At 44.6% G+C, this 57,671-nt stretch carries 51 protein-coding genes (1 of these 51 running past the window's edge); 2 read left to right on the top strand and 49 right to left on the bottom strand.

Going from position 1 to position 57,671, the window contains the following annotated elements; genetic code table 11:
• The 19 genes from G590_RS0111245 to G590_RS0111155 form a co-directional block, all read right to left on the bottom strand.
• A protein-coding gene (locus tag G590_RS0111245) for a hypothetical protein (RefSeq protein ID WP_022765765.1) crosses the window boundary here: on the bottom strand, positions 1-93 show its 5' end (the start). The gene continues 1,716 nt to the left of window position 1, outside the view; only the first 93 of its 1,809 coding nucleotides appear in the window; the start codon lies at positions 91-93; the stop codon falls past the left edge of the window.
• Positions 94-108: 15 nt separating this feature from the next.
• Positions 109-1,245, bottom strand: coding sequence for a dTDP-4-amino-4,6-dideoxygalactose transaminase (rffA, locus tag G590_RS0111240; protein WP_022765764.1), 1,137 nt, complete (start codon positions 1,243-1,245; stop codon positions 109-111).
• A 3-nt stretch (positions 1,246-1,248) separates the two neighbouring features.
• Positions 1,249-1,731 carry a GtrA family protein gene (locus G590_RS0111235; RefSeq protein ID WP_022765763.1) on the bottom strand — a complete coding sequence of 161 codons (483 nt, stop codon included), beginning with the start codon at positions 1,729-1,731 and terminating at the stop codon, positions 1,249-1,251.
• 13 nt (positions 1,732-1,744) lie between these two features.
• On the bottom strand, positions 1,745-3,484 hold the full coding sequence (locus tag G590_RS0111230) for a hypothetical protein (protein WP_022765762.1): 1,740 nt from the start codon (positions 3,482-3,484) through the stop codon (positions 1,745-1,747).
• Positions 3,481-4,617, bottom strand: coding sequence for an acyltransferase (locus tag G590_RS0111225; protein WP_022765761.1), 1,137 nt, complete (start codon positions 4,615-4,617; stop codon positions 3,481-3,483). Before G590_RS0111225 ends, G590_RS0111230 begins: the two co-directional genes overlap by 4 nt.
• 18 nt (positions 4,618-4,635) lie before the next feature.
• Complete coding sequence (locus G590_RS0111220; protein WP_022765760.1) at positions 4,636-6,384, bottom strand: ABC transporter ATP-binding protein; 1,749 nt, start codon at positions 6,382-6,384, stop codon at positions 4,636-4,638.
• A gap of 7 nt (positions 6,385-6,391) precedes the next feature.
• Positions 6,392-7,465 carry a glycosyltransferase family 2 protein gene (locus G590_RS0111215; RefSeq protein ID WP_022765759.1) on the bottom strand — a complete coding sequence of 358 codons (1,074 nt, stop codon included), beginning with the start codon at positions 7,463-7,465 and terminating at the stop codon, positions 6,392-6,394.
• 96 nt (positions 7,466-7,561) lie between these two features.
• Complete coding sequence (pseB, locus tag G590_RS0111210) at positions 7,562-8,560, bottom strand: UDP-N-acetylglucosamine 4,6-dehydratase (inverting) (protein WP_026494090.1); 999 nt, start codon at positions 8,558-8,560, stop codon at positions 7,562-7,564.
• Positions 8,561-8,707: 147 nt separating this feature from the next.
• Complete coding sequence (locus G590_RS0111205; protein ID WP_022765757.1) at positions 8,708-10,279, bottom strand: hypothetical protein; 1,572 nt, start codon at positions 10,277-10,279, stop codon at positions 8,708-8,710.
• A 3-nt stretch (positions 10,280-10,282) separates the two neighbouring features.
• Positions 10,283-11,287 (bottom strand): glycosyltransferase family 2 protein, encoded by a 1,005-nt coding sequence (locus G590_RS0111200; protein WP_022765756.1) that lies wholly within the window; start codon positions 11,285-11,287, stop codon positions 10,283-10,285.
• Positions 11,280-12,497: a hypothetical protein gene (locus G590_RS0111195; RefSeq protein WP_022765755.1), complete on the bottom strand. Its 1,218-nt coding sequence runs from the start codon at positions 12,495-12,497 to the stop codon at positions 11,280-11,282. The genes G590_RS0111200 and G590_RS0111195 overlap by 8 nt, the downstream gene beginning before the upstream one ends.
• A 4-nt stretch (positions 12,498-12,501) precedes the next feature.
• Entirely contained in the window at positions 12,502-13,692 is a 1,191-nt protein-coding gene (locus tag G590_RS0111190) for a glycosyltransferase family 4 protein (protein WP_022765754.1), read from the bottom strand.
• Positions 13,693-13,704: 12 nt separating this feature from the next.
• Entirely contained in the window at positions 13,705-14,988 is a 1,284-nt protein-coding gene (locus tag G590_RS0111185; protein ID WP_026494089.1) for a glycosyltransferase family 4 protein, read from the bottom strand.
• An 11-nt stretch (positions 14,989-14,999) separates the two neighbouring features.
• The gene (locus G590_RS0111180; protein ID WP_022765752.1) at positions 15,000-15,881 is read right to left on the bottom strand and encodes a glycosyltransferase; all 882 of its coding nucleotides are present in this window, start codon (positions 15,879-15,881) and stop codon (positions 15,000-15,002) included.
• Entirely contained in the window at positions 15,878-16,699 is an 822-nt protein-coding gene (locus tag G590_RS0111175; protein ID WP_242829772.1) for a glycosyltransferase family 2 protein, read from the bottom strand. The genes G590_RS0111180 and G590_RS0111175 overlap by 4 nt, the downstream gene beginning before the upstream one ends.
• Positions 16,700-16,710: 11 nt before the next feature.
• On the bottom strand, positions 16,711-18,117 hold the full coding sequence (locus tag G590_RS0111170; protein ID WP_022765750.1) for an exopolysaccharide biosynthesis polyprenyl glycosylphosphotransferase: 1,407 nt from the start codon (positions 18,115-18,117) through the stop codon (positions 16,711-16,713).
• Between the two features lie 16 nt (positions 18,118-18,133).
• The gene (locus tag G590_RS0111165) at positions 18,134-18,880 is read right to left on the bottom strand and encodes a glycosyltransferase family 2 protein (protein WP_022765749.1); all 747 of its coding nucleotides are present in this window, start codon (positions 18,878-18,880) and stop codon (positions 18,134-18,136) included.
• On the bottom strand, positions 18,880-19,818 hold the full coding sequence (locus G590_RS0111160) for a glycosyltransferase family 2 protein (RefSeq protein WP_022765748.1): 939 nt from the start codon (positions 19,816-19,818) through the stop codon (positions 18,880-18,882). The genes G590_RS0111165 and G590_RS0111160 overlap by 1 nt, the downstream gene beginning before the upstream one ends.
• A gap of 95 nt (positions 19,819-19,913) precedes the next feature.
• Positions 19,914-20,774 (bottom strand): helix-turn-helix transcriptional regulator, encoded by an 861-nt coding sequence (locus tag G590_RS0111155; protein ID WP_022765747.1) that lies wholly within the window; start codon positions 20,772-20,774, stop codon positions 19,914-19,916.
• A gap of 162 nt (positions 20,775-20,936) precedes the next feature.
• Between G590_RS0111155 and gmd the strand changes: the two genes are divergently transcribed.
• Both gmd and G590_RS0111145 read left to right on the top strand, forming a co-directional pair.
• Positions 20,937-22,028: a GDP-mannose 4,6-dehydratase gene (gmd, locus tag G590_RS19300; protein ID WP_022765746.1), complete on the top strand. Its 1,092-nt coding sequence runs from the start codon at positions 20,937-20,939 to the stop codon at positions 22,026-22,028.
• A gap of 19 nt (positions 22,029-22,047) precedes the next feature.
• Entirely contained in the window at positions 22,048-22,989 is a 942-nt protein-coding gene (locus tag G590_RS0111145; protein ID WP_334291215.1) for a GDP-L-fucose synthase family protein, read from the top strand.
• A gap of 63 nt (positions 22,990-23,052) precedes the next feature.
• Here G590_RS0111145 and G590_RS0111140 read toward each other — a convergent pair whose 3' ends face one another.
• From G590_RS0111140 to uvrB, 30 genes are all read right to left on the bottom strand, one after another.
• Positions 23,053-23,490 carry a CAP domain-containing protein gene (locus tag G590_RS0111140; RefSeq protein WP_022765744.1) on the bottom strand — a complete coding sequence of 146 codons (438 nt, stop codon included), beginning with the start codon at positions 23,488-23,490 and terminating at the stop codon, positions 23,053-23,055.
• A gap of 142 nt (positions 23,491-23,632) precedes the next feature.
• Complete coding sequence (locus G590_RS0111135) at positions 23,633-25,450, bottom strand: LIC_10190 family membrane protein (RefSeq protein ID WP_022765743.1); 1,818 nt, start codon at positions 25,448-25,450, stop codon at positions 23,633-23,635.
• A gap of 30 nt (positions 25,451-25,480) precedes the next feature.
• A complete protein-coding gene (locus G590_RS0111130; protein WP_022765742.1) occupies positions 25,481-25,936 on the bottom strand; it encodes a divergent PAP2 family protein in 456 nt (151 codons plus the stop codon).
• Entirely contained in the window at positions 25,936-26,808 is an 873-nt protein-coding gene (gene rfbD / locus G590_RS0111125) for a dTDP-4-dehydrorhamnose reductase (RefSeq protein WP_026494087.1), read from the bottom strand. The genes G590_RS0111130 and rfbD overlap by 1 nt, the downstream gene beginning before the upstream one ends.
• An 87-nt stretch (positions 26,809-26,895) precedes the next feature.
• A complete protein-coding gene (locus G590_RS19295; RefSeq protein WP_022765740.1) occupies positions 26,896-28,092 on the bottom strand; it encodes a DUF3048 domain-containing protein in 1,197 nt (398 codons plus the stop codon).
• A gap of 53 nt (positions 28,093-28,145) precedes the next feature.
• Entirely contained in the window at positions 28,146-28,409 is a 264-nt protein-coding gene (locus G590_RS0111115; RefSeq protein ID WP_022765739.1) for an HPr family phosphocarrier protein, read from the bottom strand.
• A 16-nt stretch (positions 28,410-28,425) separates the two neighbouring features.
• Complete coding sequence (locus G590_RS0111110; RefSeq protein WP_022765738.1) at positions 28,426-29,700, bottom strand: CdaR family protein; 1,275 nt, start codon at positions 29,698-29,700, stop codon at positions 28,426-28,428.
• Entirely contained in the window at positions 29,697-30,563 is an 867-nt protein-coding gene (gene cdaA / locus G590_RS0111105; protein WP_022765737.1) for a diadenylate cyclase CdaA, read from the bottom strand. Before cdaA ends, G590_RS0111110 begins: the two co-directional genes overlap by 4 nt.
• A gap of 19 nt (positions 30,564-30,582) precedes the next feature.
• The gene (locus tag G590_RS0111100) at positions 30,583-31,521 is read right to left on the bottom strand and encodes a hypothetical protein (RefSeq protein WP_022765736.1); all 939 of its coding nucleotides are present in this window, start codon (positions 31,519-31,521) and stop codon (positions 30,583-30,585) included.
• 1 nt (position 31,522) lies between these two features.
• Positions 31,523-31,918, bottom strand: a complete 396-nt coding sequence (locus G590_RS0111095) for a hypothetical protein (protein ID WP_022765735.1) — start codon at positions 31,916-31,918, stop codon at positions 31,523-31,525.
• A 9-nt stretch (positions 31,919-31,927) separates the two neighbouring features.
• Positions 31,928-32,335, bottom strand: a complete 408-nt coding sequence (locus G590_RS0111090; protein WP_022765734.1) for a flagellar protein — start codon at positions 32,333-32,335, stop codon at positions 31,928-31,930.
• A gap of 18 nt (positions 32,336-32,353) precedes the next feature.
• The gene (locus tag G590_RS0111085; RefSeq protein WP_026494086.1) at positions 32,354-33,094 is read right to left on the bottom strand and encodes a ComF family protein; all 741 of its coding nucleotides are present in this window, start codon (positions 33,092-33,094) and stop codon (positions 32,354-32,356) included.
• Positions 33,078-35,336, bottom strand: coding sequence for an SF1B family DNA helicase RecD2 (gene recD2 / locus G590_RS0111080; protein ID WP_026494085.1), 2,259 nt, complete (start codon positions 35,334-35,336; stop codon positions 33,078-33,080). The genes G590_RS0111085 and recD2 overlap by 17 nt, the downstream gene beginning before the upstream one ends.
• Before the next feature lie 74 nt (positions 35,337-35,410).
• Positions 35,411-35,824, bottom strand: coding sequence for a hypothetical protein (locus tag G590_RS20680; RefSeq protein WP_022765733.1), 414 nt, complete (start codon positions 35,822-35,824; stop codon positions 35,411-35,413).
• A 21-nt stretch (positions 35,825-35,845) separates the two neighbouring features.
• Entirely contained in the window at positions 35,846-36,679 is an 834-nt protein-coding gene (locus G590_RS0111070) for a flagellar hook-basal body protein (RefSeq protein ID WP_022765732.1), read from the bottom strand.
• 140 nt (positions 36,680-36,819) lie between these two features.
• Positions 36,820-37,779 carry a flagellar hook-basal body protein gene (locus G590_RS0111065; RefSeq protein WP_022765731.1) on the bottom strand — a complete coding sequence of 320 codons (960 nt, stop codon included), beginning with the start codon at positions 37,777-37,779 and terminating at the stop codon, positions 36,820-36,822.
• 56 nt (positions 37,780-37,835) lie between these two features.
• Positions 37,836-38,828, bottom strand: coding sequence for a rod shape-determining protein (locus G590_RS0111060; protein WP_022765730.1), 993 nt, complete (start codon positions 38,826-38,828; stop codon positions 37,836-37,838).
• Positions 38,829-38,982: 154 nt separating this feature from the next.
• A complete protein-coding gene (pseF, locus tag G590_RS0111055) occupies positions 38,983-39,672 on the bottom strand; it encodes a pseudaminic acid cytidylyltransferase (RefSeq protein ID WP_022765729.1) in 690 nt (229 codons plus the stop codon).
• A 14-nt stretch (positions 39,673-39,686) separates the two neighbouring features.
• On the bottom strand, positions 39,687-40,760 hold the full coding sequence (pseG, locus tag G590_RS0111050) for a UDP-2,4-diacetamido-2,4,6-trideoxy-beta-L-altropyranose hydrolase (protein ID WP_022765728.1): 1,074 nt from the start codon (positions 40,758-40,760) through the stop codon (positions 39,687-39,689).
• Complete coding sequence (gene pseI / locus G590_RS0111045) at positions 40,760-41,815, bottom strand: pseudaminic acid synthase (protein ID WP_022765727.1); 1,056 nt, start codon at positions 41,813-41,815, stop codon at positions 40,760-40,762. The genes pseG and pseI overlap by 1 nt, the downstream gene beginning before the upstream one ends.
• Positions 41,816-41,829: 14 nt before the next feature.
• Positions 41,830-42,285 (bottom strand): GNAT family N-acetyltransferase, encoded by a 456-nt coding sequence (locus G590_RS20675; RefSeq protein WP_022765726.1) that lies wholly within the window; start codon positions 42,283-42,285, stop codon positions 41,830-41,832.
• A gap of 15 nt (positions 42,286-42,300) precedes the next feature.
• The gene (locus G590_RS0111035; RefSeq protein ID WP_035763124.1) at positions 42,301-43,389 is read right to left on the bottom strand and encodes a glycosyltransferase family 52; all 1,089 of its coding nucleotides are present in this window, start codon (positions 43,387-43,389) and stop codon (positions 42,301-42,303) included.
• A 672-nt stretch (positions 43,390-44,061) separates the two neighbouring features.
• Positions 44,062-45,714 (bottom strand): hypothetical protein, encoded by a 1,653-nt coding sequence (locus tag G590_RS0111030; RefSeq protein WP_022765724.1) that lies wholly within the window; start codon positions 45,712-45,714, stop codon positions 44,062-44,064.
• Positions 45,715-45,828: 114 nt separating this feature from the next.
• Entirely contained in the window at positions 45,829-47,571 is a 1,743-nt protein-coding gene (locus G590_RS0111025) for a DUF6044 family protein (RefSeq protein WP_022765723.1), read from the bottom strand.
• Positions 47,561-48,706 (bottom strand): N-acetyl sugar amidotransferase, encoded by a 1,146-nt coding sequence (locus tag G590_RS19275; RefSeq protein WP_022765722.1) that lies wholly within the window; start codon positions 48,704-48,706, stop codon positions 47,561-47,563. The genes G590_RS0111025 and G590_RS19275 overlap by 11 nt, the downstream gene beginning before the upstream one ends.
• Positions 48,707-48,756: 50 nt before the next feature.
• The gene (locus G590_RS20670; RefSeq protein ID WP_022765721.1) at positions 48,757-50,277 is read right to left on the bottom strand and encodes a GGDEF domain-containing protein; all 1,521 of its coding nucleotides are present in this window, start codon (positions 50,275-50,277) and stop codon (positions 48,757-48,759) included.
• Positions 50,278-50,311: 34 nt separating this feature from the next.
• A complete protein-coding gene (locus G590_RS0111010; protein WP_022765720.1) occupies positions 50,312-51,454 on the bottom strand; it encodes an EpsG family protein in 1,143 nt (380 codons plus the stop codon).
• Positions 51,455-52,354: a hypothetical protein gene (locus tag G590_RS0111005; protein ID WP_022765719.1), complete on the bottom strand. Its 900-nt coding sequence runs from the start codon at positions 52,352-52,354 to the stop codon at positions 51,455-51,457.
• Between the two features lie 74 nt (positions 52,355-52,428).
• Positions 52,429-55,302, bottom strand: a complete 2,874-nt coding sequence (gene uvrA, locus G590_RS0111000) for an excinuclease ABC subunit UvrA (RefSeq protein WP_051142146.1) — start codon at positions 55,300-55,302, stop codon at positions 52,429-52,431.
• 106 nt (positions 55,303-55,408) lie between these two features.
• Entirely contained in the window at positions 55,409-57,400 is a 1,992-nt protein-coding gene (gene uvrB / locus G590_RS0110995) for an excinuclease ABC subunit UvrB (protein WP_022765717.1), read from the bottom strand.
• Positions 57,401-57,671 lie beyond the last annotated feature (271 nt).

Raw genomic sequence — 57,671 nt, 5'->3', positions numbered from 1 at the left:
GTAAAAGTCCCCAAAACAAGAAACAATCACAATAACCATGAGCGTAATTAACGCAGGTACTATGAAGTTCAGACCCTGATGCGCTTTTTTCATACAAAGAGCTCCGTTTTAAGTAAATTTGTAGTACTCCTTGACTCTCATTACCACTTCGTCCAGATCCTCGTCTGTGAGCTTGTAGTACATAGGAAGTCTTAAGAGCCTCTCGCTCTCTTTGGTGGTGTACTTGTCTTCTCCCCTGAATTCACTGTAGAGCAGTCCTGCCTTGGCTGAGTGGAGCGGTACATAGTGCGAAGCAGGAAGAATATCATTGCTCATAAGGTACTGTATAAGGCCCTTCCTCTCCTCAAAGTCCTTACATTTAATGTAGAACATGTGGGCATTGTGAACGCACTCTTTTGGTACGTAAGGAAGTTCAATCAGGCCCTTTTCCTCAAGAGGCTTGAGTGCCTCGTAATATCTGTTGTAGTGGTTTAATCTGTCATTGTTAATCTCGTCCGCAAGCTGAAGCTGTGCATAAAGATATGCAGCGTTCATGTCACTTGGAAGATATGATGAACCGGGCATGATCCAGCTGTACTTATCAACTTTGCCGAGCTTGTAAAGGGTTCTGTTGGTTCCCTTTTCCCTGATGATTATGGCGTTGTCCACATAGGTCTCATCGCGAAGAAGAAGCGCTCCGCCCTCTCCCATGCTGTAGTTCTTGGTCTCATGGAAGCTGTAGTTACCGAAATCTCCGATTGCTCCGAGAGCCTTGCCCTTATAGGTTGCCATAACGCCCTGAGCTGCATCCTCGATTACAAAGAGGTTGTGTCTCTTGGCGATATCCATGATAGTATCCATCTCACAGCCTACGCCTGCATAGTGTACAGGAACAATGGCTCTGGTCTTGGATGTTATAGCCTGCTCAATCATGTTTTCATCGATGTTCATGGTGTCAGGTCTGATATCAACAAAGATGACCTTGGCTCCTCTTAATACAAAGGCGTTGGCGGTTGATACGAAGGTATAGGAAGGCATGATAACCTCATCTCCCTCCTTGATCTCTGCCAGGATTGCTGCCATCTCAGTGGCATGAGTACAGGATGTTGTCAAAAGAGCCTTTGCGACACCTGTCTTTTTCTCGATCCACTCGTTGTCTTTGGCTGTGTAGGGTCCGTCTCCGCAGATCTTCTGGTTTTCAACGCACTCTTTTATATAATCAAACTCTTTTCCCGTATATGGCGGTACATTAAAATTAATACGCATCGTTTAATCCTCTTTTTTCTTGAATACGATCAGTTTGCTGATGATGTAATTGAGTACTATTACAATAAAGGTTGCTCCAAGTTTTACTGGCATCTCCGGGAACTTCATCAGTGTAACAAAGATAAAGATCAGACCATCTTCAACTACAAGTGTAAACAGTCTTCCTGCCGTAAATGAACCGGCCTGCTTCAGAAAATCCTTTTTGTTGTCAACTTTTCCGTCAAATACCCATGTTCTGTTTGTAAAAAACTGAAACGCAACGCAAATAACCCAGTCGATAGTGTTATTTACAATTGGATTGAGGTGCATTACGCCCTCACCCATGAACCAGAAAAGGAAAATACTGAGGAAGAAAGTAAGACCGCCAAAGAACAGATAGAGCAGTCCCTCCTTGTATTTCTTGTAAAAAGGTTCGAATATGTTCAGAACCGGCAGCGACATTATCTTGTCGAAAATATCTTTCTTCTGTGTTTCGTTTGTTTCCATCTTTTCATAACTCCTAATTATTATTGCTGTATACTACAAATCTATTATTCTCAAAGACCTTATTATAATCATGATTTACAATATAGTCCATCAAAATGTCATATTTTTCTCCGATATTGGTATAATCAGCCAGTTCCTGCCCCACTATGACTGTGGGATTACTTCCCGAGGCACTAAGCTCCATAAGCTGATCATCAAACTTGGCCGTAGAATAGCTGTCCAGATCAGGCCAGACGGTATCGATTGCAGGCTCCATATCCAGTATATATGAAAGTCCCGGAACCCCGCCAAACAGAAGCACCTTATCCTGTAAAAGACCCTCATCCGAAAGTGCAGAATACAGCTCATCCAAAGTGGCTGCATTATCACGCGTTGTCCTCATTCCGCCTGTCTTGGGTATACTGCAGAAAGAATCCCGCTCGGAGCCATCTACTGCATCCATAAATGCAAAGCTGTAATGGAAGATGATACCCTGAACAATAAGCACCGTTACGACCATGGATATCATGGCCTGCCATGCGAAATTGTAATGTGCATCTCCTGCCCTCTGCATCATTCTTCTGATAAGCCACAGAGATACGGGAGCTACAATAAATAAGTTGTTGATGACCGGGAAGGTGTAGTTATTGCTTCCCAACGGAGTAATAAGCATTATCATTAGAACCGCAAAAGCCAGGGTCTGCTCCTGCCTGCTTCCGTTTAGCACTCCTACGCTGCCGATTACGCACAGTACCAGTGTTATTACCACAAACATCATAGCTGCCTGAAAAACGCAGTCATAGTAGTGATAGTTTCGCGTGAAGACACCTCTTGAAAAATAATACTTAACCAGTACCAGAAGCCCCGCGATGTACAAAAGCTTTTTGATGAGAATATATTTCTCCGGAAGCAGCATGAACATTATAACTCCCGCTGCTATACAGGGCAGCATTATGAGCATATCGGAGGCGGTGCTGAAGTACGCGCTGATAATGGAACTCAGCATTCCACCGGCGCTGTAGTCAGATGCCTTCTCAGTCATTCCAAAGAGGCTTCCTATCATTTCAAAGTAAGCTGACGGACCGTACAATCCAACGATTCCGATGTACGGAACAATAAGGCCCACAATATATCCTGCGATGCAGACAAAGGTCTTTTTCATTACCTCGGTAAACTTATCGTGAGTGATGATGCCGTAGAACCATAAAACCAGTATCATTGCGGCCTCAACCACATTGGGAAAGCGCGCCATTACACTCATTCCAAAGCACACTCCCGCCAGTGCCAGAAACAGGTTCTGTCTCTTCCACTCAAATATCCCCACCAGCAGGAAAAGAGTCCCGAGAGTAAAGAACAGGTATGTCAGATAATTGTACATAATGACTCTCGGGCACCAGCAAAGGCTCTCTGCGATAAACTCGCCAATGAATATCATCCATCCCGGCATCCACTTTTGCAGGAAATAATACGGCAAAAGAGCTGTCAGCGAGATTACGAAGCTGCAGTAAACCGACATTCCCAGCATTGTTCCGCCAAAGGGAAGATGCATGAACAATCTTCCGAGGACATTACTCAGAAACGTTGACAGCGCCCACATGGGATCGATGCTTCCAAGGAACTCATAATTAGAGAGGCCATAGGTGGTATCTGTTATATCCAGCCCAAGGCCTACGCCTATCAGCGGATAAAGCAGAAGTATCACCGGAAATACGAACTTCTCTAAAGGAGCCTGAAACTTTTTTAAATTGAGGAAAAAACTTCTAATTGTCTTCAATCCAATTCCTCATCCAACTGTCTTACTTTTTTGAACAGCCATGTGTCATGCATGACTCTTCCGACATAATCAAAGATCATCTTCCTGATCCAGTCCACGAATATACCTGCCAGGAACACAATGACGATAGATCTGATCGCGTGCCAGGCAAACAGCGGAACACTGTACATCGGAACCTCACCGATGAGATGCTCCATCCATTCTACCCATCTGTCTCTTATCTCCACATGCATGTGAAGTAGATACACGCCAAAGGTAAGAGGTCCTAAGAATCTGACTACATCCGCAGCCCTGTTCTCTCTCATCCTGAAGAACCTGAAGAATGAGAACAGCCCAAGCGATCCTGTAAGCGTAAAGAAGAAGTTCAGGTTAAAAGGAACCTCCTGAAAATGAGCGAATCCGCCCCAGTTAAAGTTTATATAGTACAGAGAAATACTCATGGTGGCTATGACAGCACATGAGATCAAAAAGACAAGGGCACTGTTTCGTGCGTTGTAAAAAAGAACAACGTTGTACTTACGGACATATGCTGCAATGAGATACAAGCAGATAAACCATCCGTAGTCATATCCGAAATGATCAGTCGGAAAAAGAACCGGAACTACACTCTTCACAAAGCAGAAACATGTAAGAAGCATAAAGATCACAGTCTTCATCTGCTTTCTTGTCAGCCTCTCAACGGCTGCATTCATGACCGGTGCCAGTACATACATGATGATGTAGGCTGTCACAAACCAGTAGTGCTCTGATGATATCGGGAATATGTACTCAACAGCCTTATACAGAGAGTCGTATTTAACTCCGGAAGATGCACCGACTGCGGCCATTACAATTGAAATGATCAGAGTATAAAAATATACCTGACATATAAGTGTTATTATGCGGCTCATTTTAACTTTCCCTTTTGAAAGGAAAAATCCACTGAGCAGCACATAAACATTGACTCCTGTTATGACAAAGGCTTCCATGATATTGGCAAAAATATTGACAGCAGAAGCCGGAACCCCAAGATGCAACAGCGCATCCGAATGCGTATTGTAATGCAGGGTTATTATCATGAGCATCGCAATGACTCTAAGAAGCTCAAAGTTAGGCTCTCTTTTTTTTACCGATGGCGACTGTGTACTTTCCATAGCTCCTCCAAAAGATCATTACTTAAGGGTCGCTTTTCCCTCTCCAATACTGTAGATCATGTCACACTTCTCAATGGTCTGAAGTCTGTGGGCAATGATGACAAGAGTCTTTCTGCCGTGAAGTCTGTTGATAGAATCCATAATGGCAGCCTCAGTATCATTATCCAGAGCAGAAGTTGCTTCATCAAGGACAAGAACTTCCGGATCCTCAAAAAGAGCTCTTGCAATTCCGATCCTCTGTCTCTGTCCGCCTGACAGACGAATACCTCTTTCACCTATCTGCGTGTCCAGCCCCTCCGGAAGCTCTTTTACAAATTCATCAAGAGCAGCTTCCTTAAGTGCCTGCCACACTTTGTTATCATCTATTTCATCATCCGGAACGCCGAAAGCCACGTTCTTTCTGATGGTTGAGTCTGTCATAAATATTGTCTGCGGGATGTATCCTATGTTCTTGAGCCATCCCTGATAATTGGTATTTACATCCACTCCGTCTGCAAGGATCCTGCCGCTTTCAGGTTCAAGAAGGCCTAACAGGACATCAACGATGGTAGTCTTACCGGCTCCGGATGTACCGACAATACCCACCGACTTACCAACAGGAATCTCCATGGTGGCTTTGTCAAGGATAAGCTTGTCTGTACCGGGATACTTGTAGGTAATATCCTCCACCCTGATAGTCTTTGTCACAGGGAGCTTAGTAACTGCAGTCTTAACGCGGTAATCATCGCTGTTATAAGAGATGGACTCATCGTGGATCTCCGACTGAAGATTGTCGCTTACATTATCAAGGAAAGGCTCAAAGTAAGCGATTGATGTCAGATAGTTGTTGATCCTGTTCGCACTGGGCAAAAGTCTTGCTGCAGCAGCCGCGAGGACTGTAAGCTGTGGAAGCAGTGTGGTAATGCTGGTTCCCGAGAGCATTACAACAAGCATATATCCAACCATTCCTGCAATGGCTATCGTCTCAATCAGAAGCCTCGGTGTTGAATTGTAGAGGTTATACTTCTGAACCGCGTTGACATAACCTGCACCGCAGTCTGCATATCCGTTTATGAAGTAATTCTCCTTGGCTGCAACCTTGATCTCCTTGATTCCGGTTACTGACTCATATATCCACTTATAAAGACCGCTGTAGTAATCCTGGTTGTCCTGACCGGCCTTGACCATGACAGGCTTGATAAAATACTTGATAACCAGGAGCACAATTACAAGAAGAGTCGCTATCGTTAATGTCATCTTGGCATCCTGACTTAGAAGTATTGCCACCAGGCATACAAATACAATGATCTCACTTATGAGCTGAAGACAGCTCAGGATCAGCGCATAAAGGTTATTGACGTCAGAAGTGATATTTCTCTGAATAACCGTGGTATCTGCGTTTAAGTAGTACTCGTATGGGCGCTGCATGAAATTGATCATCATGCGTCTTGATGTGGCAAACTGATTGGTGTACACAAACCTGAGCTGAACCACATTCATGAAATACAGGAAAATGTTCTTTATGACAAACACAAGTATCAGCGCCACCATGATTAGTGCCGCCAGCTGTGTTGTACTGCTCAGATTAAAGAGATTGTAGATGCCTGAGAGGATCTTGCTCTCCTCGACCTTCTGCGGATCGATGACAACCTGCATTACGGGAGCGATCATGGCGATACCGAGTGACTCCAGAACGCCGCCGATAAGCATGAGTATTACAATGCCCACCATCTGTCTCTTTTGCTTCTTATCAAGAAGCACTTTAAGTTTACTGATAATCTTACGCATTAAAAATTCATTTCCTTCCTGACAGGCTGCTTCTCAGATCTCTGTAGAACCACAGCAGTCTGTAGTATATATAAAAGAATAAATGGGACTTCATCTGAAATCCTATGAGCTTTCTCTCTTCAGGATGTATCTTTTCCAAATAATAACGGTTGTTTTGGAAATCTGGGAAGGTCTCCTTCATCTCTTTTCCAAGTGCTTTGCAGAAATTATAGCATCCTTTAACTTTATACTTTTTAGGCATGGCTGAGAACAATGTGTTAACATAAAATAACACAGTGTATTGGAATTCTATCTCCGGAAGATAGTCTTCATAGTATCCATTATCTTTGGCCTCAGACACGATCATCCTTCCGGCCGCCATTCTGTCCTCAAGGTTCTTTTTGGAGATGCTGTGTACCGTGGAGGAGTCATGCTGATAATAGAAATACAGCGGCTCCTGAATGTACTCAAAGTGCTTGGACCTTGTCATCCAGGTATTGCTGACAGCGTTGTCCTCATAAAAGATATCCTCAGGGAAAACATCCAGTTTGTCTCTTGTACCCGGCTGATAATCCCCCAGGATCAGTTCTCTTTTGTATACCTTCACCACAAGGCTTCCGGTTTCAATAAGGAGCTTCTTGTATCTCTCCTTGTCCATTACCCCGGTCTGTTCAAAGTTGTTGTTGTGAACGATCTCGCCAACCTTAAAGCTGTGCTCATGAGTGAGGTTGTAATCACAGCCCACCATGTCAGCTCCGGTCTGTTCTGCCTTACCGATCAGCCTTTCGTAGTAATCGGGAACAACCCAGTCATCTGCATCGATAAAGCCAAGCCACTCACCCTTTGCAATGGCAAGGCCGATATTCTTGGCTCCGCCCTGATGCCTGTTCCTGTCGGAAGCGATTGCGATAAATCTGTCCGGATATTTGTCCTGATATGTGCGCAGGATCTCCAAAGAGTTGTCAGTAGAACAGTCATCTACAGCAATGATCTCATAGGAGTCGGGCGCCATTGTCTGATTCACAAGACTGTCAAGACAGTACTCCAGCTTCCCGTCAGATGCCATATTATAAACCGGAACAACAATACTAAGCTTAATCATCTTTTCCCCGCAAAACCTTATTGCACATATACAACAAAGGAAGCATCGGCCACTTTAAGACCAGGTGCTTCCGATTAGTCTAAACTTCTTTATTTATCAGTGCTCTACCGCTTCACTGAGTCTGTTTCTGATATCCTCTACACTCATCCATTCAGTGTTATTGCCTGAGCTGTAGTAGAATCCGTCGGGAACTCTCTTTCCGCCCTCTGCAGGAACAATCTCATGAGCAAATGAAACCTGAGGATAAACAATGAAGTGCTTGTCATACTCATAAGTATTGGGAGCATCTTCCTTGGTAACCATGACCTCATCAAGCTTCTCACCGGGTCTTATTCCAACTTCCTTGGTGGCAATACCGGGGCACATAGCCTCAGCCAGATCCTTGATATTGAATGAAGGAATCTTGCTGATGAAGGTCTCTCCGCCCTTTGCCTCAGCAAGAGCCTTAAGAACCAGCTCAACTCCCTCGGGAAGGCTGATCCAGAATCTTGTCATACGATAATCGGTGATAGGAAGCTCTTTTTCCCCTTTCTCAATAAGGCTCTTGAAGAAAGGAATGATGGATCCTCGGCTTCCAGCAACATTGCCGTAACGAACTATTGAGAAGTTGATGTCCTTGGAACCTGCATAAGCATTGGCTGCAATAAAGAGCTTGTCAGAAACCATCTTGGTTGCACCATAGAGGTTAACAGGATCAACGGCCTTGTCTGTAGAAAGAGCCACAACTCTCTTAACACCTGTGTTGAGTGCTGCATTTATAACGTTCTGAGCGCCGTTGATATTGGTCTTGATAGCTTCATCAGGGTTGTACTCGCATGCAGGAACCTGCTTAAGAGCTGCAGCATGAACGATGTAATCAACATTCTCACATGCTCTCTCAAGTCTTGCGGCATCTCTAACATCGCCGATGAAGAAACGCATCTTGTCAGCGTGCTCTTTATATATTTTCTCATTAGACATTGTAAACTGCTTGAACTCATCCCTTGAATAGATAATGAGCTTCTTGGGATTGTAGTGTTCAAGAACGTACTCGGTAAAGCAGTGTCCAAAAGAACCTGTTCCTCCGGTAACCAGAATCGTCTTATTATCAAGCATTGATCTTTCCATTTGTAATCTCCATGTTTCGTTTATATATTTATGATTATATACGGATTGCTCCGCACTTCGTGCTATCGCATTTCCTATCGCGACCCTATATCATCATATACTAAAGCGGCCTAAAGGTCAAAAATCCCGTGGCGCTCACTTTACTTCGTAGACAGTCCACATATCCTCTGTGAAAACATCCTCCATGCTTCGAAGTCCCTTGCAGCTCTCGAAGAGATTTTCAAAAGCTTTCTCCTGAAAGTCATCATCGGCAGCATAGAGTATGATCTTGTCCGCTCCCGCAACCTCCGAGTCAGTTATCTTCTCAAGATTTTCCTCATCCATGTAAAAGACCTTTGGATATTCCAGGAGTTCATCCGTGAGCCTCCATACGTTTTGAGGAGTGCTCGGATTAAACATGACAACCGCCACTTCATTTGAATTTGCTGCAGCATATTCTATCTTCTTTGTATCCTCCGGGTAAAGAAACAGTACCCTTTTGTCGTTTATATGTCCCTTTAATATAAGTGCTGCCAGAACCGCCGCCAGAGCATAAAGTACGACTTTATTTTCCATGACTTCAAGAACATAATAAGCATCCATAAGGATAAGCAGTATCAGCAGCGGATAAACAGGCATCTCATATCTGTTCGAAGCACTACCAACCAAAAGAGCTGTCTTGGAGGTCAGAAGGAAATATCCGACAGAAGCTAAAGTCAGCATCACTATCTCAGGCCTTGGAAGCTTTCCTCCTTCTCTGATCTTCCTCTTTCTCGATGTGATCTTTAAGAGAAGTCCCATGAAGATCAAAAGAAGTATTATCAAAAGACCGCCGGCAAATACATAGTCATTCAAGAGTCCCGTGAAAAAGGATACCCTCATCCAGGTATTGGCAATATCAAAAAAGCTTCCTGATGCATCTCCGCCTCTGTATCCTCCGAACATATGCCTCGGTGCTGCCGGATACGTAACGACTGCAAGTCCAAGACTCACAGCGCAGCCCGCCACATATATCAGCCCGTTTCTGATGTCTTTTTTGAAAAAGACAATCCAGACAGTAGTTAGAAATCCAATAGATACGAAGAAGAAGATATAAAAATACTGAACCAAAAAGCCTATATATGATGTCACCATTATCGGCAAAAGACTCTTTAGCACAAAGTCCTTTAATTCCAGGCTATTGTTGTCAAAATCCTGTATAAGCTTTATATGGAACAGTGCACAGGCTATAAGTGCAGCTCCAAGCCATGCATACATCCTGATAAGCATGTTGCAGGATACAGTCTGTGGATTCAGTCCCCAGAACAGAAGAACCATGATCTCAACCACAAGCGGAACCTTCAGCCGTTCCATCAGGAGACAGAGCAGTAAAAACGCTACTGCAAAGGCCAGATAATTGGTTATAAGCCCCGGCCATTTGGTAAACTGCCCCGGAACAAAAGAACACAGCGTATGGAACAGGTAGTAATAAAACGGCGGATGTACATCCCAGGACTGAACAAGTTTAACCATCTTATAGTTAAACCCTTCTCCCGGTTTAACAGCAAACTCATCAAGTATGGCCTGCCTGTCCTGCCACTCCCTGTCAGGCTGAAAGAGTCCTATGCTTCTGTTACTGGAGTAGTAGGTATAGTATTCATCCTCATGAAATCCCGCTTTCTGAGTCCCGTAAAATATACTCAGGATCAGCGAGACCACAAAAATCGCGCTAAATAAATATTTTTTCATCGATCACAGTCCTCGAATCCCGGCATGAAGCTTTCTCACACCCTTTGGCGCAAGTGTAAGCAGTGTAAGATATGCCTTTTGCTTAGCGGAAAGGTATTTATTTCCAAGCATCTTAGCAAAGCTTCTGCGCAGATCCGACACAACCTTTTTATAAAATGTATTGTCCGATGTCATCTTAGAAATCGGAATATGAAGAAGATAATCCAGTCTCTGGACAAATCCGAATCTGAGCGCAACAGGAATAAGTTCCCTGTGATTCCTGCTTACCAGATCAAGAACAACATCCGAGTTTCTCACAATATCGGTAAACACAGGTGGAAAATAGTCTTTGTCCTGTGCTTTCTTTCTTGAGTTACTTCCGGTCCTGTAAAAGACATGGTAGCAGGCCTCAGGCAGAAGGATCAGCTTATTTACCTTCTCAAGCATGTGGATCATCAGATAAAAATCTTCGTTGAGCTCACCTTCAGGAAACCTCATATCCTCTGTAAACAGTTCTTTCTTTGTGAGCTTGGTGCAAAAAGAAGCATCCCCCGTATGCATGAGGAGCGTTCGAAGGTGCTCGGTGGGAGTAATCTCTTTTTCCTCATCAAAAGGTTCAAGAACATCCGGAAGCTTATCACCGCTCTCGGATATCTCATCTCTCGCTATCTGAACCATGTCTGCGTTGTTACGCAGCGCAGCTTCCATCATTGTGCTGTACATAACTCCGGAAATATAGTCGTCGCTGTCAACAAATCCCAGATAATCACCTGTAGCTGCCTCAATACCGACATTTCTTGCACTGCTGGAGCCGCCGTTTTCTTTATGAATAACCTGAACGTTTGAATACTTACGGGCCAGTTCATCGGCTATACCGGGAGTATTGTCCGTAGATCCGTCATCAACAACAATTATCTGAAGAAGCTCTTTGGGATAATCCTGAGACGCAACGGAAGTCACGCACTTCTCCAAAAGGTCTTCTATATTGTAGGCAGGTATTATAACCGATATGCTCTTATAATCAGGCATCTGCCACCTCCTGCGCCTTCATTTGGGTATAAAGATCAAAGCCTATAAACAATATGACTGCAAGATTTATCAGGGATATCAGCCACATATCATTTACAGCGGTTCCGAACAGGAACTTCGAGTAAGTCACAATTGATATAAACTGCATCATCACAAGCGAAGACAGCCTCTTAAAACCGGTTACTGCGTATACGACTGCCAAAACCTCAGGCAGATAGCCATATCTCTCATGCATCACAGGCAACGAATAAAGCGCCGTCACCGATGTAAATATAGCAAGTGTTATCATAAATATCGGAGTTACCTTGAAGTTTTTGTTCCTGACATAATAAGCGATAAAGCCAAGGACAGCAATTGCTGCCACTGTGGCCGAAGCTATTATCATTTTTCTGGTCTCTATGTTCAGGTCGGGATTTACCACAGCAAATATGCTGGGATAATTCATTGTAAGCATACTGTAGGTTGAAACCTGTTTGCCATATATGGACAAGAGCTCAAAAAAGCCTCTTCCCGCAATCATAGCAGGTATCATTGTAAGTATGATCACTATTGGTATCCAAAAAATATAACGTGCTTTAACTTTGCCTTTGAGCCACATTATTATCAGGAATGGAACAATAAATATCACCTGCTGTTTAAATGTGTATCCAAGTGCAAGGTATATAAATACGCGGTTGTTATTGCCTTTTAAGACATGAAGAACAGAAAGGAGCGCAAATGCGGTGTAAATCGAATCACACTGCGCCCAGGCAGCGCTGTTAAGAATAACTGTCGGAAGCAGAATAACTGCCGCAAAGGCCATAACCGATTTCTGTACATTCCCTTCTGTTACATGAAAGGTTATCCTGAAAACGGTAATGGCACAGATCACATCGAAAATCACAGACACAATCTTTATCAGGTGAAGGTCATTCCACGGAATATAATGCAGAAGCACGATCACGTACTGATACATGCATCCGTAATTGATGGTACTGGCCCCCTTTGGAGCCGGAGTTATTCCAAGATATCCAACACCCCCGGCAGCATGGCACTCTTCCATCCAGTGGGACAGAAAGTGATAGTAGTCTCCCGATACAAAATCAAAAAGCGGGAGCCTTACGGCAATTCCAAGCCCCAGCATAAAAGCCAGGAAAAACAGATCCACCATTCTTAACCCGGCTTTTCTAAACCTTATTTCACTGTCCAAAATATCATCCAAAAGCATCATCAGCTTACTCCAAGTGGTTCTTTTCCTGAAGAGTTCTCATAAATCCGGGTGGCGTTAGCACCGGCGCTGGGCTCATCGGACCCTCTGCTGCCATAACAGGCTCTTTCCCGGATTCAAGCTCACGGCAAAATCTGATAAGCACCTTTGCAGCGTTTTTAGCGTTCCACTTGTTATTTATTGTATCCCGGGCCTTTTGTCCAAACACGGGTATTCTGTCACGATTATCGAAGAGATATTTCACTTTGGCAGCAAACTTCTCGTAGCTTCCATTCTCATAAATAAGACCGTTTACACCGTCATCAATCAGATATGGGACTGCACCTGCCTCGCCCGATGCAACAACTGCGCATCCGCTCTGCATAGCCTCATTAACAACAGCTCCCCAGCCTTCCAGATAATTGCTGGTGAAAAGAAAAATATCCGCTCCTCTCATGTAGGAGAGCACTTCTTTCGGGTCTTTTCCCCCGGTCAGATTAACAACATCCGCAAGTTTTAGCTCTTTTACCATCTCAGAGAGCTTATCCTTAAGAGGGCCGTCCCCCACTATATCAAGGCAAAAATCATAGCCGAAATCCCTTAGCATAGCAGCAAGCTTAACAGCAAATTCAGGATGCTTTAAGTCAATAAGCCTTCCGGCCCAGCAAATACGTATCCTGTCACTTCCGCGCTTTGCTACTGCCTCATCACCCGCAGCATCCGGGAAGTACCCCCACTTTAACATCTTTCCGGGATAGCTTCTTATGAGCTTAAAGTCTGAAGATACATAAGCTCCGGTACACAGCAGATAAACCGGCATTTTACGAAACTGTATATGCTCACGGTACTTCTTTTTAAGGCCTCGGGGGCTGATAAACTTCCACTGGCCCTCCCTGTATATCCTCTCACTAACGCGGAAGGATATCCTGCCGGAAGAAAGTCTCTCCTGCTCCAGATCCCAGATCTTATCTTCAGTCCATCCGAAAAGAACGATATCAGAGTTAAGTATCAGGTCTTTGGCCTTTTCCTCATCCTCGTAGTAACGAACAACATATGTAAGGGCCTTGTCATCAACACCCCATCCCATCTGAAGGCGCTTCTCCTCCATGGGCATGGTCTGGACAAAGAAAAATTCCACGTCCTCACCATACTCACTCATGGCCTTGCAAAACGGAAGCTGGTGGTGATTTATGTAGTTGGAAACAAAAGTAATCCTCAATGTTTCTCACCCTTACCTGTTATCAATGTCTTTGTATATCTCGATAAGCCTCTTGAAATTGGTATCGGCGTTGTGGGTAATTCTTGCATGTGCAGCTGCATTATCTCCGTAGACTGCAGCAATAACAGGCTCATCCCAGATCTGGAGGATAGCCTTTACAATATCATCCACGTTACCTTTTTCAAACAATACACCATCTTTATTCTCAGAAACCATATCCGGTATTCCGCCGGTTCTAGAAGCTGCAACCGGCACTCCAAGCAGCATGGCTTCTCCAAGGGAGTTGGGAGAATTCTCTATGATAGATGGACAGACGAAAACGCTGCACTTAAGGTACTGTTCCTTCATCTCCTGGTCGTTTAGCATTCCCACCATCGTAACCTTCTTTTTAAGGTGTCCCCTGGCGATGAGGCTCTTTATATATTTGCCGTAGGCACTTGCTCTCATAAAATACGGATACCTGCTCTCACCCCTGCCGATAATGTTGTTACCGGCCACATAAAGGTGCGCATCCGGATATTTCTCCAGAATCTTCGGCATGGCATTTAACACAAAATGAAATCCCTTCAGAGGATAATCGCCCTGAGAAAGGAATATTCTGTGAGGTTCTGCTTTCTTTTCACTCCACTTGCCCATGTAAAAGCACGGTCTCATGGTCTCATTCATGTGATAATATCTTGCATCTGGATTGATCCGGGCAGTCTCGCGCTTATCAAAAGCTGTTCTTCCGGTGATATTACCGGCCAGCATGATAGCTTCTCTCTCATGCTCCCCACGGATCTTGTATTTCTCCTGCTGCTGCATCAGGGAATCATCCTTAATCCTGTCTCTGAAGGTCACATTCTTCTGAACCTCCTCAGGGATTTCAGCCATATATTCTTCGGCAATAGCACTGCATACTCCCTGTATTCCCAGAAGCACTCTGTCAGGATTGCCAAAGGCTCTGAGCATCGCCAGCGTGTGTGGAAATTCCGTTCCGAAAATATGCACCACATCCGGCTTGAAATCATCAAGGATCACATGAAACCTGTTCTCAACGGTCCCATCATAAATCTCGGGATGCCCTAGATCCTCCTTGAAGCCATAATAAGTAATGCCGTCTATCTCCTCGCTTGAAGTTGCAATTTCGCCTTCCGCAGGGAAACATACGGCCAGAGTGATCTTTTCATCGTCTTTCTTGCCTTCTTTTATTCTGTTAAGGCATCCTGTAAGCCATCCTTCTCTCATGGAATATGGAAGATCGTGCGCGATGGCATAGGCAGGAAGCATGATGTTGCATAACCAGAGAACTCTCAAACCACTACTCCTTATTTATCCTTTTTACCCCTCAGGGCATAAATGGCATTTTTGATCGCGTTATACGGAATCGATGTGATCTTGTTGGAAGCTATAAGTGTTCGTATTCCTGAAAGCGTAACAATTCTCAGAAGGTCATATTTTCTGATCTGAGCAGCCGGAAGGTACATCTTGATGATATCCCTGCGCTCCTCCTCGGAAATCTTGCGGTTCTTGGCAGAATATCCGCCACCTTCATAGCTGGCTACAACAACCGGCATATAAACAGTTTCAGCCTTCTCTCTGTAAAAGCATCTGAGGAACTGCTCATAATCCGCTCTGACCTTGTACTTAAGATCAAAAGGATTCCTGCTGACAAGTCTCTCATCGTAGAAGCAGGCCTGATGTGAAGGAACATTCCTGTAGCACGCATAATCATCAATCTTAGGGTTCGAAGCCATCTTACTTCCAGCTGAGCAGTCGAAGATGTCTCCGTAGTATATTGCAGGAAGAGTAGTGCCCTCCCTTAAATTTCTCTCAACGATTATCTTGTGGACATCCCTGAGAACATTTTCATTCCTGAAGTAGTCTCCGCAGTTAAGGAAAAAGACGTATGAGGGGCTCTCTCCGACCTTCAGCTTATCATCAAGGTAAGATGCTGCAATATTCATAGCATGATAGATACCGTTGTCGCAGCTCTCTGCCAGAGTGATCTTGCCCGGATTCTCATCATCGATCCTGCTGACATCATAAGCCTTACGAAGCTTCTCCAAAGAGCCGTCGGTTGACATTCCGTCCTTGATGAGAATCCTGTAATCGGTAAAGGTCTGTCTGTTTACGCTTTCAACAGTCTTTAAAAGCTTATCCCCCGCATTATAGGAGACAACTATGATTGTAAAAAATGGTTTCTTCATAAACTTCTCCCGTGTCTGACTCCGCTGCATAACTTCTTATAGCAGTGCATTAATCCCAATTCCCTGCACATTTCATTTCTGTTTTTAAAAAGATATCTGAATCCCAGGATGGTTGCCATCTTCCCATAAAGAAAATAGTATAAAACACCTCTGTCAAAGAAGAATTTATCAGTATATCCCTTAAACCACGTAGATTCTCCCTTGCGCTCTTTGCCTATGGCTACAGGAGTCCTGTATATTGCAAGTCCGGCCTTCAGACAGTCATGTAAAAAGAGGGAATCCTCCCCGTTCATATACGGCGCTCCGCCTCCAAACAAAAGCGAATATCTGACACCGCTGGCTGCAAGCTTCTGCCTTCTTGCACATATGGCATAAGCCGGATATCTTCCGTAGTTACGCCAATTAACCCTGGCAAAATCCGTGTTCCAGTAAGTTTCTCTGCCCTCCTGAGCCTTGACGTTAAATAATAAAATGTCAGCCTCCGGATGGGTATCGAACTCCGCGATAACCTTCTGAGCATAGCCATCGTCATAGACAATGTCGTCATCACCGAACTGGATCAGCTCATGATCGGCATTATCAAGGGCTGTATTTCTTGAAAGGCCCACGCCCTTTTCAACCCTGTGTATGATCCTGGCTTCATGATCCTTGAATTCCTGTATGTAATCACTTCTTTTGTCTGCCGTATCACTGTCCTGATAATCGCCGATCAGCTGATTGACTATGACAGCGTCACAATCAAGGTTCATGCTTCCGATCAGCTCTTCAGGATCCTTGTTAACGGCAGATACTAAAATTTGCAGTCTATCGTTAGCCATACCTGACTCCATCATGAGTTCTTCTGTGCTGTAGTCTGGTTTTCCTCTACGCCCTCAGTACTGTCCGGGGTGAAAAGAATCTTAACCGTCAGTAACATCAGTTTAATATCCAGCCAGATTGAATAATTTTCAATATATGTCAGATCAAGCTTTAATTTGTCGTAAGGTGTGGTGTTATATTTACCGTAAACCTGTGCATATCCTGCAAGCCCGGCCTTCACTTTCATTCTGAAGGCAAACTCGGGCATCTCCTCAAGATACTGCTTGATGATCTCCGGTCTCTCAGGTCTGGGACCTATAAATGACATATCGCCCGCAAGAATATTAAAGAGCTGAGGAAGCTCATCAATTCTGCACGAGCGGATGAACTTGCCTACAGGTGTTATCCTTGAATCGTTCTTGGAAGCAAGTCTTGCCACGCCATCCTTCTCAGCATCGACTCTCATGCTCCTGAACTTCATGATCTTAAATTCCTTCATGCCTCTGGTACAGCGGATCTGCTTGTAAAGAACCGGCCCCTTATCATAACACTTGATAACAATTGCCGTGATGAGCATGATAGGTGAAGTAATAATGATAAGCAACAGAGAAATCAGTATATCAAACAGCCTCTTTATAGCCCTCTGCTCAACCTTGATGGAATACTCTCTAAGGAGCAGTACCGGTGTATCAAAGAGGTGGAGCTGTGAAGAGCCCTTTAAAAGAACATCTGTTATCTTGGGCATAACATATATTCTGATATTTCTTCCGTAGCAGTACTTAACGAGTCCGTTTCTGAACTGGCTCGGTACATCCCAAATAATTACACCGTCATATGCCCCAAGACACTCCTTGTAAACAGCATCGATACCCTCGGAGATATTTATCTTCTTGGCGATATGATACTTGTCTTTTCTTGTATTAAACTTGGTAACGATATCATCAACAGGATATTCTCCGCTTACCAGCAAAAGCTCTCTCGGCGGGAATATATGCATATAAATAGCATTGGTAATATATGCCCATACAAATGCTATGAGAAGCTGAATAAGGAAGATCACAAAGATCGGTGGAAGCTGAACCAGCCAGTTGTTCAAAAGTGAAATCTGGAAGTAGGATATGAAATTGACCATGAACAGTGCAAATATCTGTGAGAAAAATACGTCCATAGGTCTTAAATATCCTATTTTCAGTCCGCCATAGGTATTTGAAAAGAATAAAAGCAGGATGAAATAAATAGCAAGAATAAGAAGATGTCCACGAAAATACAGCTTGAGTCCATTACCAAGCGCATATCCGTCGACACTGACACGAGGTCTTGAAACCTCGGGATAGTATACACTAAACCAGAACCATGCGTATACAGCGGTCTGCATACACAGCCCAACAAATCCCATCAGTAAAACCAGGATTCTCTTTTTTGATTCTCTTTGTTTCATACTCTTCCCCGGACAGTTACAGCCTTCTCAAGGTTGCTCTTACTGCCCATCCTCCAAAATAAAATAATGATTTTGCCACAGAAAGACCTGCAATATTTCTGTACAGGAACCATATCCTTCCTATGGCCTCCAGCTTATTTGACGACAAAGACTTAGGAGGTCTTCTGTAAATAGCCAGATTCTCATCAAGGCCATACGCCTCATATCCGCTCTTTAAGATTCTCCACCATGTGGCTGTATCCTCACTTGGGACGTTGGGCATATGTATTATTTCCATATCTATCTTCTCAGTATCAAACATGACTGTTGTCGTGAAGATAATAGTCCTTGAAAGCGCCTGTTTGTACTTGAGCTTAGGCGGTACATGCACGATCTTGCCTGTAGGATTGGCGTTTTCATCTCCGAATTCATATGCATGAAAACAAAATGCAGCACCGGTCAGCTCCATATATGCCACCTGCTCTTCAAGCTTTTCAGGCATCCAGATATCATCCGCATCCAGAAAAGCAATAAATCTTCCGGAAGAAGCATCTATGCCGGTATTTCTGGCTTCAGCCGCCCCCTGATTGACCTTCTTGCGGATAAGGCGGATTCTTTTGCCCTGCTTTTTAATGTAATCCTCAATGATCTCGGCGCTGTTATCTCTTGAAGCATCGTCCACAAGGATAAGCTCCCAGTCCTTGTAGGTCTGCCGGCACACCATATCAATGGTCTTCTCTATGTAATTTGCTGCGTTATAGACCGGAACAACAATGCTGACCATCAGAGCTCCTCTTTAACAATGTACAAGGGACGTTTCTTAACTTCGAGGTAGGTCTTGGACAGGTACTGACCAACGATTCCCACGCAAAAGAGCTGTACTCCGCTAACAAACAAAATGATGCAGACCATAGAAGCCCAACCCACAGTATTATTGGGATCGCCAACGGTAAGCTGTCTCACCATGATGATCACAATAAACAGAAACGCTACTATACAGAAGAAAACTCCAATGAATGAAGCCATGGCAAGAGGCGCTGTAGAAAATGCCATAATACCATCCAGAGCATATACAAAGAGTTTCCAGAAGGACCACTTGGTCTCACCCTTCTTGCGCTCTACATTCTCAAATTCAAGCCACTTATTCTTAAATCCAACCCAGCCAAAGATACCCTTGGAGAAACGGTTGTACTCTTCCATTGACAAAATGGCATCGACAAACTGTCTTGTCATAAGCCTGTAGTCCCTGGCTCCGTCCACGATCTCTGTATTACTCATCCTGTTGATAAGCTTGTAAAACTGTCTTGCAAAGAATGACCTGATAGGAGGTTCTCCCTTCCTGTCAACTCTTCTGGTAGCGACAGAATCATACCCCTCCTCAGTTACAGCCTTGAACATTTCAGGCAAAAGAGCCGGCGGATCCTGAAGATCACAGTCCATAACCGCAACGAAATCTCCCTTTGACGCACTCAGTCCCGCATACATAGCAGATTCCTTGCCAAAGTTTCTTGAAAAGCTGATCAGACGAACTCTGCTGTCCTTGGTCTTTAGCTCTTTTACCCTGGCAACAGTATCGTCCTTGGAGCCATCATCCACGAAGATTATTTCAAAATCACAATCATGAGACTTCAAAAAAGCCTCATTCTTGACAAATTCATCATAAAAATCAAATACATTCTCCTGCTCATTAAAGCATGGAACAATCGCAGTAAGTAGTTTCATTGTGTTCACTCTCTATCTCTAAATTATATTTGCGCACAGTATCGCAATCCTAATCCCTATTCTACACTTATTGCCCCGTTCTTTCAATGTTACTGTTATTTCCAGCTCATGCGATACTCCAAGGGGCTTACGCCCTCTATCTGCTTGAACATCCGGGAGAAATAGTAGAGCGGGGTAATTCCGCAGCTGTTTCCGATCTCCTCAACGGTCTTATCGGTGAAACGAAGCATCTGCTTGGCGTGGGTGATGCGCACTACCAGAAGGTAGTTTATTATGGATGTTCCCACCTGTTCCTTAAAACTTCGGGATAAGGTGTATTTGCTCATCAGGAAATTGTCCGCAAGAGTATCAAGTGTTATTTTTTCCTGATAGTGCGTATCCAGATATTCCTTAAGCGCATTGATGCTCTTTGCACCTGTGCTCTGCTGTGTAATATCCGGATTCCAGCTGTAGGTCATGAGGAAGGTAACAAGACCCGAGAGATATTCATTGATCTTAATATCCCTTATATAATCCGATGATCTTGACACCGCATTGATCTCATTCCACAACGATATAAACCTCGAGGAATCATCAGGTCGAAATACAGGCTGTCCACCTCTTTCAACATATTTCAGATATATCGGAAGAAGAGTCTCTCCGTTAAAATGAATCCATTCAATGGACCATAGATCCTCTGATGTCCTGTGGGAATACAGATTCCGGCAGTTTATAAAGACACAGTCCCCGGCATAAACCGCGTACTCTTTTCCCTCATAATCTATATAACCGCTTCCGTTCTTAACATATATAAAAAGAAACGACGAGAGATTCTGCCTCTTGCTTGTATGAGGTTTCTGGGCAGTAAGCCTTCCTATTTCCTGCAAGTACAAAAGATTATTCTTGGCAAATTCAGACGGTGTGTACAGAAGTCTGTCCGATGATACATATTCGCCTTGGAATAGCTGATTTTTCATATTGTTATTCTCCATTTTTCCTATATTCCCCATTATAGTTTTGTGTGCAAGATAATGCAAATCAAAGTCAAGAAAGTGAATTTAAAAAGTGTAAACAAGTAAATATAATGATATGGAAAAGTGCAAATCAACTTTATTTTTCAAATAAGAAAGGACCAATTTATGGCAAAGAAAGCTTTGATAACCGGTATCACCGGTCAGGACGGATCCTACCTTGCAGAGTTCCTGCTTGAGAAGGGATATGATGTTCACGGAATCATCAGAAGATCTTCCGTAGACTACAGAGAGAGAATTGCTCATCTTGAAGGTAAGCCAAACTTTCATCTCCACTACGGAGACCTCGGCGATTCCATGAGTATACTCGGCGTAGTATCAAAGGTTCGTCCCGATGAAATATATAACCTGGCTGCTCAGTCACACGTACAGGTATCCTTCGATTCACCCGAGTTTACAGCAGACGTTGACGCAACCGGCGTACTTCGTGTTCTTGAGGCAGTTCGTCTCTGCGGACTTACCGAGACATGTAGAATCTACCAGGCATCTACATCTGAGCTCTACGGCAAGGTTGAGGAAGTTCCTCAGAACGAGAAAACTCCTTTCCATCCTTACAGCCCTTACGCTGTTGCCAAGCTCTATGGTTTCTGGATTGTAAAAGAGTACAGAGAAGCCTACAACATGTTCTGCTGCTCAGGAATTCTTTTCAACCATGAGTCAGAGCGCAGAGGAGAGACCTTTGTTACCCGTAAGATCACTCTTGCAGCTTCAAGAATTGCTCAGGGCAAGCAGGATAAGCTTTACCTCGGAAATCTCTCCAGCCTTCGTGACTGGGGTTATGCAAAAGACTATGTTGAGTGTATGTGGCTTATCCTTCAGAACGAGAAGCCTGAGGACTTTGTAATCGCTACAGGTGTACAGCACTCAGTTCGTGAGTTTGCCCAGCTCGCATTCCACTATGCAGGCATCGAGCTTGAGTTCAGAGGCGAGGGCGCTGACGAGAAGGGTTACGACAAGGCAACAGGCAAGGTTCTTGTTGAAGTATCACCTGACTTCTACAGACCTACAGATGTTGTTAACCTCTGGGGAGATCCCAGCAAGGCTAAAGAGAAGCTTCACTGGAATCCACAGTCAACATCCTTTGAAGATCTCGTAAGAATAATGGTAGAGCACGATATGGCCAAGGTTGCAGTTGAGAGAGCCAATGAGCACGTTGAATTCAACCTGGCTGAATTCCTTGAGAAAGGCATAGATAAGTAAACAGAGGTACAAAACTATGATGGAAAAGAAAGCTAAAATTTACGTAGCCGGCCACAGAGGAATGGTTGGTTCCGCAATCGTAAGAGAATTAAAGAAACAGGGCTATGAAAACATCATAACCAGAACCCACAAAGAACTTGATCTCACAAGACAGGATCAGGTTGAGAACTTCTTCGCTGAAGAGAGACCCGAGTATGTATTCCTGGCAGCAGCCAAGGTTGGCGGTATCATGGGCAACTCTCAGGCACTTGCAGATTTCATGTATGAGAACATGATCCTTGAGATGAATGTTATCAACTCTGCATGGAAAAACGGCTGCAAGAAACTTGAGTTCCTCGGTTCATCCTGCATTTACCCAAGGATGGCACCTCAGCCCATGAAAGAGAGCTGTCTCCTTACTTCAGAGCTCGAGAAGACCAACGAGGCATATGCTCTTGCCAAGATCTCAGGCCTTAAATACTGTGAGTATCTCAACAAACAGTACGGAACAGACTATATTTCCGTAATGCCCACAAACCTTTACGGGCCAAACGACAATTACCATCCGACACATTCTCACGTACTTCCCGCTCTTATTCGCCGTTTCCATGAGGCCAAGGAGCAGAACCTCCCCTACGTAACATGTTGGGGTGACGGAAGCCCTCTCAGAGAATTCCTTTACGTTGATGACCTGGCTAACCTCTGCGTATTCCTTATGAATAACTACAGCGGTAACGAGACCGTTAATGCCGGCACAGGAAAAGAGCTTACTATCAAGCAGCTTACTGAGAAGGTTGCAAAGATTGTCGGCTACACAGGAGAAATCCGTTGGGATCCCACCAAGCCAAACGGAACACCAAGAAAGCTTCTTGATGTATCCAAGGCAAAAGAGCTCGGATGGACTTATACAACAGAATTGGATGACGGAATCAGACTTGCTTACGAAGACTTCCTGAACAATCCAATGAGAGCTGAGAGATAATAACTTAGATCACATAAAAATGCCCGCCACTTTCTTAAGTGACGGGCATTTCTCTATTTTAAATCAATTAAACTCGCATACTATGTATGTTTCTCCGTTGGTGCCCTGATAATATGCAATACCAACGCTGGTACAATTCTTTCTCATTACGTTTGCTTTATGAGAAGGACTGAGGAGCCATGCCAGAACAACATTCTCAGGTTTTTGCTGAGCATCATTTACCGCATGAGCAAGGTTTTCGGCTTTAGTCGATTTTGACACCGTATACCAGGCTTTTCCGTTCGGACGAACATGCGAAAATCTCGAAGAACATTCTTCCGCTCTTGTCTGAGCCACTCCGGTAAGAGTAGAATCCAGACTTACTGCGCCAAGCCCCTGCTGTGCCCTGGCGTCATTCATAAGAGTCAGGATATCATCCTCTCTTGCTGCCTTTGCTGTTATTGGTTGAAACAAAATTCCAAGCACAAATACCAAAAGAACTGATAAAATCGCTCTTCTCATAATGTATCCCCCAAGCGCAACTTGTACGCTTTTTCTATTATTTATGATACATTATTTCGTCAGAAATTACAGCGAACTTCAGCCTTTTGTCTGAAAATTTATCGTTTTTTAATATATTGGCAAATAATTTATGGTCTTTTAATTATTTAGCTATTGTCTTAAATCCATCTTTAATTTCCCGACCGATAAGTTCAACTTCTCCGGTAATATCATGAGTTGCCGATGGAAATGGATCGTATCCGACCTGATCTCCCGAAACCGGATAATATATGGTTTCTGATCCCATTTCAAAGGAATCAACTTCATATGTTCCGTAGTCCTGTTGCTTTAAAAGATATTCAGGATTAAAGTGCCTGTTATCCTCCAAGGCAACAACCACACATTTATATATGAACCATGCCATAAATACTACAACAAGGACCTTTACCACAATTTCTTTTACATCATCATTAAGCAGCCTGTTATATGCGATGATAAAGGTTCTGCCAAGAATAACTGCAGGCAGGAGCCATACATAGACAACTCCGTATCTGATAAGCGGCGCGCTGAAAAACCAGAAGGCAAAGCAGCCGATAAGAGTACCTCCGATTGTAAGGAAATCTGCAATGTTCAGCATGCTTCTGTGGCTTATTTCAAAGACCTTGGCTCTGTTCAGGGTCTTTAACTTATCGGACTTCTCGCCTGCAACGACGAGCAGAAAATAGACGAGATAAGCAATGTAGATCACTATTGAAGCCAACGCCAGCACGAGCATTATCTTATTAAGGCCGGTAATTCCCGCAAACCAGTTAGGTACCCACTGTGAAAACGGCACATTGCCATATGCAGCAACGTCGTTGTAGCCCCTTCCAAAGGTTCTAATCTCCATAGCATCAAATTCCGCTACACCCTTTGGAACCTCCCAGTAAAACCCAAAGAAATCAAGCATTGTGACAGGATATAGCAACCACCCCGATAAAATAATATTCCTAATCAAAAACGGAACTGCTATTACAAGCGCAAGGATCACTGAAGTCCAAAAGGCCTTCATCTTCTCTTTTGTCCTGTCATGGAAAAGCTTGTAAATTGGAACAATAGTCAGAAGAAGCATAGGTGCCGCAGAGAGCTTGATTGTGATTGCATACACTCCCAAAAGCGCCAGAAGAATATATGGCACATAAGACCTCTCATGTCTTACATACATATCAAGCCAATGAATGATTATGTAGAAAACAAGACAGGAAAGGAAGTAATCGGATGCAGGAGCCATCATCTCATCATAGATGGTAAATAAATAATAAATTGCTGCAAGTCTTGCAAAATCAGAAATTACGAGATGTCCTCTTCTATAGACATTCTTGATATCAACGCATTGCCAAGCAAGAAGAAGTGCAAAAAAGCCCGACATAACATGATAGGACTGTCCTCCCAAAAACCTGAAGCTGTAGATAGCCGTCAGCGGAAAGGCAGAACTGTTATAGGCAAGTCTCACATGGAGATTGCCCAGTCCTTTTACAATCCCGTATTCTTCTATCCAGCGAATTGCCTGGGCGTGGTACAGATCAGAATCATAGTGCATTATGCCATGGGATGCCCCATATGCCATGATCAGAAAAACTGCAAGATAAATATAGAAATTGGCACCGGCTCTGAGTTTCCCCTGCATGCTAAGAAGTTCTTCAAATAACTCCTGGCGGTAATAAACCGCAACAAGCATGCTTACGGATATCAGAACGATATTGGCGCCAACAGAGACCTTAGAAAATAAGCTGACAATCTGTGCAAAAACAGTTACAAGTACAACTCCGGTGATGATATAGCTTTCCCTGAATCTGAAATCATACCGTTTTCCTTCCTTGATATGCTTTTTGCCTTTTTTATGGCGCATACCCGGAAGACTGACCAAAGACATCAGAAAGCCGTAGCCAATCAGATATGTTGTAGCAATGACATATAACCAGATGAAAAGCACTGTCAGCATAGCTTTTTATGCCCCCAATAGGAAGAATAATTACAAACTACAAACAATAAAACCTACTACAATACCCAAGAGTGCACCAAAGAAAACCTGTGTTGGTGAGTGTCCCACGAATTCCTTGAGCTTTTCTTCAGGTGAAATATCACTGTCCATCTGCACAAACCAATCCATCATGTTATTGATGACCTTGGCCTGCTTGCCGGTCTCACGTCGAACGCCCATTGCATCATGCATAACAATAAGCGCAAGGATAGCTGTAACTGCAAATTCAAAGGTGTCTGGTCCAAAGTAAAAAGCAGTGGACGTCACCATAGCCATAACTGTTGCTGAATGCGAGCTCGGCATTCCTCCGTCGCCCAAAAGTCTCTCCGGGTTGAAGCTCTTATTTACAGCGACATATATAATGGTTTTCAAGACCTGAGCAACCAGCCAGCCACAAAACGCTGCCAACAGTATCTTGTTGCTCAATACTCCATTAATAAAACTCATCAAAGGATCTCCTTAAGGTACTCTTCTATTGCATAGTGCCAGTCAGCGAACATAAAGTCAGAGGTAAGCTTAAACATATAGTTCTCAAGAATGCTGTAAGCAGGTCTTGGAGCTGCCTGAGGATTCTTGGCTGTATATTCCTCTGTAGTAACGTGATTAACCTTGGTTGATTTACCGGCAATCCTGAATATCTCCTCAGTAAAATCAGCCCAGTTGGTATCTCCTTCACAGGTACCGTGGAATACTCCGTAATTCTCTGTTCCGAGAAGGAAATGTATAGCCTTGGCAAGCTCAGTTGTGCTGGTAGGTGTACCAAGCTGATCCTTAACAACGCTTACTTCATCATACTTTTCAGAAAGACCGAGCATTGTCTTAACAAAGTTCTTGCCATCGCCATAGAGCCATGCTGTTCTGATTATAAAGAAGTCTCTGGCAAACTGCTTGACCATCTCTTCTCCGGCCAGCTTGGTCTTACCGTAAACACTGACAGGACCTGTCTTATCAAATTCAATATACGGTCTTGTTCCGTTTCCTTCAAAAACATAGTCTGTTGAAACATGGACAAGCTTAGCTCCCACTTCTGTAGCTGCTATCGCAAGATTTCTCGGACCGATAGCATTGATCTTATAAGACAGATCAATATCGCTCTCCTGCTTGTCAACCGCTGTATAAGCAGCACAGTTGATAATAACTGAAGCCTTGGTCTTTCTTGCAAGGTCAACAACCGCATCTACATTAGTAATATCAAGAGGGATAATGCCTTCTCCCTGAAACACATCAGTGTTGATAAGCTCATATTTATCCCTGGGAAGTTCCTTGTTTATTGCTCTTCCAAGCTGTCCGTTGCATCCTGTAACTATAATTTTTTCCATTTCAGGCACCTTTCATTTCTTCTAACGAAACACGTAGCGGACGACATCTCTGCCGTCCGCCTATTATCCATTACGTTTTAACAGATATCAGTCTGCGTACTCTACACCATTAACTTTAAACTTAGAGAATGACTTTCCTTTAAGCTGAATGACAAAGATCATTGTTCTACCGGTATTGAATGTAACCTCTTCACCGTTGTCATCATAATATGTTGTAGGAGCATAGTCACCTGTCTTCTCCCAGGTAACATGGATCATCTTGCCCTTTGTGATGAAGTATCCGTCATTGGTTGTGTCATGCATCTGATATGCAAGATAACCGTTATCATCACGAGTCTCATGATATGTTCTCTGGATTACAATATTTGCAAATGAGAGCTGCTCATTGGTAAGAGCATCCTTCTGTGCTGATCCGTAAAGAGTCTTGAGGTAAACACCCTTCTCTTCATCATATGTAAGAGCTGACTTGGTTACAGGGAAGCAACCTGCCATATCGATTTCTGTTGCCTCTACAGCATCAGAATAATCCTCAAGAGTATTGGGATTCGTATATCCTGTAAACTTAAAGTGTGGCTCGCCCTCAAAATAATCTCTGTGCTCAAGCGAGAAACCGGCCTTGCTGATAGCATTTGATACGTGAGATCCGTCTGTAAAAGCTGTGTGCTCTGAAGTACTTCCCTCAGGTACTCTGAAGAATGCGCCGTAATCGGAACCCATTGCTCCACCTACACCATTCAGATTGTCTACATCGTCCTTACCATCCGGTCTTGTCTTTCCTGTAAGAACACCCTTAACATAGAGCTCAGGTCCGCCGTAGTGAACAATAACCGGATCATACTCGAGTGCTGCATATACAAAGTAATCACGGATACTACGAATATTACCGATACGCTCAAGATTCTCCCAATCCTCAACGATACCCATCTGACGGCTCATGCTGCCCTCTTCCATGATCTCATAGAAAACAGCTACATTGCTGAGTCCGTACTGTGGCTGAGCTTCCTTATTGATAGGATACATAACTGCAAGAGGTCTTGTTGTATTGATCTTTTCATCAACCCACTGGTTAGTGAAGTAACTTCTTACCATTCCTTCTGCAGGAGGAGCATCCTCATCGATAACCTCTTCCTCAGAACTTGCTTCTGTTGCTGCAGGAGTAACTTCCTGAATATCTTCAAGTTTCTCGATACTGAGTCCCACAACAGCCTCGTCGCTGGATTTTCCGCAGCCAAAAAGCATTGTTACAGCCAGACCTGCAACTAATGCAGCCTTAAACTTTTTCATTTCCCAAATTTCCTCTCTAATTTTTTAACCAATTGATTTTAACACAAGATAGATTACTCGCCAAGTCCCGTTTCTATAGCCTCAATCAGTGCATTCATGGCTTCTTCCTCATCCGGTCCCTCGCACTTAAACTCAAGCTCATCACCGCATTTGATGCATGCGCCGAGTACGCTGAGTACACTCTTGGCATTGGCTACATTATCGCCATAGTTGAAAGTAATATGTGATTTATAGTTCATCGCCACTTTGCAAAGATTGCCGGCAGGACGAAGATGTAATCCTGTAGGATTGGTAATGACAACTTTTTTCGTTACCATTAAGCTAAACCTCCTCTTAATTCTCCTCTACAGTAACGTAGACACTGACTGTTCCTTTGGCTGTAACACCATCCGGAAGAATCCAATTCACATCTGCACTGTAGGTTCCGGCCTTAAGCTCCGTAAGGTCGTTGGCAGCAAGAATATCGTCTATGTTGACACTGCCCTCGAGAGAATTCTCTGAAACATTGTTAAGTGTACTTGGCAGTCCCGAAAGTGAAAGCGACACTGTATCATACTCGGTGTCATCCACATAGACATTAAATCCTGCAGTATCTCCGTTAACTGCTATCCTTGATACACTCACGTCATAGGTTCTGGTATCAACAGCCGAAACATGTACAACCACCGAAACAGATCCGCTGAAGTCCTCATCTGCAAATGTCACTCCTGAAGGCAGGTACTGTCCGAGATTGTATGTGTAGGTAAGATTTCCGGTAAGTCCGCCTACATCAATGTTAGGATCGTCTACCTTGATCTCATTAACCGAAGAAAGAGTATTGCTTCTTCCGGCAATCTGTACTGTATCAGGTGTACTCTCGACTTCTCCGGTAAATATGTAGCCTCCGGCAGGTTCACCGCTCACCGAATATGTGATGGGCACATACTTGGTTTCATAAATGACTACATTAACCCTTACTGTCTTGATATTCATAGAGATAAGTGATGAATCCACCACTTCTCCCTCTGCATCCAGAAGCATGATATCCGCATCGGTTCCGATATTGGAGGTAAATCCGGTAACATCTACATCAACTGTCGCCGATGCAACCTGATTGACCACAGATTCAGGTCCGCTTATCCTGACCATGTTCTGCTCGGTTGTGACATCTCCGATGACATAACCGTCTGCCAGAGATCCCGATGTGGTAGCTCCAAGAGCAAGGGATTTGGATGCCTTTCTCTCTACACTGAGCTTGACCATATCTGAACTGGTGTCTATCTTCTCAATCTTGTCGAAGTACTTGTTGGTCTTAACATCCACACTTACGGTGTTAAGACTTGAGAGTTCCTGCAAGTCAGCCGTTGCAATAACATTGTTCTGGCTGAGAGAATCTATGATTGATCTGGGTGCATAGATCGTCACACTACTGATGGTGTCACTTCCGTCAAGGATCGTATACACCTGACCCTGATCGGTAATAAGATTTGTATTCTTGAGCGTTACCGGTATGTTGGTATATCTAACCGAAGTAACCGGATCGTTTATATTTGTTACAAGGAACCATACTACTATCGCGAAGATAAGTGAAGCAAGCTTAAGTCCCCAGTTGGCCGTCAGTCTTTTCATTTTCTCACCTTGGCCTTTCTGGCAAGGTACTTAATAGGCGCCTCTTCTTCGTGTTTGTCCTGAAGTACCCTAAGTCTCTCCCTTAACCTGTCGCTGTCAAGAGCTCTTTCAAGCTCTCCCTCATAGGCAACGCTTATCTTACCTGTCTCCTCAGAAACAATGATTACAAAACAGTCTGTTGCCTCAGACACACCGATACCGGCACGATGTCTCGTACCAAGTTCCTTACCGATACCCATGTTATCGGAAAGCGGCAGATAGCAGGTCGCCGAAGTGATCCTGTCTCCCCTTATTATGACAGCTCCGTCATGGAGCGGTGTGTTGTGTTCAAAAATATTGATAAGCAGCTGGCTTGTTACTATACCATCCACATCAATTCCTGTTCTCTCATACTCTGTAAGAGGATGATTCTGCTCAATTACTATAAGAGCTCCTGTCCTTACCTTGGCCATTTCTACGCAGGCTCTTGTTATTTCATTGAGAGTTTTATCCGAGAATCTGCCTGAGCTCTTTATATCGCCCAGGGACAGGACATTGGAAAAGAAATTTTTCCTTCCCAGTTCTTCCAGAGCCTTCCTCAGCTCCGGCTGCAGTATTACCACAATGGCTATGATGGCTATACTGAATACCCTCTCAACAATCCACAGGATTGTTGACATGTTTAAAAGAGCGCACAGCAAAATAAACACAAGAATAACTATGACCCCCTTTAAAAGAGACCATAGTCTTGTATTCCTCGCCCATACCAGAATGTGATATACCAAAAATGCAATAATACAAACTTCCAGAATATCAGAAAATCTGATAGTCGGCATATGAAGGCTTGTTCTGTTGAAGTCAAAAAGAAAATCTATCTGATCCATGACATTCCCCAAAAACTAATCAGCGCTGCTCCCTCGCGCGGTTAATCTTTTTTACCTTCCTCTCGGGTGTTGCTACAGTTACCTTAGGTACTGCCTTAACATAGTAATAATATTCGTCGTCCTCGAACTGGACTTTCTCGGTTCTGCTGTAGTCCAGATTAAATGCAAAGAACTCAAGCACCAGCATAAGCAGTGCAGAGATAATGGTTCCGATGATAACTCCCGGAATTGATATCTGTGAATCAGTCACGATATCACCGATGAGTGTAAAGATGATAAGTCCGATAGCTCCGACTGCAATGGCAATTTTCCAGGAGTTGTCAACCGAAGATCTCCTGATGATATAAACCAATACAAGAGTTACTGCAAATGCAGCTATCATAACTATCATTTCCTTGTTTCCGACTATTCCGCCTACAATATTCGAAAACTCATTGGCTGCCTCCTCAACGCCATCGCTTCCAAAGCTTGTGGCATTTGATGAGAAGTATGAGATCATATATGAGATCACAAGTCCGAATGAAACGGATACCACTGACGCAGGTGTTCCCAAAAGTCCCATAGCCAAAGGCATTACGTATGGGATACGCATAAAGAAAAAGATCGGTGTCAGAAGAACCGCCAAAGTATCTTTCGGTGAAAATCTGAAGTATAAAAGAAACATCAGAAGGAAGATCACCAGCGCAATCAGAGCACACTCTACCCCAAGAGAATACAGGTGTCCGATAACAAACGCCGCAGATATAAACACAATAAAGTTAGCCGGGAGAATTGCACAAAGAAGTGAAGCCATCATTACAATGGCAACATTGGTAAGTGCATCCATATAACCAAGCTTATTGTTGATGACCATTATAGATACAAGCGCCAAAAGAAACTTCCAAATGTATGTAAGGTACGTCTCATACTTGATATAAAAGCGCTTTATATACTGTTTTAATTCCAAAAGTGATGTCATGTCATTGTTCCTTTTCGTAGATTCTGGCTAATTTTTTTAAATCTGCATAATATGCCTTCATACTCTTACGCATCTTGGTGTAACGATAGGAATAAATGACATATGATACAAGAGAATACACGCCAACAAGCAGGAGGTAATATATCAGGTACCTCCTGCCGATTGCCAGTAAATTTTCCGTATTGTATAGATTTGATAAAACGGTTTCAAAATTACACAAAACATAGGTCGCAATTACAATTCCAAAGACAATTGTGGCGCTGATCAGGGATTTAATAACGTTAAATCCGATATAATCACTCTTAAAGTATGTGTTGATAGCGTCATTCTTCTTGCCTTCACGATCTATGAAAGCAGCCATTTTGGTCATCAAAATGACTTTTTCTTCATTTAACATCGCTGCTCCTTAAGTATCCAGGAAGCGCATCCCCGCTTTAGGCTCCTTCTTAACCGGCTGCTGAAGTGCAGGCTTGGGTTTTGCAAATGTATTGTTAAGATTATTGGCCATACTGGTCTTACACTTAGCACAGAATCTTCCTGTTGTTATTGGCTCTCCGCAATTCTCGCAAAGAAGCTGAATCGGAGAATCCTTAGAGAACATAAGTCTCTCTTCACGAATCCACTGCTGGATCTGTTTGGCAGATACCTGATTATCCTCGGTTATCTGTTTCAAGCTGGCAGTTGGGTTGTCAACTATGTACTGTTTTACCTTCTGAAAGTCCTCCTCAATTGCCTTTTTACATGGATCGCAAATAGGCTGACCTCCGATGTAATTAAACATCTTTCCGCATCTTGCACAATTCCGTAAGTTCATAAGCTGACCTCCATATTTTTAAGTAGTTTGCCCGATAGCCAAGGTTAGACAATATATTTTCTCAACTCCTGCCATCCGAAACTCATGGGCGATCTCATCAATAGTACTTCCAGTTGTATAGATGTCATCGATAATAAGTACGCACTTAAATTTTACATCATTTTTAGCTATAATAAAAGCCTTTTTCAAATTATTACGGCGTCCGCGAGCGTCCAGTTCCTTCATTGGAGCTGTGTTTCTGACCCTCGTCACAAGTTCTTCGCAGACAGGTATGCCAAGCTCTGCGGAAACTGCTCTTGCATATACCGCCGCCTGGTTATAACCTCTTTTTCTCTCTTTGGCATGATACATCGGAACCGGAACTATAGCCTCTATTCCGAGCGCTTTTAGTTTTCTTCCGAGAAGCTTTTTTGTGGCGAGCCCATAGAATGCTGCGTATTCCTGCCTTCCCATGTACTTGAACTTATAGATGGATCCTGACACCGACCTGTAGACAAACACCGAATAGCCTCTGTCAAAATTGTGCGCCTTGACGCTGCAATCGTCGCAGTACTCTGCTGTCGGATCCGAAAGCGGTTTCCCGCACTTTACACAGGTAGCGCCTCTTACGTATTTAATTATTCTGTGGCAGCTTTTGTGGATAAGTCCGCCTCTTGTAATGTGCCCGTCTCTTATCTCAAAGGCCGGCACCACCCCATCACACACAGGGCACCTTCTGGGGTAAAGAAAATCCAGCGCCCGACTAAAACTCTGATGCATTAAATATTTCTATGATCCTGTCTTTCAATCCTGTATATCTTTTGAGCTGTTCCTCATTCTCAACCATACTCATCAGTGTCTGACTGCTGCCCAGTATGCACACGGTACTCCTGGCCCTGGTCACCGCTGTGTAGAGCAGGTTTCTGTTAAGAAGAACTCTCGGTCCACCGAGTATCGGCAGCACAACAGCCGGATACTCGCTTCCCTGGGATTTATGAATGGTTATGGCATAGGCAAGCTCTATCTCATCCAATTCAGCATATGGATATCTGACCTGCCTTCCCTCATCAAATTCAACCACAACGTCCTGGGAGTAATCGTTAATGCTCTTTATAACGCCCATATCCCCGTTAAAAACTCCGGTTCCGGAATCTATCGGAATATTATATCTTCCGATAACCTCCCACGCAGCCTGATAATTGTTGCGGATCTGCATAACCTTGTCACCCTCTCGGAAAATGCAGTCGCCTACTGTATGTTCCTTCTTGGAAGGATCAGGAGGATTTAAGTGTTCCTGAAGTATAAGATTAAGCTGCACTGCTCCAAGGGGGCCCTTTTTCATGGGTGTCAGCACCTGGATATCGTAAGGACCCGCGTCCACGTAGGACGGGAGTTTATCCCTGATGAGCTGCACCATGTGCTTGTATATGACTGCAGCTTCGCTCCTCTCAAGGAAAAAGAAATCCTTACTCTTATTATCAAGGACCGGCCTTTCGCCGTCGTGTATCCTGTGGGCATTCATTACAATGTCGCTCTCCTCGGCCTGCCTGAATATCTTTTTCAGGTAGGTGGTAGGGAACTTGCCACTGTCTATAAGGTCTCTCAAAACCTGTCCGGGTCCAACACTGGGAAGCTGCGAGCTGTCACCTACAAGTATCAGATGTACTCCCGGCACAAGAGCTTTTAACAATGCGTAAAAGAGATGAATATCCACCATAGACATCTCATCAATGATGATGGCATCCGCTTCTAACGGATTTTCCCTGTTCTTCTCAAAGTGTACTCCGGAGGATTTCATTGATGGATCATCGGAAACCTGCCCCGACACCTCCAAAAGTCTGTGTATAGTCTTAGCTTCATATCCGGTGGCTTCCGTCATCCTCTTGGCAGCTCTTCCGGTCGGAGCAGCCAGCATAATATCAAGTCCCATGTCGGCGTAATAGCTGATTATGGTATTGATGGTAGTGGTCTTGCCTGTTCCGGGTCCTCCGGTAATTATTACAACTCCGTTGGTAATGCTCTTTAAAACGGCATTTCTCTGTAGATCATCAAGTTCAATTCCCTTGGCTTGTTCAAGCTTTAATATAAGCTTTCTGTACTCTTCTTCCTGAGCTGGTGTGATCTTCTCTGAGAGATTGAGCCCCTCAAGCATTGCAGCACACCCCTGCTCCTCATAGTAATAATTAGCGGAGTATACCTGATCTTCGTTCTTGCAGACCAGTTTCCTGTCCATAACAAGATTGGATATATGTGTTTGAATATTCTCCCTGCAGATCTCATAGCCGGGTCTTGTCTGCAGTACCTGTATAGTCCTTGCCACCAGATCTTCCATGGGGAGATAGGTGTTGCCGTCCATAGCTGCCTGAGAAAGCGCGTATAAAATCCCGCTCCTTATCCTGTAATCCGAATCCACCAGGATTCCGGCTTTCTCAGCTATTTCATCGGCTGTCTTAAAGCCCACTCCGCTTATATCTTCAGAGAGCTGATACGGATTCTCTTTGATCACGCTGTAGATGCGGTTTCCGTAGGTGTTAAATATTTTTACCGACAAAGCATTTCCTATACCGTACTGCTGCAGAAAGATCATGGCATCGCGCATTTCTCTCTTGCTTGCCATCTGAGTTCCGATATCCTGGGCTTTCTTGAGACTAATGCCCTTTACTTCTGCCAATCTCTCTGGCTCATCCTCAATGATCCTGAAGGTATCATCACCAAACATCTTGACTATCCTGGCAGCAAGAGCTTCTCCCACGCCTCTTATGGCGCCGGAGCCAAGGTATCTTTGCATGGATACAGCATCATCAGGTATTGAAATCTCATAGGAAGCGGCTTTGAACTGACTGCCATAGACAGGGTGATTTACATATTCACCCTCAATCTCGATAGTGTCCCCAACATCAACATCTCTGAATGAGCCGGTGCAGATAACCTCCGCATCAGCTGTTACCAGATTCAGAACCCCGTATCCGTTCTCGGAATTTCTGTATAAAAAGTGTTCTATATATCCCTTTACTTTTTCCATAGTCTGAATTATAGCATAGAAAAAGTCGCCAAGACTTTAAGATTTTCTTAAGATTTGGCGACTTTTGTATTTTTTTAAATCTGCTCCGGTCCCTGAGTCTTTTCAGCTTCAGGAGCCGTAGGAATGTCGTAATTTCTTTTCAGATTCTCATATAACATTTGGGCAAATCCGTTGCTCTGGGTGTCCACCGAATCAGCACATATATCCTGAAGAGTCTGATTCTTGAAATAATCCACAAGAGTCGATGTGGATTTATCCTGATCCTCACTCTTAAGAGCATCTACAGATTTCTGCATCTCCTTGTAGATCTGCTCCATGAAGTAAGCTTCAAACCCCTTACAGGCCTGCCAGAGCTCATCATCCGATGTCTTGGATGTGGTGTTCTCAAGCTTTTTCTGAAGAGCAATGCTGCTGGCGTTCTTGCTCTCCTGCATAGCATATTCACTTATAGCCGATGCGCTTAAACCGCTGACATTATAGCTTGCCATAACTTCCCCTAACTACAGCTTTTATCTCTTAAGTGAGTTTGCTGTCTGCATCATCTCATCTGTTGTCTGGATTGCAGTTGAATTCATCTCGTATGCACGCTGCGCAACAATGAGGTTAACCATCTCTGTCGCAACGTTTACATTTGATCCCTCAAGATATCCCTGAACCAGCTCGGATTTCTTAATATTTCCGGCTGCCTGATTCTCATTTATTGCTGCACCGCTGGCAGCTGTCTCCTGCCATGCAACGCTTCCGACTCTCTGAAGTCCCTCTCTGTTGGGGAACTGCCAAAGACCTATCTGCTGGCCGTTAACTTCCTGAGGAACGCCCTGTGCATCGGGATAATAAATCTTGCCGTCGCCACCGATCGTTATGCGGCTTGCAACGAAGTTTCCGTCAACCTGAATGGGCTGATCGTTGATTCCAAGAACCCTGTTACCTTCTGCGGTAGTAAGAACAAGAGGTGATCCGTTACCACCTGAAAGTGCCCATGTAAAGTTTCCGTTTCTTGTATAAAGTACCTGCTGGCCGTCTGCCCCCTGGTACTTGAAGAAGCCATCACCACTAATGGCGATAGCTGCCGGGTTGGCATTCTCCTGAAATGATCCCTGGGAAAAATACTGATTTATTGTAGAAGTACGAACACCAAGACCCACCTGTGATGTAGTAGGCTTAGGTGCGCCGTTTGCTGTTGTAGTTATAGTCTGTAACTCTTGATATAAAAGAGATTTGAACTGAGCGCCCTGAGCTTTATAGCCCGTTGTATTAACGTTAGCGAGATTGTTGGATATAGTATCCACATTCGTCTGCTGGGCGTTCATTCCTGTAGCTGCTGACCATAAACTTCTTACCATATTATGCCACCTCCGATTCAGTCAGAGCTCTTACCATCCGTGGCTCCTTCTGAACAATTCGTCATCCGTGACTACAATATAGTTCTCTGTTTATTTATCGTCATACTACGTATTTTAAATTATTAAAAAAGTATAAATTTTTAACTCATGGTTCCAATCTGGTTAACAGCCTTATCCAGAGTGTCATCAATGGTGGTGATCATCCTCTGGTTGGTATCGTAGTTTCTCTGAACCGCGATCATGTTGACCATCTCATCGACCACAGAAACATTGGACTGTTCAAGGAAGCCTGCGTAAACCTGGCCTGTGCCCTCCTCAGCAGCTGCATCGCCGACAGGAACATAACCGTTCTCACCATAGTGTTCCAAAATGGTGTAGGTCTCCATTCCGTTTTTCATAACAGTCTTTTCAAAGTCGAACACACCAACCCTTGCTACAACCGCACCATTCTGGACAATCTCACCATTTGTGGAAATCTGTACCGGAAGATTGGGATCCAGCTCAATATGTCCGCCATCCTGCGACAGAACAAAGTCACCATCCTGAGTCACAAGTACACCTTCATTGTTCAGGGAAAAGTTACCATCTCTGGTGTACATTACCATCTGTTCAAATCCGTTTTCTCTCATCTGATCCAATGAGAGCTTGCCTGCCTTGTAAGCTGCAAGAGCTCTTTCGTTCTGATATCTCTGAAGCCGCCAGTCGTTATTGGGGTTACGGACTGTTGTTCCCTCTTCGTCTTCTTCCTCATCCGCTTCGGTTGCTTCCTCTTTCATGGCATATTCAATTCCAAAGAATCCGCTGCCGCCGATAGCAAAATCAAAGGTGTTATGTGTTTCCTTCATCGGGCCCTCAGACCAGTCAACATAACCTTCACCGATCTTAACCCCGGGATTAATAATGCCCAGTCCACGGGCAGTGAACGGGGCATCAGTAATGTCTTTAATTTTGAGCGCAAGCTGATCCTTGAAAGACTCTGCAGTTGCGCCTTCCTTCTTGTAACCGTTAGTGTTGGCATTGGCAAGATTGTTGGTGAGCACATCCATCCTGTGCTGCTCATTGATCATCCCTGTGTAAGCAGTGTAAAGACCTTTTACCATACAAAATACCTCATGCCATCCTGGCCTACTACCGCTCAATCCATGAGCAGTGCATATTAGTCCTCGTGATAACCTGAGATGAACTCAATGTAACGGCCTGTTCCGATAGCAACGGCTGTCATTGGATCCTCAGCGGTCATGGTATTGATACCTGTCTTTGAATAAATGAGATCCTCAAGTCCGCGAAGAAGAGCTCCGCCACCTGTAAGGACAATTCCTCTGTCAGCGATATCCGCTGCCAGCTCCGGAGGTGTGTTCTCAAGCACGCTGTGGATAGCCTCGATGATCTGTGATGTAGGCTCTCTGAGCGCCTCCTCTGTCTCCTCTGAAGATACTCTTACTGTCTTGGGAAGACCTGTTACAAGGTTTCTTCCGCGAACGTCCATTGTGTCGTTCTCAGCTCTTGGGTAAGCTGAACCGATCTTGATCTTGATGTCCTCGGCAGTTCTGTCACCGATAAGAAGATTGTGTTTCTTACGCATGTAACGAACAATCGCCTCGTCGAAGTCATCGCCCGCAACCTTAACTGATGTGCTGACAACTGTTCCTCCGAGAGAGATAACAGCAATATCTGATGTGCCGCCGCCTATATCAACGATCATGTTTCCACATGGTTTTGTAATATCAATTCCGGCTCCGATAGCTGCTGCGATGGGCTCCTCGATGGTCTCAACATCTCTGGCTCCGCAAAGTCTTGTAGCATCTTCTACAGCCTTCTTCTCAACCTCAGTTGCACCTGAAGGTACACATACTGCGATAAACGGCTTTCTGTGGATCCTTCTGCCGATAGCCTTCTTGATGAAGTATCTCATCATCTGCTCGGTTATCTTGTAGTTTGAGATAACTCCCTGGCGAAGAGGTCTTACTGCAACGATGTTGCCCGGTGTACGACCAAGCATGAGTCTTGCATCCTCACCGATAGCCTTGATTTCTTCTGTATCTCTGTCATATGCCACAACTGATGGCTCTTTTAAAACAACGCCCTTGCCCTTGATATATACAAGTACAGAGGCTGTACCTAAATCGATTCCGATATCTGCATACTGCATAATTCTCAAATACCCCTTTCAACGCATTTATCAAAGCGCATAAATGCGGATAATACAATAAGTCTATGATTTCATTCCACATTATAACCCAAAGAAAGACAATTTAAAAGAGGGCATTCATCCTTTATATATATCGGACGCCCTCTCTCGTTACTTAACCTTCATTCAAAAGATTGTATTTAAGCTCTGCCAGCTTCCAGTCAACCTCGTTGTCAATGTCCTGTACCTCAAGCTCAGAAAGTTCCATCGGCAGAATATCTCCCACCATTATTCCGTGGTTCTTAAAAAAGCTCTCGCTCCTCACAACATAGAACTGTCCCGCATCGTGGAAATGAGGCTCAAGGTCCTGACTTCTCTTTGAGAGATTCTCGGGCTGCCTGAACACAAGCTTTCCATCATGGATCTCCATGGCCCTCTGCGGCGGATATGAAAATCTCACCACTGGGATAAGCGAATCCGCATAGGAGGCTGAGAGTTCCTCCACAGCGTCTTTTAACCTCTTCGCTGTTATAAACGGCGCTGTAGGATAGATGCAGCAGAAAATATCAAACTCCTTGCCCCTGTCCTTGTAGGTATTCAGCACCTCTTCGATGACATCAACGGTTGTGGCAAAGTCATTGGCCGTTTTTTCACTTCTGAGGAAAGGAACCTTAGCTCCGTACTTTTTGGCGATCTCCGCAATCTCTTCATCATCCGTGGAAACCATCACTTCGTCAAACACTCCGGATGAGAGCGCCGCCTCGATTGAGTATGCGATGATGGGCTTTCCGTTAAACTCCTTGATATTCTTACGGGGAATCCTCTTGCTGCCTCCCCTTGCTGTGATCATAGCCAGTGTTTTCATAGATAAATCCTCACTTAGTTTTTGGTTAAAAGAGCTTTTGCAATCCTTACAGCTCCGCGGCCGTCCGTGACATCCGCAAGGGCTCTCTTCATAGCCGGTATTTTTTCTTTATCTGTCAAAAGACATTTCACTTCCCTGCAGATATTCTGCAAGGCCATGTCTCTCTTTCCCTCTTCTGTGACGTCTCCGGCAAAAGACATTCCGCCTGTGCCCTGCCAGAATGATACGTTGAACTTCTGGTTGTCCGCCACCTGATAGAAAACAACAGGAAGCCCTACTGCTGCGCACTCTGTAAGCATTGTTCCGGCTGCTGCCACTGCCATGTCGCAGTTCCTCATCAGCTCTGCCATGTGATCAACATTCTTTAGTATCTCGACGCTTTCGTGTTTTGCAGAAAAGCTCTCGAGTTCATCGAGATTGCCCACCATGCTGCCTGCAACAACTTTAATGCAGGCCTGATCTGTTATTCCGTGCTCCTCAAATGCCTTTAACACACCGGAGAGCATCCGGTACATGTCGGCTCCGCCGGAAGCTAAAAGGATAGCCGGTTTGTCCTTTTCCGAGTCCGCATGACCGTCTTTCTGATAAAACTGCTCCCGAAGAGGTGCGTAAGACAGGCCAAGCAGCAGCTCTGTAGGCTTTCCGTTATGGCCGCTTTGTCCCTTGTAAAGCCTGTCGTAATCCAGCATCTCATAATATCCGCTGTAGTTGATGAGTATATCCACCGGATAAGGCTCTTTTCCCAGATCATCCATGTAGGCCAGGGCGCAAATATCCTTAAGTTCTTCAAAGTATCTGACGGTAACCTGATAGGAATCCACCAGGAGCGCCGTGATCTTCCGCTCTTCAAGCTCGTGTCTCAGAGCCGGGATTTCTTTTTCCATGTCCTGCCAATTGCTGCCAAGGATGACCGTCTCGATACCGGAAACACCTTTTGCGTAGAGCTCAACCAGCTCCCCCGACTCTTCATCCGCCACAAAAAAGGTCACAGACTCTCCCTGCTTTACTATTTCCTTGGCGATAGTAATGCAGCGCATGACGTGACCTGTTGCGATTATTCTGTTGGCATCTGCTCTAATACCGATCATCAGTCAATAAGCTCCCAGCTAAGGGGTGTGCCTTTCTCTATGTCACGGGAAGCCTTTTTGCCAAGGACTTCCTCGTAGTGTTTGGTGTGCATTCCGTTTCCGGGGCGGATGGATCTGACATTTTCTTCTGTTATGACTTCGCCCTTCTTCATGTCTTTTACCACAAAAAGAGATCTGGAGAGGCTCCTCTCCTTGATCTGCTTGTCAGTGAGCTTGTACTCATAAGAACCAAGGGCTTCTTCCATGATGCGCACTTCCTTTACCATCTGCGCAAACTCAGCGGGCTCCATGGAGAAGGCATCGTCAACTCCGCCTGCGGAACGGCTAAGTGTCAGGTGCTTCTCTATCATCTTAGCGCCGAGGGCTATGCTGCCCACAGGGATTGTTCCTCCCGGTGTGTGATCGGAAAGGCCCACAACGCAGTCGTACTTGTCCTTAAGGCCCTGCATCATGCGAAGGTTAACAAGGTTGTAAGGTGTAGGATATGCACTGACGCACTTAAGAAGGATCACGTTATCGTTACCCTCTTCCTTGCAGGTGTTAAGAGCTAGCTCAATGTCCTCCACGTATGCAATTCCTGTTGCGAAGATAATTGGCTTGCCGAGCCTTGCGATCTTCCTGATAAGGGGAATGTCGTTTATCTCGAAGCTTGCGATCTTATAAGCAGGGACATTCAGATTCTCGAGGTAATCCACCGATGTGGGATCAAAGGGTGATGAGAACGCCTCCATCCCAAGCTTTCTTGCCTCAGCAAAAAGACCTTCATGCCACTCCCAGGGTGTATAGGCCTCCTCGTAGAGGTTATGAAGGGTTCTTCCGGCCCAGAGTCCGTCGCCGGGTGTCATAAACCACGGCTTATCACAGTCAATGGTTATGGTATCCGCTGTATATGTCTGGAGCTTGATGGCATCCGCGCCCGCTTCCTTGGCAGCGTGGATGATCTCTATAGCTCTGTTATAGTCTCCGTTATGATTGCCGGAAAGCTCAGCCACTATCATGGCCGGGTGGTTTTCTCCAACCGTTTTGTTTCCGATTTTGATTTCTTTATTAAACATGGTCGTTTGTCACCTCAAATTTCTTTTGTGAAGAAGTAGGAATCTTCTTGCTCTGTCTCGCTGTATCCGTTCGCAAGAAAGCATCTGCAGGAAGCCCTGTTGCCTTTAAGTACGCTTCCGGACAGCCTGTTTATCCGCTCTCCCGCTTCGCTCTCCGACAGAGTCTTTTCCAAAAGAGCGAGTATCTTTTTGCCATAGCCCTTTCCGCGTGCCTCGGGTGCTATCATATAACTGATCTCTCCAGTCGTACCTTCTATGTCAATTCTGATGTTGCCGACTTTTTTGTTTCCGTTCATCAGAATGTACATAAGTGTGTTCTCCCGGCCAAGGCGCTTGCCGAACCATAGCATATGGCTCTCAAGGTCGATCTCGTCCTTGTTAAAAGAGTTCGCGCGGGTGGTGGGGTCGTTTCTCCAGTTAAAGACATCCTGCGCATCTTCAATTGTCGCATTACGTAAAAACAATGCCATTATAACTTCCTCGATTTATTTGTCCAGATTCTCAGTCTTTCTGTGAATGGAAGGATCCTCGTATTTATCAAGGAAATCCAGTCCCAGGTAGACGATCTCTTTTGCAAAATAAACATTCTCCATCTGAGTTATGACAGAGATTACCTTATCAACCTTAAAGCCCTCGATGTCGCCAAGAACTTCCATCGGGAATTTGTCTCTGATGACAACTGTATCCGGGAATTCTTTTTCATAGTCGAGAACATCCCTTGGATGAGGCTTGATGATAACGCGGTTATCCGCCTTGTACTCATCTATTATGTCGGAAAAGAGCTTTTTCCTGACGTCCATTTCGCACAGGGGTTCAGTCAGTATCATGACCTGAGGGCGTTTGTCGCTGCCATCTCCGAGAAGCTGACCTACAACGCTGTCTTTGTTCTCAAGGAAGATATCCACAAGAATCCTATGGTCCTCAGGTGTTAGTTTCTTATCGAGCTCTTCCCTGGACTCCTCCACCACGTTTGGCGGAAGAGAATGATTGGCGCTGATGTCGTTTACTTCATAGTCAATGCAGTATCTGCTGTATCCGCTCTCGATAAAGATAAGCCCAAGCGCTGCCATGGCGCGCTTAAGTGGCCACGCTCCTCTGTTGGCGTTTCGAGCCTGATCATCAAGTCTTCCGGAATTCAGACCATCCTCAATGGCGTGATAGCGGATCTTCTTGTAATTCAGGTAGTAGCCGATAGGGTCCGAATCGCAGAACACGTATACATCGCCGTAGGTCGAAAGATCCGTCGGAATGTGAGGTTCCTGGAGCTTGCCAAGGAGTTTGGTGTAAGTGATCCTCTGAAGAAGGTTTGCAACGATGTTGCCCTTGTCCCTGTGATAGCTCATGACTTCTTCGCTGGTCACATCTTCCTTCTCGTCAAACATGTAGACTTTATCGAAGACTCCGGCTCTCTCGAGACGCTCTTTCAGCCTTCCAAAGTCATTGGACATGGTGCTCAGCATGATGTCCGCTTTTGCTTCGCTGTCATGTTTTTTCACCAACTCTTTCACCACCGCGATATAGGCGTGGTAGTAGGTATGGCATATGTAAATTCTTGTGTCATCTCTTTTACTCATATCAAGTATTATATTCTAATTGCGCCAAATAAAAAAGATGAGTCACCGGGGACGTTTCAGATTGACTCATTTTGAGTCGTAGAGGCGGCTCTCTTCAACATATTGTCCCATTTTCTATACCCAAAAGGCACTTTTTCGGCTATATGTAGAAAGATTTTGCCTTCAAAATCTTTGAACGCCAAATTTTCTACGCCCACAGCCAAGTTTTTGTCATATATATAGAAACAGTTCAATCAAATTCTATGCCCACGAGGTACTTTTTTTCATATATGTAGAAAAAATGAGCATCTCCATTTTTTTACTTCAATATTTTCTATGCCCAAAGGGCACTTTTTCTCATATATGTAGAAAATTCGACATTTAAATTTTCTTCAGCATCACAACTACCAGACTACAAAGCTTTTGTGATAAATCTCTGTTCCAGGCAAGTGCCTATATCCCCTAACGCAAGCAACCACTCGCATAGCGAGTCACTAGAACCGTTCCTTTGCCTCCTCGCATAGCAAGCCAACAGAACCGTCCCCTTGACTCCCCTTGTCTCTTTACAAGTAAAAAGGTGCTTGCTCTATGCCATGAGCAAACACCTTTTATTCAAGCAAAATATATAGGAATCATAAACATGTGAGTCAATTTGAAACGTCCCCGGTGACTCGAAACGTCACCGGTGACTCATTATTGTACGACTGAGTACTCTACAGGCTTGCCTGAGAAGTATTCATCGAAGATTCTTGTAAGATTGGAGTCGTCCTTAACTTCCTGAGCTTCAGCTCCGTCTGCCGCGTAGTAGTATGTTGAGTTACCGTTGGTGTCGAAGACTTCTGAAGCTTCCTCAGCCACTACAAGCTTACCGTCCTTCACTGTGTATTTGAACACGTTGTGATGTCCACCGACGTAAATGTAGCCATCGTTGATGGTAACAGGATAAGCTGTTCCGATTGAAGCCACCTGACCAATCATAGCAATAGCATCATTGTCATATACAAACAGTGTTGAATCGATGGCATTCTTAGTATCGTTCTCGCCGTTGTAGCATGCGCTTGAAACAAAGAATACATCTGTATCGCCGACAGGTTCATTGGCATATCCCATGCCGGGCTTGAAGTCATCGATCATCTTGGTGAAGGTTCCGTACTTGCTAAGATCAACCTTTGAATAATCTATGGGAATAAGGTCTGAGATGGGCTTAAGGTCGAGATTTAAATATCTCTCCTCAGTCATCTTAAGTCTGTCTGTGTATTCTTCCTCGGTCATGCTCTCCCAGGTCGCTCCGTCATCGTAGCTTACAAACCAGGGATTCTTCTCATCTTCGTAGCCGTCATACTTAAGTGTGAACTGCTGCATAAGATTTGTTGTGCCGGGTTCGATCTCATATAAAGCCACTTCGTTTTCATTTGCACCGCCGGAAGCAACATTTGCAAATCCGCTGTACTCAAGGGCATAGCATCTGTTTCTTGAAGTTCCGCTGATAACGTGTGCCGGCTCTCTGTTTACCATGGTGTAGATGTCGTACACCACGGTAGGCTCGCTGCTATCTCCGATAACACCGATGAGGAGATCGTCAACACCATCGCTTGAGATATCCCTGTAAGCATAGCCAATCTTATCAAGTGCCTTCTCGCCCTCGTTCTGGATGAGTGCACCATACTCCGGGCTAAGGCCATTCTCCTCAAACTTGGCTGCATCCCAGCCCTCTGTGCAGGCCTGAACAAATGAATCAAGTGTAACAAAGTACAGGTCCTCACCCTTGATACCTGCTCCGTACATGAAGTAGTTACCTTCTTTTGCCTCAATGGATTCAATGATGCTGTCAGTTGCCAGATAAAGCTTGTTGTAATCCTCAGCTGATTCCATATCCTGATATGTTACGTAATCCCACTGAACATCTGAAGGATAGCCCTTTAATACATCTACGAACTGGCCGTCGGAAGTCATGATCTCGCCAACCTTTGTGTACATTCCGCCTGCAATATAGTTCTTGTCTACATCTGCAACTACGGAAAATGCATATCCACCAAAGCCTGCTTCGTGGCTTGCCTTGTCGTAGAAGCTGATCTCGTTTCCATTTATGTATGCAAGGAATTTGCCCTTGAACTCCTCGGGCATTGTAATTGAATAAAGATCTGTTGAAAGAACCATGTCTTCAACATAAGTAATGTTCTCTTCAAAGTCAGAAACTACTTCTTTCTCGGGTGCCTGTTCTGCAACTTCCGTAGCAGCCTCGGTCTCCTGTGCCTGCTCAGCAGGTGCTTCTGCTACCTGCTGTGTTCCGCAAGCTGTAAGTCCAAACATAACACCAACCATTAAAAGTGCAATTCTTCTCTTCATAATAAATCTGTCTCCTCTTCTCTCTTAAGCGGCCGTTGTGGCCTATCATTTTTCTCAACAAAATGATAGTAGCATTAGATTTATCACAGAATTATCACACCAATCTCAAGGTGCTTACAGTTCATAAACATAAATGGTATATGGACTGCTCTCATCCGTGTAACAGCCAACAAGTTTAAGACCGATCTCTGCAGCATTACTGATCTCAAACCTTGCAAAGATATACTTGCAGTCAAGGCTCTTAAGCTCATCCATATCAGCGACAAGACGCTTATCCACAGGATCCATCACACGAAGCGGAGCGTAAGTGTTCTCATCGTCAGCAGAAATAAGGTTAACCCTTGCTCCCCATCCGACGAAGTATGACGCCAGTGAAGGTGAACCCTCAAAAGCAGGCTCGATGATCCTGGTCCACTTATCCTTGTAGTCCTGGGCATACATTCCGAGGTATCCATCAACCGATGCTATACCGTTGTAATTAAGAATTGCAGGATGGAAGCCGTAAGAAGCTGACCACTCTCCGTTATAACCGATCTCATCTTTTATCTTCTCAAAGAGCTCTGCCGAATAGAACTCGTTGTAATTAACAGTGCTGGTCTCTTTGTGCTTGATCACCTTGTATGCCTGATTGTAGCAGGTGTAATAGAAATCGTTGTAAACCTGCGGAACAAACATTACAACAAGCACTGCCAGAGTAACGATCACATTAGCAAGAAGCTTAAGGTTCTTTTTCCCGTAATCGTACATGCGGATGCAGACAAGTAGAAGCTCTGCGTACCAAAGGAAAGTATTGAAATAAGCGGTTCTTGCAAACTCAAAACCTGTAAGCGGCGGAACCAGCATCTCAAAGAGATGTCTGAAAGGCGCAAACTGATAGAGGCCGAATATCAGCACATTGAAGATGATCCACAGCATCACAAGATTTATGGGATCTGTCAGCATCTCTTTTGCCTTACCAGCTCTTACGTGTCCCACGTTTATGATCACCAGTGCAATCAGCACCACTCCCAGAACAATGTATGTATGTGAATCCTCCGAATGGAAAGATGCATTTACAAACTCGCTGAAGGCTGTTGCCATAGCCTGTCCGAAACTCAGATCGCCGTGGTCCATTGTTGTCCTGATGGTCACTGTGTCGCTTCCTAGCATTGCGCCAAAAAGCCTGTACTCAAGAAGAATATATCCAAGAGACAGAACAACGATCGATACAAAAGTGCTGAGAGGGAACTTCTTATCCCTGATCCACAGAATGATAACTGCACATACCATATAGCTCAGAATAAAGAAGCCGTGATATGAGAAATAGGAAATCAGCGGATAAAAGAACACCGCCAGATACCAGGGAAGCCTCTCTTTTACGCTCTCTGCAAAGTATATCTTTCTCAGGAAAAGAACTATAAAAGGCACCGACGTAAAAGCAATGCCATAGGTCGGGAAAACCGGGATCATTCCGAATGCAGCTGCAATGACAATGACAAGGGGCTTGTAGTTTTCGTAGCGCTCCTTGTAAATGTCTTTTGCCAGAAGGATAAACGAGATCATGCCGATAGCGATCTTGGCAGCGTATCCCGCAAGATAAGCCCAATAGGTAGGCAGTATTATGTAAAAGAAATTGTAGAGATTAAACTCAGATCCAAACAGGTCTCTGGAAACTCCGTGAAGAATAGGGGCGTCAACTCCGTGGGCAAACCAGAGGTGTGCCTTCTTGAGCATCTCGTAGTGCCCCATAAACAAATCTAAATTATCGTGGATCTGAAAATAGCTCTCCCCACGAAATACAAGGAACACTGCCGCTTGTATAAGAAGCAGTGTTCCTGTTAAGTACATATACCAATACTTTTTTATCTTATGATTCATAGTCCTCACCAACTGTGAACTTAGGAGTCCATTTTCCGTTTACTTTCTCGAAGAGATCTCTGTTGACGTACTTGTCCACAACCTCCCAGAACTCTGCCTCGGTGATTGACAGGTACTTGCAGGCCTTGGCGATGTACTGAGGTCCGCAGAGACCGTCGTACTCATTGACGTACCACTTGCCGTCTTCTCTTGTGAATCTGCCCTCTCTGATGTCGTAGCAGATCTCGTCTGTAGCATATCCGAAACCAAACTTGAGATACTTGATCATCTGGTTAGGAATCTGAAGATCGCAGTCAAGTGCTGTATATCTTCTGTAGCGGCCAAGATCGTGAAGATCTCCCGATCTTCCTGTGAGTCCTCTTGCAACGGCAAAGTCTGCGTTGTAAACCTGTGACCACTCCTTAGCATAGTACTGAAGGAAGATGGCCTTGATGCCCTTTGCCTGCATCTCCTCAACTGTAGGTATCTTGTAAAGGAAAAGATCTTTCTCAGTAATGTTATTGGACAGGTCAACGAAGCTGTCCACACTTGCTCCACGGATAGTCTCGAGCTGCATTACTGAGAAAGCATTACCGGTTGCTTCCTGGTTCTTGGCAGCGCCGAGTGTGAGAGCGGCGTTCTCACCCTGGATAATGAGCGGGATATTGAACTTAACAGCCATGATGTATGAAGAAGCCCAGAGACAGTACTCTGAAGCAGCGATGATATTACCGCGTTCAAAGAATGACTTTCTTGCAAGCTTCTTGGCAACGATAGGATTTGGACGAATTGAGATAATGTCAAAACCAAGGTTGTTGAGGTTGTTGATATTCTTGCGGCCGATCTCTGTGATCTCATCAGGCATGCAGTTGATAAGAAGCGGATTAAGTCCCAGCTTCTCCTTGGCATATACTGCCTGGAAGGTTGAATCCTTACCACCGGAAACTCCGATGATGCAGTCGTAGATGTTTCCTCTCTTCTTGGCCTCTGCCTTGGCTTCCTCAGCAAAACCTCTAAGTTCTGCCTCTCTTGCAGCCCAGTCTATTGTAGCCTTGGACTCCTCATATCTGCAGGCGAAGCAGATCTGCTCATCATCAAATACGATACCCGGTCTTGTATCGGGCTGCAGACATCTCTTGCAATATCTCATCTTCATGTCAAAATCCTCCGAAAATCTTATGATAAATTATCCCGTTAAGTATACAATTATTGTTTTCTTCTGTCTATTCCTGCGGTTCTGTAATACTCCGCCTTATCACTGTACATCATTCTGTCTGCCACCTTCTCAAGATCTTCTACGGTGAGTGCAGGATGATCTTTATGAGCCGCATATCCCACGGATATCGTAAGCTCGTTCTGATACTTGCCGTGCCAGGATGCAGCCTCTTTCTTCATATCAGCAAGAAGAGTCTCTGAGTCATCGGTATGTACAATAGCAATAAACTCATCGCCACCGGTACGATAAACCTTGCCCCTTGAGGCGACAGCCTTCAACAAGCATTCGGAACAAGCCTTTATGAGCTCGTCGCCTGCCGCATGCCCCTTAGTATCATTGGCAGTCTTTAGTCCGTTTACATCAATTGAGAAAACAGAGAAATCCTCCTCGATCTCTTTTTCATGATACTCAAGGATATCTTCCTCATAGCATCGTCTGTTATAGAGTCTTGTGAGCTCATCCGTCATGGCTATACGGATAAGATGCTCTTCACGCCTCTTCTCAGCTTCTATGCTCTGGACAGTGAAGACTACGATCATCGGCCTGCCGTCACTGCCTCTTTCAGCCACAATATACTGAGCTCTGAACCATCCGCTGTACTTGTTGATAAACTCACCGGATATGATCTTTTTGTTTCCAAGCCTGTCCTGGACAGTCGTTATATTCGTAAAATTTATGAACGCTTTTGCCTGATCCTCTACAATATCGCCCATAATCTGGCGCGTCATATAAGTGTGGTCATACACCGCAAAGTCAAGGCTCTTTTCGTGGAGCTTCTCATCGACGTTATCGTCTCTTAAAGGACGCTCGGTCATCTTGTAGAAATCGATGAGATTAACCTTGTCATAAATTTCCGCCATGGAATCAAGAATATCGAGCTGCTCTGTCATCTGAGATTCATGCTGTACCAGGTCTTCCTGCTGGACCATTGTGTCCCGGAAATAGTTTGTTGCCAGTCTTCCAAGAGCAAGTCCTGCGAATGTCATGATGATCGTCTCTATGGTGTATCCGCCAATGGCATTAAGATAATATGCCAAAGCCGTATCATAATCAGATCTCATACCTGAAAAATAAGGCGACACCATCCATGTAGAAATCAGCATCAGGCAGTAGTTTGAAATTACAGCGAAAATGTATATCCTGGTATCACAAAACAGCAGGCTAAGAAGCGGCACCAAAAACCAGGTCAGATAAACCGCAACACGTCCATAGGTCATATGAGCCAGAAGCATATTGAAAGCTAATAACGCAGTAATACTGGTCACTACGGAATCCGGCCACTTCTTGAGCATCAGATAATGTCCCAGGGCAAGTATCGCCACTATAACAGATATCTGAATGCATATATCATAGCCTACATTCTTGAATATATCTGCAGCAACCCCAAGCGCTATTGCGGGCCCTGTGAAAATGCAGAACCACAAAACGACATTGAGGGATTTGTTTACCGCTATTCGATTCTCCCTCAAGAATTCATCGTAGGATTTTGTATACTGGGGGGCATTGTTCATATGCAACCTCCTATCATAGCCATATACACATCATTTAAAAAGTGTCCGTCTGATTAAGCCATCTGTGATCGTAAAAAAGCCAGCTCTTATAGGGCAAAACCCTTACACCTACCGCATCAGCTTCCTTCAGGAAATACATGAAGTACAATATGCAGAATATGATGACAGCAACCATAACTCTCTTTTTCTTCCTGGGATTTCTGATACTGCAGATGATATTCGGAAGAAGGAGTATCTGCGCAGTTGTCAGGTAATATGAAAATCTGGTGACCAGTGGCAGCCAGTAGCAGCTCAGGTACAGCGCCATTCCCATGATGTTCATGTTGAAATACATACGATTATCGATGCGATTCTTGATGGCATCTTCATAGCAGATAATACATATCACCAGAACAAATATACATCCTGCTATCGGCGCAGCAAATTCGATTATGGAATGAACTTCCTCGATATATACGGTATTCCTGTAAGACGGATAGAGCTTAAGAGCAATATCCATTATCTGTTTATTGAAAAGACCTACCAAGGCCGCAAAGGCTGCAAGAAGAACAAGTGCCCATCTCTTCCACTGAACCCTTGCAAGGAAATACATCGGAATAACTACCAGCACTGACTTGTGGAAGGTAGCTGCAAACAAGATCAATGTAAAGAACTTGATCAAATTCTGCCGGTTGATATCTATAAGATAACGCAGCGCAAAAGTGGCAATGGCCAGGGCGAAGTAATATCTTACAGTATTAAAGCTCTTGTAATAGAGTCCAAAGGTCATGAATATAAAGAAGCCCCATGCAAAGCTGTCACTCTGGTCTTTTAATACCTTTAGAAAGATTGCAACAATGGCAGCTCCAAAAACTCCGAACATAAGAAGATAATCTTCCTTGCCTGATAGTGTATACAGGATCCTGACAACCAGGTTATATCCGGGCTCTGTAACCACATAGCCTCTCTGGAATATCTCATGGCAGGTCACGACATAAGTTCCGTAGTCATTGCCCACTTCATGTCTGAGAGACGCCAAGGCTGTAAGTATCACAAACACAGAAACAAGACACAGGGCACTTTTTGCCCTCTGCCTTGTAGTGTATCCCATGAGTATATCTCCCTGAGGGTTTTCAATTGTCTGAACACGGCATGCCAAAACAATCGTGATGGCAGCTATCAGAACGTAAAGAACCATTTACTCCATCACCCCGACAATTTTGATATCCTGTTTGGTAAGGGTATAGACAACCTTGTCCATATCCTCTGTCTTATCTTTTCCGGATCTGAGCTTCAATATAACACCGTCAGCTACTCTCATCCTGTCGAACTCGTTAAGATCATATCTGAACTGATCTGTGGCAAGCTCAATATAGTTGCCGTCATACTGCAAAAGATGTGATCTGTTAGCGTTGTACTCGTCGGTATCTCTTTTGCCAAGATAAGGAATCTGAGGGTATCTGATAACCCAGTCTCTCTCGGTATAGATGGCATCGTCGAAAATTCCGTACATCAGCACAGCAAACAGGCTCACGAACAGACCTATAAGCGCGCCAAGGAACGCTGCATTTTTCTCTCTTGTGTATGCGTCATAAACCTCTATCTCAGCATCTGTCCAGAGTTCGATGGTTTTCAGCATATCTATCTTCTCTGCAAAAGAAGGAAGCGCGATCTTATAAGCATCAGAAATCTTCTGAACAAGAGCTTTATCAGTACCTGTAACGACCACAGTAAGTATCCTGTAATCGCCGAGAATCTCGCCTGTCACGCTCTCTAATATCTGCTGCTTGGAAACATCCGGCACCACCTCAAGAGCCTTGTTCACAATGGGGTCATCCCTCAGGATTCCGTCCCAGGTGTAGGCATTATAATAATCCACACCATTGGGAAACTCCTCGTGATTAAAGGTGATATAGTAGTCGTTCCTGATGCGGTAAACCGTATTTCCGCTTTTGATGTTGCTGTAGATCACATAGCTGACAAAACCGAGCACTGCGCCAAGCACAGTGACGGCGATAACTATCCAGAATCTCTTAACAAATTGTCTAAAGAACCTTCTGAGGTCTATAGGTCTTGTATCAAAGTCCCTTGTGGACATAGTCTTCCTCCCGAAAGTCGCATATTTTCTATAATTATAATATACGGATTGCCATGTTGCACGCAACAACCCATTTACTTAAGGAGACGCTTAATATATGCACCTGTATAGGACTTCTTGCACTTTGCAACTTCTTCGGGAGTGCCGGCAACTACTACCGTTCCGCCCTTGGAACCGCCCTCGGGTCCCATGTCTATGATATAATCTCCGGTCTTGATAACATCGAGATTGTGTTCGATGACCACAACTGTATTGCCCTGTTCAACCAGAGTATGCATTATCTTAACCAGCTTCTGAACATCCGCAAAGTGAAGGCCTGTCGTGGGCTCGTCAAGGATATAAACTGTCTTACCTGTTCCAACCTTACTGAGCTCTGTGGCAAGCTTGATCCTCTGAGCCTCACCTCCGGAGAGTTCAGTACTGGGCTGACCGAGCTTCACATAGCCAAGACCCACATCGTAGAGAGTCTGGATCTTACGCTTTATGGTCTTAACGTTCTCAAAGAACTTAAGAGCCTCCTCAACCGTCATATCGAGGACGTCATAAATGTTCTTGCCCTTGTATCTGACTTCCAGAGTCTCGTGGTTGTATCTCTTACCTCCGCAGACTTCACATGGCACGTATACATCAGGAAGGAAATGCATCTCAATCTTGATGATACCGTCACCTCCACAGGCTTCGCATCGTCCGCCCTTGACGTTGAAGGAGAATCTGCCCTTCTTGTAGCCTCTTGCCTTGGCATCGGGAGTTCCGGCAAAGAGGTCTCTGATCATATCAAATACGCCGGTGTAAGTTGCAGGGTTTGAACGCGGCGTTCTTCCGATAGGAGACTGATCGATTGCAATTACCTTATCAACCTGCTCCAGCCCCTCAATTCCCTTGTGCTTGCCGGGAATCACTCTTGCTCTGTTGAGATCTCTTGCCAGGTGTTTATATAGTATCTCATTGACAAAAGAGCTCTTACCTGAGCCGGAGACACCGGTAACAATGGTCATTACTCCAACAGGTACATCAATGTCGATATTCTTAAGATTGTTCTCCTGTGCACCTTTTATCTTAAGCCATCCCTTGGGCTGCCTTCTGGTTGCGGGTACTTCAATCTTGAGTTTGCCTGAAAGATACTGGCCTGTCACAGACTCTTTTACCTTCATGATATCCTCAGCAGTTCCACAGGCAACGATCTTACCTCCGTGGGAACCTGCCCCCGGCCCGACATCCACGATGTAATCCGCAGCTCTCATGGTATCTTCGTCGTGCTCAACAACGATAAGGGTATTGCCAAGGTCTCGCAGGTTCTTAAGAGTGTTCAGGAGCTTGTCATTGTCCCTCTGATGGAGACCGATACTGGGCTCATCAAGTATATAGCATACTCCGCAGAGGCCGGAACCTATCTGTGTTGCCAGCCTTATTCTCTGAGCCTCACCTCCGGAAAGTGTTCCTGTCGCTCTTGAAAGTGACAGGTAATCAAGTCCAACATCCACAAGGAATCCGACTCTTGCCTTGATCTCCTTAAGGACCTGAGCTCCTATCATCTCCTGCTGGGTAGTGAGCTTCATATTCTCAAGATAGCTTTGGAGCTCATCAATTGACATGGAAGTGATCTCGTAAATATTCTTGTCATCTATGGTTACAGCCAGTGACTCCTTCTTAAGTCTCTGTCCGCCACAGAGCTGACAAGGAGTTATTCTCATGAACTCCTCATATTCTGCCTTCATGGCTTCAGAGAAGGTCTCCCTGTAGCGCTGTTCTACATTCTTGATAAGGCCGTCAAACTTGATGGGGTAATCGCCTTCACCTCTCTGGCCTTTATAATGAACCTTGACAGTCCGATCTGACCCGTAAATAAGCATATTCTGAACTTCCTCAGACAGTTCCTCAAAAGGTGTATCAAGACTGAATTTATACTCTTTGGCAAGGGTACGGAGTACGGCGTTGCTAAAGCTGGAATCCTTGTTGGCAGACTGCCATCCCATCACAACAATACATCCGTCATTGATGGAAAGACTCTTATCGGGGATCATGAGATCGGCATCAAATTCCATCTTGTATCCAAGCCCCACGCAATCAGGGCATGCACCGAAAGGATTGTTGAAGGAAAAGCTTCTGGGCTCGATCTCAGGGATACTGATCCCGCAGTCAGGACATGCAAAACTCTGACTAAAGCTCAGCTCCTGACCATCCACCACATCTACAAGAAGGAGTCCCTCTGTGAGCTGCAGCGCATTCTCAATGGAATCTGTAAGTCTGCGACGGAGGTTTTCGTTGTCATCTCTGACTACGATCCTGTCTACGATGATTTCAATGTTGTGCTTGATATTCTTGTCCAGTTTGATCTCTTCTTCGGAGATATCATACTGGCTGCCGTCGATCCTGGCTCTTACATAGCCTGCACGCTTTGCTCTGTCCAGGGTCTTTTGATGTTCACCCTTTTTGCCTCTTACAACAGGTGCCATGATCTGAAGCTTGGTTCCGTCTCCCAGAGCCATGATCTGATCGCACATCTCATCCACTGTCTGTCTGCGAATCTCTCTTCCGCAGTTGGGGCAGTGAGGAATACCGATCCTCGCATAGAGAAGTCTGAAATGATCATAGATTTCAGTTACTGTTCCAACGGTAGATCTGGGGTTCTTGTTGGTGGATTTCTGATCGATGGATATAGTGGGAGAAAGTCCCTCTATAGCCTCAACATTGGGCTTGTCCATCTGTCCCAGGAACATCCTGGCGTATGATGAAAGAGACTCCATGTAGCGTCTCTGTCCCTCTGCAAAAATCGTCTCAAAAGCAAGAGATGACTTGCCTGATCCTGACACGCCGGTCAGGACGGTCAGCGTCTCTCTTGGTATCTTGACGTTAACATGTTTCAAATTATGTTCACTGGCACCACGCACCCTGATATAGTCATGTATATCAGAGGGAAGTATCCTCTTGGTGGTGTTCTTTTTGGTCATTTTATTGTCTGACATATTAATTCCCTTCCATTGTTACAAGGAAGTTATTCCTCGCTTCGCTCGGAGTAACACGTTCGAACCAAACTCGAAAAACCTCGTTAAGTTCTTACAGCCCCGACGTCAACTCTGTATGAACTTTCTTCAGGTCTATGAGCTGATCACGCAGCATTGCAGCTGTCTCGAAATCCAGCTCCGTAGCCGCTCTCTTCATCTTCTTCTGAACCTGGGCAATGAGCTTCTCCAGCTCGTCCCTGTCCATGGATTCAGGATCCTTCTCAAACTTGACTTCTTCCTTGGCAACAGCCTTGGTAACTGCGATAAGGTCACGGACCGCCTTCTTGATGGTCTGAGGTGTTATACCGTGTTCCTCGTTATATTTCTGCTGAATCGCACGACGTCTCTTGGTCTCATCTATAGCTTTTTTCATTGAGTCCGTCATATTGTCGGCATACATTATTACATGGCCTTCTGAATTTCGGGCTGCACGACCGATGGTCTGAATAAGAGATGTCTCGGAACGAAGGAATCCCTCTTTATCCGCATCTATAATTGCAACCAGCGATATCTCGGGTATATCAAGTCCCTCTCTGAGAAGGTTGATACCTACAAGCACATCAAAAACATCAAGTCTCATATCTCTGATGATCTCAGCTCTCTCAAGAGTATCAATATCCGAATGCAGATACTTGACCCTAATCCCGGACTCTGCAAGGTACTGAGTCAGATCCTCAGCCATTCTCTTGGTAAGTGTTGTCACAAGGACTTTATTCTTATTATCGATCTCTTTCCTGATCTCTCCGATGAGATCGTCTATCTGTCCCTCAACGGGCCTTACATCCACTTCCGGATCCAAAAGACCTGTGGGTCTGATCACCTGCTCTGCACGAAGAAGCTCATGCTCCTCCTCATACCTTCCGGGAGTCGCAGAGCAGAACAGCATCTGGTCAATATGTCCCTCAAACTCTTCAAAATTTAAGGGTCTGTTATCAAGAGCAGACGGCAGTCTGAAGCCATAATCCACCAAAGTAAGCTTCCTGCTCCTGTCGCCGTTGTACATTGCTCCAACCTGAGGTATTGTCATGTGTGACTCATCCACAATGATAAGGAAGTCGTCATCAAAGAAGTCCAATAGCGTAAGCGGAGGCTCACCCGGCTTCATAAAGTTGAGATGCCTTGAGTAGTTCTCAATTCCGGAACAAAATCCCGTCTCCCTCATCATCTCTACGTCAAAGTTTGTTCGCTCAGCAATCCTCTGAGCCTCTATAAGTCTGTCTTCTCCCTTGAAGAACTTAACCTGCTCCTCCAGCTCTTTTTCAATATTGTCACAGGCAGCATTGATCTTCTCCTGCGGAACAACATAGTGGGATGCCGGGTATATCATCACATGGGACAGCTCACTTCTGACCTTGGAAGTAACAGGTTCAACCTCACATATCCTGTCTATCTCATCGCCAAAGAATTCAATCCTGATGAGGTAATCATCAGCATTGGCCGGGAAAACTTCTACAGTGTCTCCGCGAACCCTGAAATTGCATCTGCCAAGTTCCATGTCGTTTCTGTCGTACTGGATAGCCACAAGGTCTTTGATCAATTCATCTCTGTCCTTGGTCATGCCGGGACGAAGAGAAACTGACATACCCTTGAATTCCTCAGGACTTCCAAGTCCGTAAATACATGATACACTGGCTACAACAATGACATCCTTCCTCTCCGCAAGAGATGCCGTAGCAGAGAGTCTTAGCTTATCAATCTCATCATTGATGGCAGAATCCTTGGCAATATAAGTATCAGTCTGTGGCACATAGGCCTCTGGCTGATAATAATCGTAATATGAAACAAAGTACTCCACCGCGTTCTCCGGAAAGAACTCTTTCATCTCTCCGTAGAGCTGACCGGCCAGAGTCTTGTTATGGCTGATGATCAGTGTCGGCTTATTGAGCGCGGCAATAACATTGGCCATGGTAAAGGTCTTACCTGATCCGGTAACACCGAGCAAAGTTTCAAACTGGTTGCCCTCTTTGAAACCCTCGACAAGTTTCTGTATAGCCTGGGGCTGATCGCCGGTAGGCTTATATTCCGAATGTAATTTGAAGTCCATAACCAACCCTCAAATATGAATCATAAACAACATGTGCGTATATGGTGTCAGTATATCATTTTCAGATTACATTGTCTACAATTTTTAGAACATTTGTTCGCCGTTTTGCTTCCCTCATATCCCCATGTCACACTCTTCTGTCACCCTGTAAAATGAAAAAGGACGTGCATGGAGCACAATGTCATTAAGTTAAGGGTGACGGAAATAAGACTCTTATACCAGAAATGGTATAGGGGTCTTTTTTTCTGCGAAAATAGTTGACAGAATGAAT

Origin of the sequence: Butyrivibrio sp. XPD2006 (assembly GCF_000420865.1) — a bacterium.
Taxonomy (GTDB): domain Bacteria; phylum Bacillota; class Clostridia; order Lachnospirales; family Lachnospiraceae; genus Butyrivibrio.
The sequence above is the reverse complement of the archived record's forward strand: the minus strand, read 5'-3'. Positions and strand labels throughout refer to the sequence as shown.

Excerpts from the sequence above, each read along its gene's own strand:
- G590_RS0111010 (WP_022765720.1), bottom strand. The coding sequence starts at position 51,454 with ATGGTTCTTTACGTTCTGATAGCTGCCATCACGATTGTTTTGGCATGC.
- cdaA (WP_022765737.1), bottom strand. The coding sequence starts at position 30,563 with ATGGATCAGATAGATTTTCTTTTTGACTTCAACAGAACAAGCCTTCAT.
- uvrA (WP_051142146.1), bottom strand. The coding sequence starts at position 55,302 with ATGACCAAAAAGAACACCACCAAGAGGATACTTCCCTCTGATATACAT.
- G590_RS19275 (WP_022765722.1), bottom strand. The coding sequence starts at position 48,706 with ATGAAGATGAGATATTGCAAGAGATGTCTGCAGCCCGATACAAGACCG.
- G590_RS0111060 (WP_022765730.1), bottom strand. The coding sequence starts at position 38,828 with ATGCAGTATGCAGATATCGGAATCGATTTAGGTACAGCCTCTGTACTT.
- pseF (WP_022765729.1), bottom strand. The coding sequence starts at position 39,672 with ATGAAAACACTGGCTATGATCACAGCAAGGGGAGGCAGCAAGAGGATT.
- G590_RS0111215 (WP_022765759.1), bottom strand. The coding sequence starts at position 7,465 with ATGATTAAGCTTAGTATTGTTGTTCCGGTTTATAATATGGCATCTGAC.
- G590_RS0111200 (WP_022765756.1), bottom strand. The coding sequence starts at position 11,287 with ATGCCTGATTATAAGAGCATATCGGTTATAATACCTGCCTACAATATA.
- G590_RS0111090 (WP_022765734.1), bottom strand. The coding sequence starts at position 32,335 with ATGAACTTACGGAATTGTGCAAGATGCGGAAAGATGTTTAATTACATC.
- G590_RS0111110 (WP_022765738.1), bottom strand. The coding sequence starts at position 29,700 with ATGAAAAGACTGACGGCCAACTGGGGACTTAAGCTTGCTTCACTTATC.
- G590_RS0111115 (WP_022765739.1), bottom strand. The coding sequence starts at position 28,409 with ATGGTAACGAAAAAAGTTGTCATTACCAATCCTACAGGATTACATCTT.
- G590_RS0111035 (WP_035763124.1), bottom strand. The coding sequence starts at position 43,389 with ATGAGTAAAAGAGATGACACAAGAATTTACATATGCCATACCTACTAC.
- G590_RS20680 (WP_022765733.1), bottom strand. The coding sequence starts at position 35,824 with ATGGCAAGCTATAATGTCAGCGGTTTAAGCGCATCGGCTATAAGTGAA.
- G590_RS0111135 (WP_022765743.1), bottom strand. The coding sequence starts at position 25,450 with ATGCTGACAGTGCTTTTCATCTGGTTATATGTCATTGCTACAACATAT.
- G590_RS0111220 (WP_022765760.1), bottom strand. The coding sequence starts at position 6,384 with ATGCGTAAGATTATCAGTAAACTTAAAGTGCTTCTTGATAAGAAGCAA.
- rffA (WP_022765764.1), bottom strand. The coding sequence starts at position 1,245 with ATGCGTATTAATTTTAATGTACCGCCATATACGGGAAAAGAGTTTGAT.
- G590_RS19295 (WP_022765740.1), bottom strand. The coding sequence starts at position 28,092 with ATGAAAAAGTTTAAGGCTGCATTAGTTGCAGGTCTGGCTGTAACAATG.
- G590_RS0111195 (WP_022765755.1), bottom strand. The coding sequence starts at position 12,497 with ATGATGCTTTTGGATGATATTTTGGACAGTGAAATAAGGTTTAGAAAA.
- G590_RS0111235 (WP_022765763.1), bottom strand. The coding sequence starts at position 1,731 with ATGGAAACAAACGAAACACAGAAGAAAGATATTTTCGACAAGATAATG.
- G590_RS0111175 (WP_242829772.1), bottom strand. The coding sequence starts at position 16,699 with ATGGCTAACGATAGACTGCAAATTTTAGTATCTGCCGTTAACAAGGAT.
- G590_RS0111165 (WP_022765749.1), bottom strand. The coding sequence starts at position 18,880 with ATGGTCAGCATTGTTGTTCCGGTCTATAACGCAGCAAATTACATAGAG.
- pseI (WP_022765727.1), bottom strand. The coding sequence starts at position 41,815 with ATGTTTAATAAAGAAATCAAAATCGGAAACAAAACGGTTGGAGAAAAC.
- G590_RS0111140 (WP_022765744.1), bottom strand. The coding sequence starts at position 23,490 with ATGAGAAGAGCGATTTTATCAGTTCTTTTGGTATTTGTGCTTGGAATT.
- rfbD (WP_026494087.1), bottom strand. The coding sequence starts at position 26,808 with ATGGAAAAAATTATAGTTACAGGATGCAACGGACAGCTTGGAAGAGCA.
- G590_RS0111095 (WP_022765735.1), bottom strand. The coding sequence starts at position 31,918 with ATGTTAAATGAAGAAAAAGTCATTTTGATGACCAAAATGGCTGCTTTC.
- G590_RS0111025 (WP_022765723.1), bottom strand. The coding sequence starts at position 47,571 with ATGAATCATAAGATAAAAAAGTATTGGTATATGTACTTAACAGGAACA.
- pseG (WP_022765728.1), bottom strand. The coding sequence starts at position 40,760 with ATGATCGGTATTAGAGCAGATGCCAACAGAATAATCGCAACAGGTCAC.
- G590_RS0111205 (WP_022765757.1), bottom strand. The coding sequence starts at position 10,279 with ATGAAAAAATATTTATTTAGCGCGATTTTTGTGGTCTCGCTGATCCTG.
- G590_RS0111130 (WP_022765742.1), bottom strand. The coding sequence starts at position 25,936 with ATGAGTTTTATTAATGGAGTATTGAGCAACAAGATACTGTTGGCAGCG.
- G590_RS0111030 (WP_022765724.1), bottom strand. The coding sequence starts at position 45,714 with ATGAAGAGAAGAATTGCACTTTTAATGGTTGGTGTTATGTTTGGACTT.
- G590_RS0111100 (WP_022765736.1), bottom strand. The coding sequence starts at position 31,521 with ATGACATCACTTTTGGAATTAAAACAGTATATAAAGCGCTTTTATATC.
- G590_RS0111180 (WP_022765752.1), bottom strand. The coding sequence starts at position 15,881 with ATGAAGAAACCATTTTTTACAATCATAGTTGTCTCCTATAATGCGGGG.
- gmd (WP_022765746.1), top strand. The coding sequence starts at position 20,937 with ATGGCAAAGAAAGCTTTGATAACCGGTATCACCGGTCAGGACGGATCC.
- G590_RS0111065 (WP_022765731.1), bottom strand. The coding sequence starts at position 37,779 with ATGGTAAAAGGTCTTTACACTGCTTACACAGGGATGATCAATGAGCAG.
- G590_RS20670 (WP_022765721.1), bottom strand. The coding sequence starts at position 50,277 with ATGAACAATGCCCCCCAGTATACAAAATCCTACGATGAATTCTTGAGG.
- G590_RS0111145 (WP_334291215.1), top strand. The coding sequence starts at position 22,048 with ATGGAAAAGAAAGCTAAAATTTACGTAGCCGGCCACAGAGGAATGGTT.
- uvrB (WP_022765717.1), bottom strand. The coding sequence starts at position 57,400 with ATGGACTTCAAATTACATTCGGAATATAAGCCTACCGGCGATCAGCCC.
- pseB (WP_026494090.1), bottom strand. The coding sequence starts at position 8,560 with ATGCTTGATAATAAGACGATTCTGGTTACCGGAGGAACAGGTTCTTTT.
- G590_RS0111005 (WP_022765719.1), bottom strand. The coding sequence starts at position 52,354 with ATGTCCACAAGGGACTTTGATACAAGACCTATAGACCTCAGAAGGTTC.
- G590_RS0111160 (WP_022765748.1), bottom strand. The coding sequence starts at position 19,818 with ATGAAACTACTTACTGCGATTGTTCCATGCTTTAATGAGCAGGAGAAT.
- G590_RS0111070 (WP_022765732.1), bottom strand. The coding sequence starts at position 36,679 with ATGGTAAGAAGTTTATGGTCAGCAGCTACAGGAATGAACGCCCAGCAG.
- G590_RS0111085 (WP_026494086.1), bottom strand. The coding sequence starts at position 33,094 with ATGCATCAGAGTTTTAGTCGGGCGCTGGATTTTCTTTACCCCAGAAGG.
- G590_RS0111170 (WP_022765750.1), bottom strand. The coding sequence starts at position 18,117 with ATGAAACAAAGAGAATCAAAAAAGAGAATCCTGGTTTTACTGATGGGA.
- G590_RS20675 (WP_022765726.1), bottom strand. The coding sequence starts at position 42,285 with ATGGCATTGTTTTTACGTAATGCGACAATTGAAGATGCGCAGGATGTC.
- G590_RS0111225 (WP_022765761.1), bottom strand. The coding sequence starts at position 4,617 with ATGGAAAGTACACAGTCGCCATCGGTAAAAAAAAGAGAGCCTAACTTT.
- G590_RS0111155 (WP_022765747.1), bottom strand. The coding sequence starts at position 20,774 with ATGAAAAATCAGCTATTCCAAGGCGAATATGTATCATCGGACAGACTT.
- recD2 (WP_026494085.1), bottom strand. The coding sequence starts at position 35,336 with ATGGAAAAAGTAAAGGGATATATAGAACACTTTTTATACAGAAATTCC.